This window comes from Microvirga brassicacearum, from assembly GCF_008757455.1.
In the GTDB taxonomy this organism is placed as follows: Bacteria; Pseudomonadota; Alphaproteobacteria; order Rhizobiales; family Beijerinckiaceae; genus Microvirga; species Microvirga brassicacearum.
The window spans coordinates 304322-359028 of record NZ_VCMV01000003.1; the positions used below are offsets into that span (position 1 = coordinate 304322).

At 62.3% G+C, this 54707-nt stretch carries 57 protein-coding genes, 2 tRNA genes and 1 pseudogene (1 of these 60 cut by a window edge); 39 read left to right on the forward strand and 21 right to left on the reverse strand.

What is annotated here, in order from left to right:
• The 10 genes from FEZ63_RS03170 to FEZ63_RS03215 form a co-directional block, all read left to right on the forward strand.
• Window positions 1-545: hypothetical protein (locus FEZ63_RS03170; protein WP_210251571.1), on the forward strand; the 545-nt coding region annotated here is incomplete at its 5' end.
• 699 nt (window positions 546-1244) lie between these two features.
• Window positions 1245-2345, forward strand: coding sequence for an AraC family transcriptional regulator (locus FEZ63_RS03175; protein WP_150942181.1), 1101 nt, complete (start codon window positions 1245-1247; stop codon window positions 2343-2345).
• 153 nt (window positions 2346-2498) lie between these two features.
• Window positions 2499-3311: a DUF2092 domain-containing protein gene (locus FEZ63_RS03180; protein ID WP_150942182.1), complete on the forward strand. Its 813-nt coding sequence runs from the start codon at window positions 2499-2501 to the stop codon at window positions 3309-3311.
• Window positions 3308-3604 carry a hypothetical protein gene (locus FEZ63_RS03185; protein ID WP_150942183.1) on the forward strand — a complete coding sequence of 99 codons (297 nt, stop codon included), beginning with the start codon at window positions 3308-3310 and terminating at the stop codon, window positions 3602-3604. Before FEZ63_RS03180 ends, FEZ63_RS03185 begins: the two co-directional genes overlap by 4 nt.
• Window positions 3605-3864: 260 nt before the next feature.
• Window positions 3865-4845, forward strand: coding sequence for a phosphate acetyltransferase (locus tag FEZ63_RS03190; protein WP_150942184.1), 981 nt, complete (start codon window positions 3865-3867; stop codon window positions 4843-4845).
• Between the two features lie 3 nt (window positions 4846-4848).
• Window positions 4849-6057: an acetate/propionate family kinase gene (locus FEZ63_RS03195; RefSeq protein WP_150942185.1), complete on the forward strand. Its 1209-nt coding sequence runs from the start codon at window positions 4849-4851 to the stop codon at window positions 6055-6057.
• A gap of 17 nt (window positions 6058-6074) precedes the next feature.
• Window positions 6075-6602 carry a hypothetical protein gene (locus FEZ63_RS03200; protein WP_150942186.1) on the forward strand — a complete coding sequence of 176 codons (528 nt, stop codon included), beginning with the start codon at window positions 6075-6077 and terminating at the stop codon, window positions 6600-6602.
• A 66-nt stretch (window positions 6603-6668) separates the two neighbouring features.
• Window positions 6669-9017 (forward strand): DUF3141 domain-containing protein, encoded by a 2349-nt coding sequence (locus tag FEZ63_RS03205; protein WP_201274072.1) that lies wholly within the window; start codon window positions 6669-6671, stop codon window positions 9015-9017.
• On the forward strand, window positions 8998-9804 hold the full coding sequence (fabI, locus tag FEZ63_RS03210) for an enoyl-ACP reductase FabI (protein WP_150942188.1): 807 nt from the start codon (window positions 8998-9000) through the stop codon (window positions 9802-9804). Before FEZ63_RS03205 ends, fabI begins: the two co-directional genes overlap by 20 nt.
• A 34-nt stretch (window positions 9805-9838) precedes the next feature.
• Window positions 9839-10948: an AI-2E family transporter gene (locus tag FEZ63_RS03215; RefSeq protein WP_244622608.1), complete on the forward strand. Its 1110-nt coding sequence runs from the start codon at window positions 9839-9841 to the stop codon at window positions 10946-10948.
• Between the two features lie 28 nt (window positions 10949-10976).
• Here FEZ63_RS03215 and FEZ63_RS03220 read toward each other — a convergent pair whose 3' ends face one another.
• Window positions 10977-11234 carry a hypothetical protein gene (locus tag FEZ63_RS03220; RefSeq protein ID WP_150942190.1) on the reverse strand — a complete coding sequence of 86 codons (258 nt, stop codon included), beginning with the start codon at window positions 11232-11234 and terminating at the stop codon, window positions 10977-10979.
• Between the two features lie 338 nt (window positions 11235-11572).
• On the opposite strand from FEZ63_RS03220, the gene FEZ63_RS03225 reads away from it, so the two are divergent.
• Window positions 11573-11944 (forward strand): hypothetical protein, encoded by a 372-nt coding sequence (locus FEZ63_RS03225; protein WP_150942191.1) that lies wholly within the window; start codon window positions 11573-11575, stop codon window positions 11942-11944.
• Between the two features lie 62 nt (window positions 11945-12006).
• On the opposite strand, the gene FEZ63_RS03230 is transcribed toward FEZ63_RS03225, so the two are convergent.
• The 6 genes from FEZ63_RS03230 to FEZ63_RS03255 form a co-directional block, all read right to left on the reverse strand.
• Complete coding sequence (locus FEZ63_RS03230) at window positions 12007-13452, reverse strand: porin (protein ID WP_150942192.1); 1446 nt, start codon at window positions 13450-13452, stop codon at window positions 12007-12009.
• 153 nt (window positions 13453-13605) lie between these two features.
• Window positions 13606-15174: an aspartate:alanine exchanger family transporter gene (locus FEZ63_RS03235; RefSeq protein WP_150942193.1), complete on the reverse strand. Its 1569-nt coding sequence runs from the start codon at window positions 15172-15174 to the stop codon at window positions 13606-13608.
• A gap of 9 nt (window positions 15175-15183) precedes the next feature.
• Complete coding sequence (gene pflA, locus FEZ63_RS03240) at window positions 15184-16005, reverse strand: pyruvate formate-lyase-activating protein (protein WP_150942194.1); 822 nt, start codon at window positions 16003-16005, stop codon at window positions 15184-15186.
• Between the two features lie 11 nt (window positions 16006-16016).
• Window positions 16017-18362 (reverse strand): formate C-acetyltransferase, encoded by a 2346-nt coding sequence (gene pflB, locus FEZ63_RS03245; protein WP_150942195.1) that lies wholly within the window; start codon window positions 18360-18362, stop codon window positions 16017-16019.
• Between the two features lie 69 nt (window positions 18363-18431).
• Window positions 18432-19976 carry an L-serine ammonia-lyase gene (locus FEZ63_RS03250; protein ID WP_244622609.1) on the reverse strand — a complete coding sequence of 515 codons (1545 nt, stop codon included), beginning with the start codon at window positions 19974-19976 and terminating at the stop codon, window positions 18432-18434.
• Between the two features lie 312 nt (window positions 19977-20288).
• Window positions 20289-20810 carry a GNAT family N-acetyltransferase gene (locus FEZ63_RS03255; protein ID WP_150942197.1) on the reverse strand — a complete coding sequence of 174 codons (522 nt, stop codon included), beginning with the start codon at window positions 20808-20810 and terminating at the stop codon, window positions 20289-20291.
• A 546-nt stretch (window positions 20811-21356) separates the two neighbouring features.
• On the opposite strand from FEZ63_RS03255, the gene FEZ63_RS03260 reads away from it, so the two are divergent.
• From FEZ63_RS03260 to FEZ63_RS03280, 5 genes are all read left to right on the forward strand, one after another.
• Window positions 21357-21929, forward strand: coding sequence for a DUF3489 domain-containing protein (locus tag FEZ63_RS03260; RefSeq protein ID WP_150942198.1), 573 nt, complete (start codon window positions 21357-21359; stop codon window positions 21927-21929).
• Window positions 21929-22282, forward strand: a complete 354-nt coding sequence (locus FEZ63_RS25875; protein WP_150942199.1) for a DUF2924 domain-containing protein — start codon at window positions 21929-21931, stop codon at window positions 22280-22282. Before FEZ63_RS03260 ends, FEZ63_RS25875 begins: the two co-directional genes overlap by 1 nt.
• Window positions 22279-22485 carry a DUF2924 domain-containing protein gene (locus FEZ63_RS25880; RefSeq protein ID WP_150942339.1) on the forward strand — a complete coding sequence of 69 codons (207 nt, stop codon included), beginning with the start codon at window positions 22279-22281 and terminating at the stop codon, window positions 22483-22485. The genes FEZ63_RS25875 and FEZ63_RS25880 overlap by 4 nt, the downstream gene beginning before the upstream one ends.
• Complete coding sequence (locus tag FEZ63_RS03275) at window positions 22478-24166, forward strand: recombinase family protein (RefSeq protein WP_150942200.1); 1689 nt, start codon at window positions 22478-22480, stop codon at window positions 24164-24166. The genes FEZ63_RS25880 and FEZ63_RS03275 overlap by 8 nt, the downstream gene beginning before the upstream one ends.
• Window positions 24167-24249: 83 nt before the next feature.
• Window positions 24250-24738, forward strand: coding sequence for an HU family DNA-binding protein (locus FEZ63_RS03280; RefSeq protein ID WP_338042192.1), 489 nt, complete (start codon window positions 24250-24252; stop codon window positions 24736-24738).
• A 544-nt stretch (window positions 24739-25282) separates the two neighbouring features.
• Here the strand turns inward: FEZ63_RS03280 and FEZ63_RS03285 are convergent.
• The 4 genes from FEZ63_RS03285 to FEZ63_RS03300 form a co-directional block, all read right to left on the reverse strand.
• A complete protein-coding gene (locus FEZ63_RS03285) occupies window positions 25283-25771 on the reverse strand; it encodes a peroxiredoxin family protein (protein WP_150942202.1) in 489 nt (162 codons plus the stop codon).
• A gap of 51 nt (window positions 25772-25822) precedes the next feature.
• Window positions 25823-26332 carry a peptide-methionine (S)-S-oxide reductase MsrA gene (gene msrA, locus FEZ63_RS03290; protein ID WP_150942203.1) on the reverse strand — a complete coding sequence of 170 codons (510 nt, stop codon included), beginning with the start codon at window positions 26330-26332 and terminating at the stop codon, window positions 25823-25825.
• On the reverse strand, window positions 26332-26778 hold the full coding sequence (gene msrB, locus FEZ63_RS03295) for a peptide-methionine (R)-S-oxide reductase MsrB (RefSeq protein WP_150942204.1): 447 nt from the start codon (window positions 26776-26778) through the stop codon (window positions 26332-26334). Before msrB ends, msrA begins: the two co-directional genes overlap by 1 nt.
• A gap of 104 nt (window positions 26779-26882) precedes the next feature.
• Complete coding sequence (locus FEZ63_RS03300; RefSeq protein WP_150942205.1) at window positions 26883-27758, reverse strand: LysR family transcriptional regulator; 876 nt, start codon at window positions 27756-27758, stop codon at window positions 26883-26885.
• A gap of 225 nt (window positions 27759-27983) precedes the next feature.
• On the opposite strand from FEZ63_RS03300, the gene FEZ63_RS03305 reads away from it, so the two are divergent.
• The 3 genes from FEZ63_RS03305 to FEZ63_RS03315 all read left to right on the forward strand — a co-directional run bounded on the left by FEZ63_RS03305 (window position 27984) and on the right by FEZ63_RS03315 (window position 30691).
• Window positions 27984-28901: an NADP-dependent oxidoreductase gene (locus tag FEZ63_RS03305; RefSeq protein WP_150942206.1), complete on the forward strand. Its 918-nt coding sequence runs from the start codon at window positions 27984-27986 to the stop codon at window positions 28899-28901.
• A gap of 82 nt (window positions 28902-28983) precedes the next feature.
• A complete protein-coding gene (locus FEZ63_RS03310) occupies window positions 28984-29265 on the forward strand; it encodes a hypothetical protein (RefSeq protein ID WP_150942207.1) in 282 nt (93 codons plus the stop codon).
• Between the two features lie 139 nt (window positions 29266-29404).
• Window positions 29405-30691, forward strand: coding sequence for a DUF763 domain-containing protein (locus FEZ63_RS03315; RefSeq protein ID WP_150942208.1), 1287 nt, complete (start codon window positions 29405-29407; stop codon window positions 30689-30691).
• Window positions 30692-30904: 213 nt separating this feature from the next.
• On the opposite strand, the gene FEZ63_RS03320 is transcribed toward FEZ63_RS03315, so the two are convergent.
• Window positions 30905-30994: transfer RNA gene (locus FEZ63_RS03320), tRNA-Ser, on the reverse strand.
• A gap of 253 nt (window positions 30995-31247) precedes the next feature.
• Between FEZ63_RS03320 and rplU the strand changes: the two genes are divergently transcribed.
• From rplU to proB, 5 genes are all read left to right on the forward strand, one after another.
• Window positions 31248-31643 carry a 50S ribosomal protein L21 gene (gene rplU / locus FEZ63_RS03325; protein WP_150942209.1) on the forward strand — a complete coding sequence of 132 codons (396 nt, stop codon included), beginning with the start codon at window positions 31248-31250 and terminating at the stop codon, window positions 31641-31643.
• A gap of 35 nt (window positions 31644-31678) precedes the next feature.
• Complete coding sequence (gene rpmA, locus FEZ63_RS03330; RefSeq protein WP_150942210.1) at window positions 31679-31945, forward strand: 50S ribosomal protein L27; 267 nt, start codon at window positions 31679-31681, stop codon at window positions 31943-31945.
• A gap of 176 nt (window positions 31946-32121) precedes the next feature.
• On the forward strand, window positions 32122-32760 hold the full coding sequence (locus FEZ63_RS03335; RefSeq protein WP_150942211.1) for a GNAT family N-acetyltransferase: 639 nt from the start codon (window positions 32122-32124) through the stop codon (window positions 32758-32760).
• A 98-nt stretch (window positions 32761-32858) separates the two neighbouring features.
• Entirely contained in the window at window positions 32859-33893 is a 1035-nt protein-coding gene (gene obgE, locus FEZ63_RS03340; RefSeq protein ID WP_150942212.1) for a GTPase ObgE, read from the forward strand.
• Window positions 33890-35005: a glutamate 5-kinase gene (gene proB / locus FEZ63_RS03345; RefSeq protein WP_150942213.1), complete on the forward strand. Its 1116-nt coding sequence runs from the start codon at window positions 33890-33892 to the stop codon at window positions 35003-35005. The genes obgE and proB overlap by 4 nt, the downstream gene beginning before the upstream one ends.
• Here proB and FEZ63_RS03350 read toward each other — a convergent pair.
• A pseudogene (locus tag FEZ63_RS03350) lies at window positions 34994-36079 on the reverse strand (DUF72 domain-containing protein). The gene proB and the pseudogene FEZ63_RS03350 sit on opposite strands and share 12 nt — an antisense overlap.
• On the opposite strand from FEZ63_RS03350, the gene FEZ63_RS03355 reads away from it, so the two are divergent.
• The 12 genes from FEZ63_RS03355 (at window position 35979) to FEZ63_RS03410 (ending at window position 46751) form a co-directional block, all read left to right on the forward strand.
• Complete coding sequence (locus FEZ63_RS03355) at window positions 35979-37220, forward strand: glutamate-5-semialdehyde dehydrogenase (protein ID WP_150942340.1); 1242 nt, start codon at window positions 35979-35981, stop codon at window positions 37218-37220. The pseudogene FEZ63_RS03350 and the gene FEZ63_RS03355 overlap by 101 nt on opposite strands.
• Before the next feature lie 47 nt (window positions 37221-37267).
• Window positions 37268-37873, forward strand: a complete 606-nt coding sequence (locus tag FEZ63_RS03360; RefSeq protein ID WP_275552327.1) for a nicotinate-nucleotide adenylyltransferase — start codon at window positions 37268-37270, stop codon at window positions 37871-37873.
• Window positions 37874-37972: 99 nt separating this feature from the next.
• Window positions 37973-38353, forward strand: a complete 381-nt coding sequence (gene rsfS / locus FEZ63_RS03365) for a ribosome silencing factor (protein WP_244622625.1) — start codon at window positions 37973-37975, stop codon at window positions 38351-38353.
• A 15-nt stretch (window positions 38354-38368) separates the two neighbouring features.
• Entirely contained in the window at window positions 38369-38863 is a 495-nt protein-coding gene (gene rlmH / locus FEZ63_RS03370) for a 23S rRNA (pseudouridine(1915)-N(3))-methyltransferase RlmH (RefSeq protein ID WP_150942215.1), read from the forward strand.
• A gap of 3 nt (window positions 38864-38866) precedes the next feature.
• Window positions 38867-40219: a murein hydrolase activator EnvC family protein gene (locus FEZ63_RS03375; protein WP_150942216.1), complete on the forward strand. Its 1353-nt coding sequence runs from the start codon at window positions 38867-38869 to the stop codon at window positions 40217-40219.
• The gene (locus tag FEZ63_RS03380; RefSeq protein ID WP_150942217.1) at window positions 40219-41535 is read left to right on the forward strand and encodes a S41 family peptidase; all 1317 of its coding nucleotides are present in this window, start codon (window positions 40219-40221) and stop codon (window positions 41533-41535) included. The genes FEZ63_RS03375 and FEZ63_RS03380 overlap by 1 nt, the downstream gene beginning before the upstream one ends.
• 207 nt (window positions 41536-41742) lie before the next feature.
• Window positions 41743-42285: an RNA pyrophosphohydrolase gene (locus FEZ63_RS03385; protein ID WP_150942218.1), complete on the forward strand. Its 543-nt coding sequence runs from the start codon at window positions 41743-41745 to the stop codon at window positions 42283-42285.
• Window positions 42286-42428: 143 nt separating this feature from the next.
• On the forward strand, window positions 42429-42851 hold the full coding sequence (locus tag FEZ63_RS03390) for a DUF5602 domain-containing protein (RefSeq protein WP_150942219.1): 423 nt from the start codon (window positions 42429-42431) through the stop codon (window positions 42849-42851).
• On the forward strand, window positions 42848-43363 hold the full coding sequence (locus FEZ63_RS03395) for a plastocyanin/azurin family copper-binding protein (RefSeq protein ID WP_150942220.1): 516 nt from the start codon (window positions 42848-42850) through the stop codon (window positions 43361-43363). Before FEZ63_RS03390 ends, FEZ63_RS03395 begins: the two co-directional genes overlap by 4 nt.
• A gap of 33 nt (window positions 43364-43396) precedes the next feature.
• Window positions 43397-44110 carry an RNA polymerase sigma factor gene (locus tag FEZ63_RS03400; protein WP_150942221.1) on the forward strand — a complete coding sequence of 238 codons (714 nt, stop codon included), beginning with the start codon at window positions 43397-43399 and terminating at the stop codon, window positions 44108-44110.
• Window positions 44111-44274: 164 nt separating this feature from the next.
• Window positions 44275-45600, forward strand: coding sequence for an HdeD family acid-resistance protein (locus FEZ63_RS03405; RefSeq protein WP_150942222.1), 1326 nt, complete (start codon window positions 44275-44277; stop codon window positions 45598-45600).
• Window positions 45597-46751 (forward strand): MFS transporter, encoded by a 1155-nt coding sequence (locus tag FEZ63_RS03410; RefSeq protein WP_150942223.1) that lies wholly within the window; start codon window positions 45597-45599, stop codon window positions 46749-46751. Before FEZ63_RS03405 ends, FEZ63_RS03410 begins: the two co-directional genes overlap by 4 nt.
• Window positions 46752-46765: 14 nt before the next feature.
• On the opposite strand, the gene FEZ63_RS03415 is transcribed toward FEZ63_RS03410, so the two are convergent.
• A complete protein-coding gene (locus FEZ63_RS03415) occupies window positions 46766-48016 on the reverse strand; it encodes an acyltransferase family protein (RefSeq protein ID WP_150942224.1) in 1251 nt (416 codons plus the stop codon).
• A 164-nt stretch (window positions 48017-48180) separates the two neighbouring features.
• Window positions 48181-48265: transfer RNA gene (locus tag FEZ63_RS03420), tRNA-Leu, on the reverse strand.
• 191 nt (window positions 48266-48456) lie between these two features.
• On the opposite strand from FEZ63_RS03420, the gene FEZ63_RS03425 reads away from it, so the two are divergent.
• Window positions 48457-49038: a YqaA family protein gene (locus FEZ63_RS03425; protein ID WP_150942225.1), complete on the forward strand. Its 582-nt coding sequence runs from the start codon at window positions 48457-48459 to the stop codon at window positions 49036-49038.
• Window positions 49039-49048: 10 nt separating this feature from the next.
• Complete coding sequence (locus FEZ63_RS03430; RefSeq protein WP_150942226.1) at window positions 49049-49531, forward strand: disulfide bond formation protein B; 483 nt, start codon at window positions 49049-49051, stop codon at window positions 49529-49531.
• A gap of 3 nt (window positions 49532-49534) precedes the next feature.
• Here the strand turns inward: FEZ63_RS03430 and FEZ63_RS03435 are convergent, their stop codons facing one another.
• Window positions 49535-50104 carry an HNH endonuclease gene (locus FEZ63_RS03435; protein ID WP_162419657.1) on the reverse strand — a complete coding sequence of 190 codons (570 nt, stop codon included), beginning with the start codon at window positions 50102-50104 and terminating at the stop codon, window positions 49535-49537.
• 206 nt (window positions 50105-50310) lie between these two features.
• Between FEZ63_RS03435 and FEZ63_RS03440 the strand changes: the two genes are divergently transcribed.
• Window positions 50311-50829, forward strand: coding sequence for a DedA family protein (locus tag FEZ63_RS03440; RefSeq protein ID WP_150942227.1), 519 nt, complete (start codon window positions 50311-50313; stop codon window positions 50827-50829).
• A 20-nt stretch (window positions 50830-50849) separates the two neighbouring features.
• Here the strand turns inward: FEZ63_RS03440 and FEZ63_RS03445 are convergent, their stop codons facing one another.
• The 5 genes from FEZ63_RS03445 to FEZ63_RS03465 all read right to left on the reverse strand — a co-directional run.
• Window positions 50850-51836, reverse strand: a complete 987-nt coding sequence (locus FEZ63_RS03445) for a c-type cytochrome (protein ID WP_244622610.1) — start codon at window positions 51834-51836, stop codon at window positions 50850-50852.
• Window positions 51837-51959: 123 nt separating this feature from the next.
• Window positions 51960-52442 (reverse strand): cupin domain-containing protein, encoded by a 483-nt coding sequence (locus tag FEZ63_RS03450; protein ID WP_150942229.1) that lies wholly within the window; start codon window positions 52440-52442, stop codon window positions 51960-51962.
• Window positions 52439-53320 carry a 3-hydroxybutyryl-CoA dehydrogenase gene (locus FEZ63_RS03455; RefSeq protein ID WP_150942230.1) on the reverse strand — a complete coding sequence of 294 codons (882 nt, stop codon included), beginning with the start codon at window positions 53318-53320 and terminating at the stop codon, window positions 52439-52441. The genes FEZ63_RS03450 and FEZ63_RS03455 overlap by 4 nt, the downstream gene beginning before the upstream one ends.
• Before the next feature lie 82 nt (window positions 53321-53402).
• A complete protein-coding gene (locus tag FEZ63_RS03460) occupies window positions 53403-54344 on the reverse strand; it encodes an electron transfer flavoprotein subunit alpha/FixB family protein (protein ID WP_150942231.1) in 942 nt (313 codons plus the stop codon).
• Window positions 54345-54360: 16 nt separating this feature from the next.
• Window positions 54361-54707, reverse strand: partial view of an electron transfer flavoprotein subunit beta/FixA family protein gene (locus tag FEZ63_RS03465; protein ID WP_150942232.1) — the final stretch only. 403 nt of this gene lie beyond the right edge of the window; only the last 347 of its 750 coding nucleotides appear in the window; its start codon lies beyond the right edge, outside the window; its stop codon occupies window positions 54361-54363.

Genomic DNA, 54707 nt, shown 5'->3' on the forward strand with positions numbered 1-54707 from the left:
CCAGGATGTATGTCCCGCGGGGTGGGATGGGCGGTGCCCGGGTTGGAATGGGCGCGGGTGGCTTCCGCGGTGGCGCGATTGCCGCGCGACCGGGCGTGCCAGGCCGGGTAGCCGGCATCGGCCCCGGAGCCGGAGGATTTCGGCAGACGGCGATCGCCAATCCTGGTGGCCGCTTCGACAACCGCGTCGGCAATCGTGGTGATTGGCGATACGGCTATGGTGCGACTGGCGGACGGTATCGATATTACGGTGGGCGCTATCCCTATTATGGCGGGCGCTACCCCTACTATGGCGGCTGGGGGGTTGGCGCCGGGCTGGTCACGGGCAGCGTCATAGGGGCGGCGGCCGCGTACCCGTACTACAACTACCCATACTCGACATACCCGTCCACCACGTATCAGACGCCCGCCTCGTCGGCGGCCGGCGGATACTGTGCAACCTCGGTCCGGACCTGTGCACTGACCAACGCGGCTCCGGTCGGGACCGGATGCTCCTGCCGCACCTCAGGCGGGCGGGCCCGCGGCACGGTCGTGGCGGGCTACTGATCTCGACGCGCCTACGGGGCCGTCGGGCATCGTTCGATCTGTCCGGGGCGGCGGGCCTCTGAACAGTCGAGATGGACTCAGGGTTGGTCATGATGGACGATCCTCCGGTTCACGGTGAATGACATTGGAAACAGAAGGGGACAGGGCGGTACCGATCGGCATCATGAGCCGCTTGACAGGCGAGAACACGAACGAGTTCGACTAGTCCCACGGGCGATAAGGCCTGCCGCTCTGCCCGCAAGAGCCTCGATATTCTCGTCGGATGGTTTTGGATCACCTGGAGGTTTTTTGGATCCAAGCCGCAAGTCGGTCGAGCCGGCCGGAGACCGCCAGGTTCTCGTCCTCGATTGCGCAAATGCCGTTGCGGGCAGTGAGGTGAGAGTCTCTTGGCAACGACCCCGGACCGTTCTCTCAAGCGCTACTTCAACGAGCAGGATACCACCGGGACTCAGTACCAGCGTTGCTCGTGATGACGGTAAAAACGGGATCGGCGAGAGATTGGTACAGTGGCGGGGCTTGGCCTGACTCGAGGGAGCGGCGAGAGGTGAAACGAGCCGAAAATTTGGCTGGTTGCCTCAATTGTCCACAGACCTGTGCTATCCTTGTACCGGACAAGCATTCGTCTTCGGTTCCGTATTCGAATGCGCCGACTAAGCGGTTTCGCGATCATCTCTAGATTTCTGCGAGGCGGGCGAGGCGATGACCAACGACATCTTCCCTCGGCCCACGAGGGTCGGTAGAGAGCAGTTCGCCTCGTCGCGCCAGAGCGTTTTGGCAGCACCCGAGCGGAGGCTTCCCTCCGGCAACATTCGCCTGGGGGTCGCCAAGGAAATCGCGCCGACCTTGCGGGATTTCGGCATTGATCCCGATCCGGTCATCAGGGAAGTGGGCCTCGACCCGCGTGTCTTCGACGATGAGGCGAACGTGATCCCATATGCGTCCTTGGGCAAGCTGTTCGCCTTGAGCGTGGCCCGCACGGACTGTCCGCATTTCGGGCTTCTAGTCGGCGAGCGCGCAACGATCCTGTCCCTCGGCATGGTCGGGCGCTTGATGCTGCATTCGAAGAATGTGGGCGACGCGTTGCGCGCGCTCGTATCCAATCTTAGCATCCAGAACCGGGGGTCCGTCCCCCGGCTCACGATCAGCGATGACGCGGCCCTGTTCACCCTCTCAGTCTATCATCCCGAGGCCGAAAGCGCGGACCAAATTTCGGACGGAGCCGTTGCGTGCGCGGTCAACGCCATCCGGGCCCTGTGTGGACCCGGCTGGAACCCGACCGAGGTTCTGTTGCGCCGGGCTGCCCCTGCCCATCATGAGCCGTACCGGCGCCATTTCCGCGCCCTGGTCAGGTTCGATCAGGAGATCGCCGCCATCGTTTTTCCTGCCCGTGACCTGGAGCGCAGCATCGCCGGGGCCGATCCTCTGTTGCGGGCCATGCTGGAGGAGCGGATCAGCCAACTGAAGGATGACTTAGGATCCGAATTCCCGGACGACATCCGGCGTTTGCTGCGCACGCGCTTGACCAGCCATCGCTGTTCGGCCGACGCTATTGCGGAATTGCTGGCGATGCACCGCCGCACCCTGAGCCGCCGCCTGAAGGGCAGCGGCCTGGGCTACAGGGCCATTACCAACGAAATCCGGTTCGAGATTGCCCGCCAACTGTTGGAGAACTCCAGGGTATCGCTCGTTCAGATCGCGGCGACCCTCGGCTATTCGGAGGCCAGCGCCTTCACCCGCGCCTTCCGGCGCTGGTCGGGCCGAACGCCAACCACCTGGCGCACCGAAATCCATCATGGGTGACGCGCCCACGGCCTAAACTGTCAAGAGATTGTCTCGGCCGGTCAAGCACGGCGCTGTAGCTCGCCTAGGATGATCGGTGGGACTGTTGATCCAAAGGGCGAGCGGATGGACTCCGCTGGATCGGACCTGAGGAAGTCCAGGGAGGATTACGCGATGAACCCAGGCAACGGTTCGCGTTCGGGCGCTGCGCTCACGAAGTCCGCGCTGGGCCTTCTCGCGGCAATGGCGATAACGTGCCTTCCCGCGCCCGTCGGGTGGGCCGCGGAAGGAGAGGCTCAGAATATTTTGAAGGCCATGGCGGACTATGTCGGCCGGCAGGACAACCTGTCCTTGAAATATGATGCCGATGTCGAGGTGGTGACTCCGGCCGTCGAGAAGATCCAGTTCAGCGCCTCCGGTGACGTCACCATGAGCCGCCCGAACAAGTTCCGTATTACCCGGACTGGCGGCTACGCCGATGTCGAACTCATCTCGGATGGTTCGAAGGTGACGGTCTATGACCGCGGCGGAAACAGATTCGCCCAGGTTCCTGCCGCCGGTTCGTTCGACGAGGTTGTCGATAGGCTCCGGACCGAGGCCATGCTCGAACTTCCGGGTGCGGATCTCCTGCTGTCGAAGCCCTACGAGGAACTCATGGGGGGTGTGCTGGAGGGCAAGCATATCGGCCGCGGCGTTGTCGAGGGCGTTGAATGCGAACATCTCGCCTTCCGCAATCTCGACACCGATTGGCAGATTTGGGTCGAGGTCGGTGACCGGCCACTGCCGCGCAAATACGTCATCACCAGCAAGGCGGTCGGCGCGGCACCCCAGTACACGCTGCGGCTCAGGGACTGGAAGACCGGCGTCAGCCCGGCATCGGATGCATTTGCTTTCAAGCCGCCGGAAGGCTCCAGCGGCGTTGCGATCACTCTGCTCAAGGACATCGATGAAATTCCCGCGGGTATCGTTCCCGGAGGTGCGAAATGAGCACTCTCACGCAAATCCGTCTCGTTGCGCTCGCATTGTCGGCTGGCAGCACGGTCCTACTCTGGAGCGGCGCCGGGCTCGCTCCATCCAGCTCGTTCATCTCCCAAGCGGAGGCGAGAGTGGGGCGCCCCGCGACACCCATGAGCTATGCCGGCGTGGCTCGACGGACCACTCGCAGGTCGGTGGCTGTTGGAGCCGCCGGAGCCGCGGCGGCAGGGTCTTACTATTATGCCGCTCCCGGCTGCGCGCAGGTCGTGAACTCCTACGGCCAGATCGTCTATCGCTGCCCATAGGCAGCCCCCGGTGGCTTGGCGCATTTCGTGCATGCGAGTCCTAAACTGTCAAAACAATGGCCCAACCAGTCAAGCAGCATATCTGGGAAGGGCCATACTCGCCTCTGCAAACGAGCCGGGCAATTGCCGGTACTGGCCCAAAAGCTCATTGGCCCAAACTCGGGCCCAAAACTCGCTCCGACGAGGCTGTCAGGCACGTCCGGCGGCATTCAGATGATTCATTAATCAAACAACCCATCGGTGCATAGCGGGAGGCAATCATGGCGGCAGCGGCTTCAGCTCAGGATGCGTCTCACGGGAGCCCGCGGCAGCACGACAAGTATGACCGGCTCGTGGCTGCCGCCCAGTCCGTTTCGAAACTGAAGGTCGCGGTGGCGCACCCCTGCGATGCGACCTCTCTGGGAGCCGTGATTGAGGCGTTCGCGCTCGGTCTGATCGACCCGATCCTGGTTGGGCCGCAGGACAAGATCACGGCCACTGCGGAGGCGCTCGGCAAGGATATTTCCGAGTTGCGCGTCGTCGAGGCCCCGCACAGCCATGGGGCAGCGGCGACGGCCGTCGATCTCGTGAAGTCCGGCAAGGCCGAGGCGCTGATGAAGGGCAGCCTGCACACGGACGAACTCATGGGCGCCGTCGTTCGCCGAGAGGGCGGCTTGCGGACGGCCCGCCGGATCAGCCACTGTTTCGTCATGGACATTCCCGGTCACGATACCGCGCTCATCATCACCGATGCCGCCGTCAACATCGCGCCGACGCTCGAGGACAAGGTCCATATCGTCCAGAATGCCATCGATCTTGCCCGAGCGCTTGGGGTTGATCCGGTCCGCGTGGCGATCCTGTCGGCGATGGAGACCGTCAACCCGAAGGTGCCCTCGACCATCGAGGCTGCCGCTTTGTGCAAGATGGCCGACCGCGGGCAGATCACGGGCGGGATCCTCGACGGTCCGCTGGCCCTCGACAACGCCATCAATCTCGGCGCGGCGAAGATCAAGAAGATCGAGTCGCCGGTGGCCGGGCAGGCCAATGTTCTCGTCGTCCCAGACCTCGAAGCCGGTAACATGCTCGCAAAGAGCCTGACCTTCCTCGCAGGCGCCGACGCCGCAGGCATTGTCCTCGGCGCCCGCGTGCCGATCATCCTCACGAGCCGGGCCGACTCGGCGATCACCCGGTTGGCCTCGTGTGCCGTGGCCTCGCTGGTCGCTGACGCCCAACGCACCCGACTTGCGATCCCGGAGGTCTGAAACATGATCCCCGCCCTCATCATCCTCAACGCAGGATCATCGAGCCTCAAGTTTCAGGTCTTCGAGATAGTGGACGATGCGGAGCCGCGGCTCGTCTGGAAGGGTCTCTACGAAGGCTTGGGCGGCGCCGCACACTTCATCGTCAGGCACGCAGGCGGGGCGGATCTGGATGAGATGTCTTGGGCATCAGCGGACGTATTTGGGCACGAGGAGGCACTCATGCACCTCGTCTCATGGCTGCGTGGGCATCAGGACGGCCGCAAGCTCGCGGCCATCGGGCACCGAGTCGTCCACGGCGGCGAGGCCTTTCCCGGCCCCGAGCTGGTTGATGAATCCGTCCTCCGGTCGCTCGAAACGCTGGTGCCACTCGCGCCGCTGCATCAGCCTCACAATCTGAAGCCGATCCAGATCATGCGCCGCCGCCTTCCGGAGTTGCCGCAGGTCGCTTGCTTCGACACCGCCTTTCACCAAAGCCAATCCGACATTGCGAGTTTGTTCGCCCTACCTCAGGAGATTCGGGAGCGCGGCGTGCGGCGCTACGGCTTCCACGGGCTGTCCTACGACTACATCGCGTCCGTCCTGAAGGACTACGACCCGCACCTCGCCGAGGGGCGGGTGATCGTCGCGCATCTTGGCAACGGTGCAAGCCTGTGCGCCCTCAGAGGAGGGACCAGCATCGCGACGACGATGGGGTTTTCCGCCCTCGATGGCCTCCCAATGGGAACGCGCTGCGGTGCTGTCGATGCAGGGGTGGTGTTCTACATGCTCCGCGAGATGAAGCTCACTCCGGAGGCGGCCGAGCGCATGCTCTACACTAAGTCCGGCCTACTTGGAGTTTCCGGTCTGTCAAATGACATGCGGGTCCTTCGGGAGAGAGCGACGACGAATCCAGATGCCAAGCGCGCCATCGACCTGTTCGTCTACCGGATCACGCGAGAAATCGGATCACTTGTCGCGGCGCTCGGCGGCATCGACGGGCTCATCTTCACGGCCGGGATCGGCGAGAACGACGTTGCGACCCGCGCCGAGGTCACCAACAGCCTCGGGTGGCTCGGCCTCGTCCTTGACGAGGCCGCCAATCGTACCGGTGGCCCACGGATTTCCTCCGGACAGGGGCCTACAGCGTGGGTGATCCCCACCAACGAGGAACTGGTGATCGCACGCCAGACGCGCAGCCTGCTCGGCGCCACGCAAGCCAGTCTCGCATCCTGAACAGGGAGATTGATGTCATGGTGACACTGAAGACCAAACCGGAAGACGCCAAAGTCGAGCATGAGCTTGGTGACGAGACGTTCATGTCGGCCGACGACTTGCGGAACTACATGGCCGAGATGCAGATGGCGAAAGCCATGAAGTCGGTCGATGGAATGGATCGGGCCGGCAAGGCGCGCGAGGAACTGATCAAGCGGCTGGCTGAGCCCATTGATCTGACTCCCGAGCGCTTGAAGGACATTGTGCAGTCGCTGCGGGCAAAACTGCGGGCTGCAGCCCAACGTGGCGAAACGGAGCTGATGGTCATGCGATTCCCCAGCATCCTTTGCACCGACAAGGGCCGTGCGATCAACAACGCTGACCCGGCTTGGCCCGAAACTCTGACCGGACGTCCGCGTCAAGCCTATGAGTTATGGCAGAACCGGCTCAGGCCCGCCGGTTTCAAGTTGTCGGCGATGATCATCGAATGGCCGGGCGGTCTGCCGGGCGACGTCGGCTTCTTCCTCAAGTGGGGCGAAACCAAGCGTAATCTCAATCCACCCTAGAGGGGGACGGTCATGCCACGAAACGACCCGACGACCACAATCCTTCAACACGGGCTGGAGAAGAGGATGACCGAACTCGCCAGCGCGCAAACGAAAGTCGCTCAGGTCTATCAAGAGCGGTGCACAAACGCATTGCAGCGTTACCTCGACGCCGTGAATGCCGCGAGCGCGCCATCGAGCAAGGACTCGATCCACGCGATGTCGCCTCCGGAATTGTGGCGGGACGCCGGTGCGTATTGGCTTGACTTCACGCAGCGCTCAATCCTGTTCTGGGATACCCTGCGACAGCGGGGCAATAACTGGCTCGAACACGAAAAGGCTGGCAAACCGCCGCTACTGGATTTCGAATGGGAGACGATTGCAGATGCCCGCACGTTTGAGCGGCCTGCCAACTATGCCCTGGTGCGCATCGTTCCACCGGATGGCACCAAGACCGATCCGAATCGCCGGCCCTTCGTCATCATCGATCCGCGGGCCGGCCACGGACCAGGCATCGGTGGCTTCAAGCAGGATTCGCAGGTCGGAGTAGCGCTGAAAGCCGGGCATCCAGTCTATTTCGTAATCTTCTTTCCCGAGCCCGTGCCTGGGCAAACCCTCGCCGATGTCTCCCGCGCCGAGGCCGGGTTCCTGCGGATCATCGGCGAGCGTCATCCGAAGACCCGCAAGCCGGTCGTAATCGGCAACTGCCAGGGCGGGTGGGCCTCCATGCTCCTCGGCGCCATCGAGCCCGATCTTGTGGGGCCGATTGTCATCAATGGAGCGCCTATGTCCTACTGGGCCGGCAACGACGGCGAGAACCCGATGCGCTACGCGGGCGGCATCCTCGGGGGCACCTGGCCCGCACTCCTCGCCAGCGATCTAGGCGCCGGCACGTTCGACGGCGCCTCCCTCGTCGAGAACTTTGAATACCTCAACCCGGCCAATACTTACTTCGAGAAGTTTTATACGCTCTTCTCCAAGATCGACACCGAGCCGGAGCGCTTCCTCGAATTCGAGCGCTGGTGGGGCGGCTTCTTCCTGATGGACCGCCAGGAGATCAAATGGATCGTCGAAAACCTGTTCGTGGGGAACAACCTCTCGCAGGGCCAGGCGGAATGGTCTGAGGGACGCGCATACGACCTGCGGTCGATCCAGTCGCCGATTATCCTGTTCGCCTCACTCGGCGACAACATCACGCCGCCCCAGCAGGCATTCAACTGGGTCGCGGATATCTATCCGACCACTGAAGCCCTCAAGGCGAACGGGCAGGTGATCGTAGGCCTGATGCACAAGAGCGTCGGCCATCTCGGCATCTTCGTCTCGGGCCAGGTCGCCAAGCGCGAGCACACTCAGATTGTCGATCTGATCGATTACATCGAGCATCTTCCCCCTGGCCTCTATGGCATGCTGGTCGAGGAGCAGAAGACGAACGGAAGCGTGCTCTACGATGTCCTGCTGACCGAACGACGGGTCGAGGACCTTCAGGTCCTGCAGAAATACGGCCGCAAGGATGAGGTCCCGTTCGAAACGGTTGAGGCCGTCTCGGAGATGCTTGCGTCCACCTACGAAACGTTCGTTCATCCGGCGATTTCGGCGATGGCGACACCCGCTGGCGCGGCTATGAGGCGAGCCGTCCATCCCCAGCGGGTGCAGCGCTGGGCGGTATCGGATATCAACCCCTTCCTCTGGCCTCTCGGGGGCATGGCCGACATGGTCCGGGCGAACCGTGCGCCCCGCGACAACGAGGGCCCGATGGCGGCGATGGAGCGCTGGACGGCAGCCATCACCTCCGCCTCGTGGGACTTCTATCGCGACCTGCGTGATGCGTCGGTGGAAAACATTTTCTTCCGCACCTACGGCCCAGCCAGCATCGGCATGGCGGCAGCGGACACGGGCGCCGTTGCGGAAGAACTCGTCGACGTGCGCGATACTCCACTGGTCAAGGAGGCGCTGTCGCATATCGAGGAGGGTGACCTGACGAAGGCCATCGTCCGTGCGGCCCTCTTGCTGATGAAGGCCGGCACGGGACGGCGGCGACTCTCGGCCATGAAACGGGCACGCGAACTCGTCGGCAAGGACATCGGTCTCCTTGACTTGCCGGCGGAGGCTGCGCGCGCAATCATCCGCGAGCAGTCCTACATCGTCGACCTGGAGCCGGTGAAGGCCCTTTTGGCACTTCCGAAGCTCCTGCGGACGTCCGATGACCGGCGCAGCCTGCTTGATCTGCTCGACCGCCTGGAGGGCCGGGTCGAAGCCAATGCCAAGCAAATTGCCTTGTTCGGCGAGATCCGGCGTCTGCTCTCCGAAAGCGGCACGGAAGGTGGAGCAAAAAGTGGGCCGATGACGACCCGGCGGCGGGCGCAAGACAAGGTTCCACCGGCCGCGCCAACGACAACCGACGCACGAGGGCGAGCTCATGAACGACCAATCCACTGACCCGATTAAAGTCGCCTTCCAGTCGAAGGTTCTTCAGGGGAAGCGCGCTCTCGTCATCGGCATCGCCAACGAGCATTCGATTGCCTATGGCTGCGCCAGGGTCTTCCGCGAGCTCGGGGCCGATCTCGCAGTCACTTACCTCAACGAAAAGGCCAAACCCTATGTCGAGCCTCTCGCCAAGGAGCTCGGGGCATCGATCCTTGCGCCCTGCGATGTGGGTTGTCACGGCGATCTCGAAGCCGTCTTCCAGCAGATCCGTGAGACCTGGGGCAGCCTCGACATCGCGCTCCATTCCATCGCATTTGCGCCGAAGGAGGATCTGCAGGGACGGCTCCTCGACAGTTCCGACGAGGGGTTCAAGGTGGCGATGGACATCTCCTGCCATTCCTTCATCCGCATGGCACGGCTCGCCGCGCCCCTCATGAGTGAGGGCGGAACGCTCCTGGCGATGAGCTATCACGGCGCCAACAAGGTGGTGCCGAACTACAACCTCATGGGCCCCGTGAAGGCGGCGCTGGAGAGCGCGGTGCGCTATCTCGCCTACGAATTGGGCGACCAGCACATCAGGGTGCACGCCATCTCGCCGGGCCCCCTGAAAACCCGGGCGGCCTCCGGCCTGAAGGATTTCGATGTCCTGCTTTCGGAGGCTGTCGAACGGGCGCCCATCGGCGAGCTGGTCGACATCGAGGATGTCGGCCTCACGGCGGCCTTCCTGACGACGCCGTTCGCCAGGCGGCTCACCGGAATGACCACCTATGTCGACGGCGGGCTCAGCATCATGGCGTGAGGGGCTCCTGCATAGGGAGCGTGAGGAGAGAGCCGTGCAGACCGTGGATCCACGCGAGACCGTGAATACCTCGGAGCAACCCGCTTCCCTCGAGGCATCCTACGTCGAGAAGGCGCTCGGCCTTCTGCTGCTTCTGGTCCTGTTCGTCGGCTGCTTCCTTGTTCTCAGGCCCTTCCTGACGGCAATCCTGCTCGCCGTCATCCTCTGTGTGTCGACATGGCGGCTGTTCCGCCGGATTGAGCATCTGCTGGGCGGGCGGCAGACAGCCGCGGCCCTGGTCATGACCCTCATGACCGCCGCCCTGCTCGTACTCCCCCTCGTGGCCTTGGGCGCGAACCTGGCGGACGACCTCGCCCAGCTGAACGCGGCCATCCGTTTAGCCATCGAACAGGGTCTGCCGCCGCCTGGCTGGCTCGGACGCCTGCCGTTGGTTGGAGCGGAGGCAGAGCGGATATGGCTCGAGGTGTCGCAGCGGGGTGTGAAACTCGGACCGGCACTCGCGCCCTACATGAAACCGTTGCGCGAGTGGTTCCTGCAACAAGGATATTCGCTCGTCACGGGTACACTTCAGGTCGTGTTTGGGATCGCGTTGACCTTTTTTCTCTATCGCGATGGCGCTTATGTCGAGAGCCGTCTGGGATGGGGGATGTCCCGCTTGGGCGGATGGCGGGCGAAGCGCGTGTTGCAGACCGCCGGGATGACCATCGTGAGCGTCGTCAACGGGGTTCTCGGCACAGCACTCGTCCAGGGCATCCTGCTGGGCGTCAGCTTCTGGTTGGCCGGAATCCCGGGTGCCATCGTGCTCGGCGCCATCGGCGTGGTCCTGACGTTATTGCCCTTGGGTATTGTGGTGCTATGGCTGCCCGCCGGCCTTTGGCTGATGTCGGATGGCCATACGGGGTGGGCTATATTCGTGATGGCGTGGAACGGTCTCTTCGTCGGCACCCTCGACAACGTCCTGCGTCCCTACCTCATTAGTCGTGGCGTCAGGATGCCGATGGTGCTGATCTTTCTGGGCGTGCTCGGCGGCCTCGTGACGTTCGGAATCGTCGGGGTGTTCCTCGGCCCTGTCCTGCTCGCCGTCGCCCATACCCTGTTCCAGGATTGGGGGCGCTCCAGTGAAACAGAGCCAGGGCCGGTATGATCGCCGGTTTCCCGCGGGCGGGCGCCTTTCAGCGCCGGCCTGCGCGATTGACCGGACCGCCGCGATTCATGGGGGTGCCGGGGCGCACGCCAACGCCCACTGCACCTACGCCGGGAGTGACGACGGCACGCCGGGCCACCGGCGCAATTGGGCGCGCGATGCAGCCTCTCGGCACGCCTACCGTCGTGCAATAGATAACTGCATTCGCAGACTCCGTCACCATGAAAAGGCCGGTGAATGCGGCCAGCGCCAGTCCGGCGCGGGACAACGATCCAATGCGAGCCATTACCTTCCTCCAGTCAAATGTTGCGTCTGTCTGATCATTCGGAGCGGTTCTTTCTACAGCCCTGGCAGCCGATGTGCTTGATGTCTTGGGACACCACTTTGCCCTTTTGGGACAGATGTCGACGATCTACGGGTTATTGTACGACATGCTCCTAAGGCGACGGGCGCCGTGCTGAATATAGCACAGACGCGGGATTTGAAGCGGGTAATTCGAACGCGGGAGACACCGACTGTCGCCAGTAGTGTCATTTCTGCATAGACATCCACTACACCAAGGTGACCAAGTCGGCTTTATACCGCGCCAGGAATTGCACGAATTCTTGAAACAGGAGACGTCCTATGCGTCGTGTTCTCGCCAGCTTTTTCCTTGCTGTGACATTCACCCTCATCAATAACGCGGCCCTTGCGCAGCAGCAGTTCGATGGGCGCTGGAGTGTCGAGGCCATCCCCGAGAAGGGCGCCTGCGTCAGAGCCCGTCGCTATGCTGTGGCGATTGAGAATGGGACCATGCGCAATGCCGGCCGAAAGATGGAGAAGGTCAACGTCTCCGGCGGGCTAGAGGCAAGCGGGCGCATTCGGGGCAGCATCCGACGCAACAAGACACAGGTCGATGTGACGGGTAACCTGTCGGGACGTTTGGGTTCCGGCGACTGGGCCATCGCGGGACGCGTGGCCTGTTCGGGACGGTGGACGGCCGAGAAGAAAAGCTGATGTCCAACGTCGGGTTATGTGATCGGCGAACGAACCAGATAGAGGCTTCTCGCACCGGAATCTCAGAAGTCGCGCTGAATACGTAGACGACTCTCCCAGCTATCCGCCGAGCCCGTCGACTTAAAGAAGCCCGTCGATTCGCCGGCGGCGGTCGTGAGTGGAACTGCAACACGTCCCCGTGGATCCACCCTTGTGTATAGGACCTCGACGCCGATCTGGAGCCCGGTGACCGGTGTCCAGATGGTGTTGGTGCCGATGCGGTACTCGTTGAAGTCGAGGAGGCCCGTCGCAGTGCCGGCCGTGCCGGCAGTGATGGTCGCGGCATTCGCCGGTACGATGAACCGGGCACCCGCCGGAGCGTCAAAGCGCATCCACGACCCAAAGATGTTCGTCGCGAAGGCCCGGTTCCAGTTATGGTTGAGGCCGCCGGCGACGCCATAGGCCTTGTTGGTCTTGAACTCGCCCGTGAATGGATCGACAAAGGCGTCCGCAAAGGGCAGCGCGAGCGGGCCGGCGCTGATTACGCCCTCGTTGATGGGGCCTGCTTGGCCGGCATTGATGTAACCGACCGCACCATCCGTGTAGGTAGCCGAAATCCAGGCTGTATCGGCCTCGCCGAGAAACGGCAGCTTGACCACAGTATTCAGCGCGATCGCGAAGCCATAATCCGTGTCAGCAAAGGTCGGGTTCGGCAGGCCGGTGAGCGGGTTGAGCACGGGGACGACGACACCGTCGACGGTGGTGACGCCGGCCGCCACGTCACGGATCTGATGCAGCGCGCTGGAGAGTTGTACGCTGCCCCAGGTGCCGGTATAGCGCAGGTTCGCAACCACATCCGGCACGCGCTGACCACCGTAATTAAACGGGAGCGGAGCTGCCGCACCCACACCGAAGAGCGGGAACACGAGTGGGTTGTTGACGCGACGTTCGAGCGCATCTTCAAGCGATAGGGTCGCCGAGAAGCCATTCCCGAAGGAGAACGTATAAGCGAGCAGATCCACATCCGCGTTGGTAGGGTCGTCGAAGCGCAGATCGCCGAAGTTCGGCGCCGGCAGTTCAGAGTCCGAGAAGAACGACGTGACCCGTCCGGCCGTCAGGCCGCCAAACTGGACATAGGCCTGGTTGATCTTCGGGTTGGTAGAAATCTCCCCGGGGCTTGCAAACGCACCTGAGTTGCGATCGATCTCATACCGGATATAGGAGCGCAGCAGGCCATACGCCGTCATCGTGCGGGTGTCGAGGTTCAGACGGCCACGGGCACGAAAGCCGGTGATGTCCTGAGCGCGGGTGAATGGCTCGGCGTAGAGGTAGTCGGCACGAACCCGACCGCCGATGCGCAGGCATGTCTCGGTACCGGGGATATAGAAAAAGCCTTGCCCGTAGGTGGAGCACACGCGAACGTACTCGACGGGAGCTGCCTTCGCGATGGGAAGATCGGCAGCTTGAGTGCCTGTAACAACAGCGAGCCCGGCAGCAGAACCGATTATCAGGCTCCGAAGATGCGGCATAGTATTGGCTCCGAGATCAAACTTACGCTCGCGATGATGCAAGCGTGGGCAGATCGGAGAACTCGTCAAGCCAACCTGGGGCTGGAGTTGCCTCACTTTCGTACAATCACGCCCAGTGTTGCCCACCAGCACCACTTCAAGCGTGTCCCAAACTCAGCTCAGCAGGACCTGAACAGCAATAATCTTGACGATGGTCGTGCTTGGGAAACAGATCGCATAACCAATGTCGGTCCTGTCGGTTGGAGCCAGACGCCCAGCTGCGGCGACGATTGCGGGATTTCCGGTTGAGCCGGCGCAGACGCCGAGCAGATCGTCGAATGGAATGCGCAGCAGATAGCCGCCGACCAGCACGATCAGCACCAATGTGAGCAGCACGGCGGCTCCGCCAAGCAGGATTTGTATTCCGTTAGACGCTACGGTTTGTACAAAGGGGCTTCCCGCGCCGATCGCAACCGACCCGATGAAGATCGACAGTCCTAGGTTCCGCAGAACGAGATTTGCCACAACAGGCATTCTCCAGCCGATTGGGCCGGTACGGCCGAGCCAGCCAAGGATAAGCGCCATGACCAGCGGCCCGCCCGCCACGCCCAAGCTGAATGTGCCGCCTCCCGGCAGGGGAACGGGGATCATGCCGAGGAGCAAGCCGAGTGCGATCCCGACACCGATCGAGACGAAGGACAATTCGGCGTTGCCCTTGATGCTGTCGCCGAAATGGCGCCGGACCTCGGCCTGCCTGCCTGTAGGAACCGCAGCCACGAGCAGGTCGCCGTATTCAATCGTCAAATCAGATGAAGCAAAGAGTTCCAAATCCCCCCGGCGCACGTGCGAAATCGTCACTGGGAAGTCGGGAAGAACAAGATCGCCAAGAGGCTTGCCGACGAAAGCCGCTTTGGACACGTACACCCGCACCACATCATAATTCGCACGATCGCGGCTCAGGCGGCCCGGCTCCTCTCGCCCCATGAATGCCTTGGCCTGTTCGATGCTGCTTGGGCTGCCGACCAAAAGCAGACCGTCGCCCGGCTCCAATTTTGTTCCAGAAACAGGAGGAGCATTCACGTGATCGTGGCGTACGGCGACGATCTTGACGTCAGCCGGCAACGTCGTGGAGAGTTCTTCGATAGTCCTTTCCCGGTCGCCGGATTCAAGGGTCAGCTCGGCAAGTCGCACATTCTGTGACGGTGGCGAGAATTTGGGTTTGACCAGCGCTGTCATGATCGTCATCAGAATGATGGGACCGATCACACCGAACGGGTACGACACCGAGTAGCCGATCGCCGGATCCTGGTTACCTGCCGCGGCCAATGCCGCTTGCAGGGTCGGCGTGCTGGTGCCCGAACCGGCAAAGAGTCCGGCCGCCGTCCCGAGCGAAATTCCAAGAGGCCCGGCAAGCAACATCGCGACACCGAGAGAGGCGACCACTGCAAATGTCGCCAGAGCAATATACTTGATGCCCGGGCCGCGAAGGCTGGCAAAGAACTGCGGCCCGTATTGAATGCCGACGCCGTACACGAACATGACAAGGCCGATGGTTCCAACCATTCCGGAAGGCGCAGCCTTCGGCGCAATGGCCCCAATGATCAGGCCGGTGAACAGGACTGCGCCGGCGCCAAACGAAACTCCCCCAAACGAGATTTGGCCGAGTGCATAACCGGTGGCGATAGCGAGAAACAACGCCAGCAAGGGGGACGATTCAAGCAGGGTGCGAAGGACTTCAATCATTTGGACCGCTCATCTTGCACGGCAGCCCGCGTCACGAAATTGTCCCAGCACACGCGCTACCAGATCGGGTGAAGGCGACGGGGTATCGAGTAACTCGTAGTCGAGTCCTGCAGCCTTCCATTTGAAGCTGCCCATCTGATGGAATGGGAGGACCTCGACCCATTCGACGTTGCTCATTGGCGCCACGAACCGGGCGATTCCCTCGACATTTGCAGGATCGTCGGTCAGGCCGGGCACCAACACAAAGCGGACCCAAACAGGCTTGCCGAGATTTGCCAGACGCTCGGCAAACTCAAGCGTCGGACGCAGATCCTGGCCCACGGCACGGCGGTACGTCGCGGGGTCCCACGACTTGATGTCGAGCAGCACGAGATCGACCAGGCGAAGGTAATCATCGTCGGCACGCGCACCCAGAAAACCTGATGTATCCAAAGCGGTATGGACTCCCATCCTCTTGGCGGATGCGAACAGCCTCTTTGTGAAATGCATTTGAACCAACGGTTCCCCGCCCGATATGGTCAGCCCACCGTCCATGGCACGCAGCGCCGCCGCATAGGACGTCAATGCCTGTTCGGCACGCTCGAAGGAAACGCGCGTACCGTCCTTGAGATGCCATGTATCGGGGTTGTGGCAATAAAGGCATCGCAACAGACAGCCGCTCATGAACACTGTGACGCGAATTCCAGGTCCGTCAACGGTGGATCCGGTCTCATACGAATGGATCCATCCGACATCGCCCCGTGGATCGTTGAATTCGGCCGTCTCCGGCGCGTCAGGAGATTGTGACAGACGCAACGCGTACCGACTATTGGCCCAAGGTTCGTCGGCCATGATGTCAAGCCTCACTCACCGTGGAAAGTACGGCTGATGACGTCCATTTGCTGCTCCTTCGTGAGGCGGACGAAATTTACCGCATAGCCCGAAACCCGGATCGTCAATTGCGGGTACTTGTCCGGATGCTCCATCGCGTCGAGCAATGTATCGCGATTCAGGACGTTGAGGTTCATGTGAAACCCTCCCTGGCCGCAATACGTGTCGAGCACCTTCACCGCCTGAGCGATCTTCTGGCCCTCATCCAGGCGGTTGAGGCTCGGTGTCACGGACACGGTGTAGCTGATGCCGTCTTGCGCATCAGCGTAAGGCAGTTTGGCGACGGATAGGCACGATGCGAGCCATCCGTGGCTGTCACGGCCATGCATCGGGTTGGCGCCGGGAGCAAAGGGCTCCCCGGCCTTGCGGCCATCCGGCGTGTCGCCGGTGTTCTTGCCATAGACGACGTTGCTCGTGATGGTGAGGACCGACTGCGTATGAACGGCATTGCGATAGGTTGGATACTTGCGGATCTTCTTCATGAAGGTGGAGACGAGGTCGGCCGCAATGGAGTCCACGCGATCGTCATTGTTGCCGTATTTCGGGAAGTCACCCGTGGTCTCGTAAGCGACGATCAGTCCGTCCTCACGCCTGATCGGCCTGACCTTTGCGTGTTTGATCGCGGAGAGGCTGTCGGTCACCACCGACAGTCCAGCGATGCCGAAAGCCATCGTGCGCAGGATCTGCTGGTCATGGAGCGCCATCTCCAAGCGCTCGTAGTAGTACTTGTCGTGCATGTAATGGATGCAGTTCATGGCATGGACATAGGTTTGTGCCAGCCACTCCATCATGCTGTCGAACTTCGTCATCACGTCGTCGAATTCGAGAACTTCGCCGGTCACGGGCGCCACCGCTGGGCCGACTTGGTCGCCACTCACCTCGTCCCGCCCGCCATTGATGGCGTATAGCAGGCACTTGCCGAGGTTGGCCCGCGCGCCGAAGAACTGCATCTGGTTGCCGATGCGCATGGCCGACACGCAGCAGGCAATTCCATAATCGTCGCCCCAATAGGGACGCATGAGGTCGTCGTTCTCATACTGAATGGACGACGTCTCGGCCGAAACCTTGATGCAGTAGCGCTTGAAGCCGTCAGGAAGTTGCGTCGACCAAAGCACGGTGATGTTGGGCTCTGGCGCGGGCCCGAGATTCGTCAGCGTATGCAGCATGCGAAAACTGGTGCGCGTGACCAGTGGCCGGCCGTTAAGATCCATACCTCCGATGCACTCGGTTGCCCAATAAGGGTCGCCCGAGAACAGCGCGTCATAGTCCGGCGTGCGCAGGAATCGTACGATGCGGAGCTTCTGCACAAACTGATCGACGAGTTCCTGAGCACCCGCCTCATCGATAGCGCCGCTGCTCAGATCGCGCTCGATGTAGATGTCCAGGAAGGACGAAACACGTCCGATGGACATGGCAGCGCCATTGGCTTCCTTAATGGCTCCGAGATAACCGAAATAGGTCCACTGCACCGCCTCACGCGCATTCGCCGCCGGCCGCGTGATGTCGAGGCCGTAGCTCTTGGCCATGGTCGCGAGGTCACTCAGTGCCCGCGTCTGCTCGGCCAGTTCCTCGCGCTCGCGGATCACGTCATCGGTCGGCCATTTCGCGTCCAGCAATGCCCGCTCAGCGCGCTTTGCTTCCAGCAACCTGTCGGTTCCGTACAATGCCACCCGGCGATAGTCCCCGATGATCCGGCCCCGACCGTAGGCGTCCGGCAGCCCCGTGATGATGTGGCTGCGCCGACAGGCCATGATCTCCGGCGTATAGGCGTCGAAGACACCTTCATTGTGGGTTTTGCGATACTTGGTGAAAATGTCGTGCACGATCGGATCCGGCTCAATGCCGGCCGCCTTCAAACCCGCTTCGACCATGCGGAGGCCTCCATACGGCATGATGGCCCGTCGGAATGGCGCGTCGGTTTGCAGACCGACAATCACTTCATTGTCGCGATCAATGTACCCGGGAGGATGCGAGGTGAGCGAAGAAGGAGTTTTGGCATCGGCGTCCAAAACGCCTTTGCGGATTTCCTCTTTGAAGTAAGGCTGAAGTTTGGCCCAGACAGCTTTCGTCCGGTCGGTGGAGCCGATCAAAAATCCCTCGTCTCCGTCATACGGCGTGACATTGCGTTGAATGAAATCGCGGACGTCGATGGCATGCTGCCACCGCCCTGGCGCGAAGCCCGACCATTCAGCGACCGAGACTGCGATTTCCGTTGTGGGTGGCGTTGTTTTGACCGCGAAAGATCCGGTTCTCTCGTGTCCTGCTGCCTGCTTCAGGGTATCCGCGGATGTCTGAGTGGCAATGGCTTCACCTGGCATGACAGCTTCCTCCCGGCGACGATCGTTCGTCTTTGATTCAGCACTTCTCTCACTCGGCGGGCGAAGGACTCAGCAGAGGACAAGGTTCTGTGCCAGCCCCGCCTCGCTCGTTTCCTTGTATTTAGCGTTCATGTCCCGACCCGTATCGGCCAGCGTCTTGATCGTCGTATCAAGATCGACGCGGTGGCGGCTCGCGATCTCGTTGGTGGCGACCATAAAGGCAGTCCAGGCCTTCACCGCACCAAAGGCGCAACGCTCGATGCAGGGAACCTGCACGTAGCCCGCAACTGGGTCGCATGTCATGCCCAGATGGTGCTCAAGAGCCGACTCTGCTGCGTTCTCGATGACCTGCGGCGAGCTGTCCATGATTTGCGCGATCAAGGCAGCTGACATGGCCGAAGCCACTCCGACTTCGGACTGACAGCCGCCTTCGGCTCCAGACAGCGTTGCGTTGTGCTTGCACAGATATCCGACAGCCGCGCCGGCGAGCAAACCCTGACGGATTTTCTCCAGCGGCACCTTCCGCTGGCTCTCTGTAAGCGCATACACAACCGCCGGCATAACACCTGCAGAGCCACCCGTGGGCGCGGTGATGACAAGGTGGCCACGGGCGTTCTCCTCCGATGCAGCCAACGCGCAGGCGGCAACCAGTGCGATCGCGCGGTCGCTCTCGTACTTCTGATCCATCGCCCGTTCCCAGACGGTCGCAGCCTTCGAGTGAAGCTTGATCGGGCCAGGCAGGACATCATCTTTCATGGAGAGGCCGGCTTTCACCGTCGCGAGCATTGCGCCGGCGATCTTGTCCAGAAACGCGTTGATCTGTTCCTCGCTCTTGCCGGATACCGCGACCTCATTCGCCATGACCACGTCGGCGATCGAAAGGTTGTTCGTCTCCGCGTGCCGCCGCAGCTCTTTCATGGTGGAATAGGGGTATTTCGGCTGGCCTTTTTTGGGGGGCTCATAACCCTTCCACTCGATGAATCCACCTCCGACCGAATAATATTCAAGCTCGGATAACGCCTTGTCGCCTGCCATAAGCTTGCAGGTCATCGTGTTCGGGTGCGGAAACTCGCCTTTCGGCGCGTCGTAGATGATGTCGGCGAGGGAAAGATTGAACGTTTTGCCGCCGAGTTGGACCGGATAGGTTTGCTGGGGTTTGGCGATCATTTCGTCGAGGAAGAGAGGATCCACGGTTGCCGGCTCCTTGCCGATCAAACCCGCCAACGAGGCCCGCTCGGTGCCATGGCCTTTACCGGTGGCGCTCAAGCTGCCGAACAGATGTACCTTGAGACCGGTCGCCTGCGCTAGCTGGTCGGCTGGCAGCTTCGTGCAGCGTTGATAGAAATCGTACGTGATCCGCATCGGTCCGATCGTGTGCGAACTCGAGGGACCTGGCCCTACCTTGTAGAACTCTTCGAGCACGGTCATCACCGGCCCTTTCGACTTCTTGACGACGTCTAGGTCGGGCGAAAGCGTGCCACTCATCTTGAGCCCGGAGGCGTCCTTTGCAGCCTGCTGAGCGACCGCCTCTTTCGCGGCCTGCTGCGCACGGGCTTCGGGTGCCCAGGTGGTCCCGGTCATCGCCGCCGCCGCGCCGATGGCGGCGTGGCGCATGAGAAATGCGCGACGGTCCATGCCCGGGACCTCAGATGTCTCCGGAAGGGGCGGGAACGGCTTGTTCTTGCTCGAGCGCGTCATAGGCCCATTCTCCCGTTGATAGCCGAGCCGCAAAGTGTGGTGCAAACGTCCTCACTCTCATCTCGGAGCGAGATGAGAGCTGCGCCTCTCGAACCAGTCTTTGAACCATCCTAGCCTCGCCCGAACCCCACGCTTGATCGATCGGGACAATCCCTTGACAGTTTGAGCCATTGCCACCGGCCGCCGATGTAATCCGATGATCACAGCGTGGCCGGACTCACTTCGGGCTCATGTGATTTGAAGCACGATATGAATTACGCCTGGCTCTCGCGTGATCTTGACCCCAAGCTTGCTTGTCTCGAACACCTTCAGCATCGCGGCGTTCTCCGGCAGGACATCGGCGATCAGTTCCGTGAGCCCGCTTTCACGCGCGATGGCAGCGAGATGGCGCATCAGGCCTGCGCCGATTCCTTTCCCTTGGTGTTCGTCGTCCACGGCGAAGGCGATCTCGGCTTTGCCTAGCTGCATCACGATGTATCGCGCGCCGCCGACGATCACCGGATGTCCGCTCTCCTCCAGCAAAGCGACCAGGGCAACGTGGCTTATGAAGTCGACATTGACATAGAAGTCGACCTCCTGCTCCGTAAAGCCACGTTTGAACGCGAAGAAGCGTCGGTAAAGGGATTGCTGGCTTGCCCGGCCGATGGCGGCGAGCAGGTCCGCGCGGTCTTCAGGCTTGAGTGCGCGTATTTCGACCACGCCTCCGTCACGCAGCGCCTCCGTCGCCGAATAGTCTTTCGCGTGCAACATGGCCTCCTGATCGTTCGGGCAGAGTTAATAAGCTACCGCATCCCGTCCTCCTCCAATGTAGTGAGACGATCTCGAAGACTGTCAGTCTGCCACAGTAGGAAACTGCCGTACCGGTTGACCCTGGCGGCGAGACTTTAGCAGGAGACAACGCTCTGACGAGCCGGAACAGGTCTCTGGCCAGGAATCCAGCCGCCGCAAAAGGTCGGTGGTTTCAGCTCCCTGCGAAGCCGACCTTTCAGTTGGTGCGAGGTCCCAATCAAAAATGTCGTCAATAAAAACAACAATTCAAGATGGGTGCGTGTGCCCGCAACAACAGCGTATTATACACGAGCGCGAGCAACTACTTTCACCCGAAATGGAGACGGTGACCAGAGCTGTCGGGTGCTTTACGGCTGTGCCGCGCACCGCAAACGGACAAACCGCCGACATCAGAAGATGATAAACTGTCCGCGCAAAACGCGCTTATGGGACACTCTATTCGCTCGACTGATCGGCAACACCACGCATCCATGGTGGCGGCAATGACGCCAGATACCGGGTGGCCGAATGAAACACCGACGCAATCCTCTGCTCTCCGACACGCAACTGATCCTCTTGTCCGCCGCCTCTCAGCGAGACGACCTGCTCCTGCCGCCACCTCACCTTCGTGGCGGAGCTGCGACCCGCGTCGCCGGAAGTCTGATTACCAACGGTCTGGTTGCGGAAACGACTGTTAGCTTCGGCCAGCCCTCATGGCGGGAGGACGCCAACCATGGCAAAATTGGCCTGAAGATTACGAAGGCTGGCCTCAGGGAAATCGGTGTCGACGATCCGGAGCCAGTTGATAAGAAGTCGGCTCGCACAATAGCTGAGCCTGAACTTGAGAAAATCGAGCCTCGAAGCGACAAGCCACCTGTTCCGGCCTTTCGCGATGGAACTAAGAAAGCCCTCGTTCTGGCCCTCTTGCATCGCGATGAGGGTGCTTTCCTTGACGATCTGACTGAGGCGACCGGTTGGCTTGCCCACACCACTCGCGCGGCTCTGACCGGCTTGCGGCATTCAGGCGTGACCATCGAGCGGACCAAAGCCTCGGATGGCCGGTCGGTGTACCGCGCGTTGCCCGCGCGTGGTGAGGCGTGATGATGACCGACCATCGCTTGTCTCATCAGGATGCAGACTCCAACGGCCTTGAGGGGAGGTCGTCTGATGATCTGAAATCGCTCTACATCGCGCTGACCGGTGCGCCGTTGCCAAAGTTCATCCGTGGCAAGCTGCTGCGCCGGGCAGTCGTTCATGCTCTCGCGGAAAAGCGCGATGGCGGTCTCAACCCTGATACCCAACGGTGCCTTGATGGACTTGTGCGGCAGATCGTACCCACTGGCGAGACCGCACCGCCAAAACCCAACAGGAAGATCCGCAGCGGGACCCGCCTGATCCGGGAATGGCAGGGCCAGGTGCATGAGGTCACGGTCGATGGCGTCAGCTTCCTCTGAACGACGAGCGCTATCGGTCCCTGTCCGAGATTGCCCGCCTGATCACCAGGACACGCTGGAACGGCTGGGTGTTCTTTGGCCTCAAGAAGTCGGGCGCGGGAAGGGCGGTGTCGCCAAAGCTGAAGGGCCAACGGACACGGGCCGCCAGGATCGAGGCCAGGGCGAGCGCCAGGGAAACGGCAGGGGCTGATCATCATGCGTGACCCGAGCCGCCAGCTGCGCTGCGCCATCTACACCCGCAAGTCCTCCGAGGAGGGGCTGGAGCAGGATTTTAACTCCCTCCATGCCCAGCGCGAGGCATGCGAGGCTTACGTGACCTCGCAGAAGCATGAGGGCTGGAAAGCGATCCCGGTCCTCTACGACGATGGCGGCTCCGGCGGCACCATGGAGCGGCCGGGTCTGTCGAGACTTCTGACCGATATCGCCTCCGGGCTTGTTGACGTGGTGGTGGTCTACAAGGTCGATCGCCTGACCCGGTCGCTGACCGACTTTGCCCGCATCGTCGATGTCTTCGACCAGAAAGGTGTCAGCTTCGTCTCGGTGACCCAGGCCTTCAACACCACGAGCAGCATGGGGCGGCTGACGCTCAATGTGCTGCTCTCGTTCGCCCAATTCGAACGAGAGGTGACGGGGGAGCGCATTCGCGACAAGATTGCGGCTTCGAAGAAGAAGGGTCTGTGGATGGGCGGCTTCGTGCCCATCGGCTATGAGGCCGCTGGCCGGACCCTCGTCATCAACGAAGACGAGGCGCAGACCGTCCGCTTGATCTACGAGCTCTATCTCGAGCAGAGATCCGTCGACGCGCTCACCGCTTCTCTCGCGCATCGGGGATTGCTGACGAAGATCAGGACGGGGGAGTCTGAGGGCATGACGGGCGGAAGAGCCTTCTCCCGCGGTCATCTCCACCGCATCCTGCAAAATCCCCTCTATGCCGGGAAGATCGCTCACAAGGGCAAGGTCTATGGTGGCCAGCACCCGGCGATCATCGATCCGGCGCTCTGGCTGCAGGTTCAGGAACTTCTGGCTGACAACTGCCAGGGCGCGAGATTAAAGGTGCGGGCGAAAAACCCGAGCCTGCTGACCGGTTTGCTGGTCGATGCGTCCCGCCAGCCGCTCCTTGCATCTCATGCCGTCAAACGCGGTCGCCGTTACCGCTACTATGTCAGCGCCAGCCTCATGAAACGCGCAGCGGGGAGGAAACATCCCGCTGCGACCCCGAGAGGGAGCACCGACCGGAAGGGCTGGCGGGTCCCTGCCGGTGAGGTCGATGACGGCGTTATTCGCATCCTGTCCGGCCTGCTTTGCAACGAGACCTGGGTGCTCGCTCATATGGCAGCACCCCAATCGACTATTGCCGTCCGGCAGGCCGCCCTTGCTCGCGCCGAGACTTTTGCCGCGCATCTGCAATCGTCAGACCCCGTCGCCCGCCGCACCTTCGTGCTCGGTCTTGTCGAGCAAGTCATGCTGACTGATACCGAGATAACTCTGACGATCAAGACGGACCTGTTTTCAGAGTTTGCCGCCGGCAGGGAAGCACCCATCGTGGAGACTTGCCCGCTCATCCTGACCCGCCGCGGTGCCGAAACCCGTCTCATTCTTGAGGGCAGCGCCGCGCGCGAACCGGAGCCGGATCCCGTGCTGACCAAGGGCCTCGCGCAAGCCCATCGTTGGTGGAAGGACCTTCTCTCACAGCGCTATACGACCATGCGGGAGATCGCCCAAGCCTACCAGACCGATGAACGCTACGTTGCCCGCATCATCATGCTGGCGTTCCTGCCTGCTGCGCGCGCGAAGCAGATTCTCGACGGCACCCAACCTTCAGACCTCACCCTGCACTCGTTCCTCAAGGATGATGAGGTGTGGCTGGCTGCGGAGATTGCATGAAGCCAGATCATTGCATTTACAGCTTGGACGAGTGCAGAACATCTGAAACTCATTCGCTCTGACTACTCATGAAAGGACACCCATTGGCCAAGACCCCGGCGAAGGCTTCCGCCAAGAAGGCGCCTGCTCGAAAGGCTGCAGTCAAGAAAACGACGGCCAAAAGCGCATCGGCGTCAAAAGCTGCTTCCAAGAAGACCACGACCAAGGTTGTCGCGGGCAAAGCGGCTATAGCAAAGAAGACACCGGGAAAGGTCCCCGCGAAGAAGGTTGCGAAATCTGCGGCCTCGAGCCCGAGCGCGATCCTGACGCTCCGCCACATCGCACAGACGATCTCCGACGCGCATGAACTCACCAAGCGTCAAGCCAACGAGATCATCGTCCAGGTCATGGAAACCATCACGAAAAGTCTGAGAAAAGGCGATAAGGTCCGTCTGAGCGGTCTTGGCATTCTTCAGGTGCGCAAACGCCCGGCACGTATGGCGCGTAACCCGCGCACCGGTGAACCTGTGAAAGTGAAGGCTTCAAAGAAGGTCGCCTTCCGTGCCGCCAAGGAACTGAAGGAGTCGATCTGAGCCCGACGAAACTTGTTGGGCGGTGATAGCGGGCTGCCATGGTTTGACTAGCGAGGATCCGGCCAGAGGCTCGTGGGACGTCAATCATCGCATCGGAGGAGACTGACCTGCGATCACCTATAGACAGCGGACGCAGTTGTTGATTGTCTCAGAGGATGGCTACACCAATCGTCCTACGCTCTGCCTCGGGGGCCGCTCTTGATGCGACCGTTGAGCTAACTCCAACGGGAATAATCTTTCACAGCCGTAGCGGCGCCGATCGTAATCGCGATTACCGGCCTGCTCTGGAACTGCTGATGGGGCGGTTAGACAAGGCGCAAATTTCGTACGAAATCTACCTCGTAGAAGAGCTTATGCACTGTGACATACCATTAGCGTCGAGAAAAATGTCGTGGCAATGGTGCCGTAATCCTTGACACTGTGGAATACTCCTTCACGACCGCGGAAGCGACAGAAGTCTGACCGACAGCGGCTCCACCATGCTGGCTGGGGCCGCTGCTGCGTTGGGAAGGGAAGCCGGCCTGCTATGCAGGCTCCCCTTTTGTCAGGCGTCGAGCGGCCGAAGGGCCTGGACGAGGCTCTTCGCGTCGAGCCGAAACCCGTCGTACACGACGCGGCCATCGGGCGCGATCACAACGAACCAAGGGGTGCCGCCGGAGCGGAATGCCTCCATGATCGCGGGCACAGCGTCTTCCGAGGCCGAGCCAGCGACAGCATGCCCAAAGGGAACACGCAGTCCATAACGTCGTTGGTTTTCCCGCAGACGATCGAAGGTGTTGACGTCCAAACCCTCGAACACCGTCTGGATGGCTGCCAGGCCAACTCCCTTTTCGCGAAGTTCCTCGGCAAGTGTCACGAATGTGGGAAAGCCATGTGCATGACAGCCAGCACACCAATCCTGAAAGAAGTACAGTATCTTGAAACCCTGTCCCAACTCGGCCAAGGTCAAGGGGCTGCGCTCGTCGCCATGTTCATTGACCCACCGAATATGCTCGAGCGGAGGGGCAGGCTGCCCCACAATTCCCGTTTCCATGAAATCCTCCGTTAGCAGGCTCGCGGCGTCATGCCGCGAGCCACGGGGTTGCTAGGCGGCAGCACCGCGATGCGGCAACACCCAGTTCGGACGTGGAAAATGGCAGGTATATCCGTGTGGAACACGTTCGAGATAGTCCTGGTGCTCGGGCTCGGCCTCCCAGAAATCACCGAGCGGCTCGATTTCGGTGACAACCTTGCCAGGCCATAGTCCCGACGCATCAACGTCTGCAACCGTATCGAGCGCAACGGCCTTCTGCTGATCGCTGGTGAAAAAGATCGCGGAACGGTAGCTCGGACCACGGTCGTTCCCCTGACGATTGAGCGTCGTCGGATCATGGATCTGGAAGAAGAACTCGAGCAGGCGGCGATAAGTAGTCTGCGAGGGATCGAAGATGATCTCGATTGCCTCGGCATGGGTGCCGTGATTGCGATAGGTCGCATTCTTCACGTCGCCACCCGTGTACCCGACACGGGTCGAGATCACACCGGGCAGCTTGCGGATGAGGTCCTGCATGCCCCAGAAGCAGCCCCCGGCGAGAACAGCGCGATCTGTCGTCATCAGATGTCCTCCACTTGGTTGAGATATTCTTCGTAACCCTGCTCCACCATCTCGCCGCGCGGCACGAAGCGCAGCGAAGCGGAATTGATGCAGTAGCGCAGGCCACCGCGGTCGGTCGGTCCGTCCGAGAAAACGTGGCCTAGATGGCTATCGCCATGCGTCGAACGCACTTCCGTCCGGATCATGCCGTGGCTGTTGTCGCGCAGCTCATTCACGTTCGCGGGTTCGATCGGCTTGGTGAAGCTCGGCCATCCGCAGCCCGACTCAAATTTGTCCGACGATGCGAACAGCGGTTCGCCTGAGACGATATCGACATAAATGCCGGGTTCTTTGTTGTCGAGAAGCGCACCGGTTCCAGGACGCTCGGTCGCATTCTGCTGCGTCACCCGATATTCCTCAGGTGACAGCTTGGCGATCGCGGCGTCTGTCTTCTTGTAGGCTGCCATGGATTCCTCCTTCGAACACATGCACGGAAGATGGATATTCGAGCCGAAGGTGTCCAATACGTCGCGACTATAGTTTCGATGTGCGACTGACATGCCTACAGAATTTACGACCACACATACCGCTCTATTAGTACGCGGAGCTGCCGCAGCGCCGCGGCTGTCCCCGAACCCGAAATCGATTGGAATGCGACCGTGCGCGACAGGTCCAGCGTATCGACCGGACGTAATGTCAGGCCCTCTACGATTGCCGAGCGCTCTGGCAGCATGCAAACACCTGTGCCTTCCGCCACGGCTTGTTGAATCAAATCTTCCCGTTCGGATCTGAGCCGCGGGATCATGATAATCGCGCGCTCGTGCAGATGGTTCTGCACGCGCGTGCGGAATTCGCATTGGAGCCGATCGAGGTAAGGTTGCTCCGACAGGTCCGAAAGCGAAACCGAGACCTTGTTTGCCAAACTGTGTCCTTGCGCCATCGCCAGTAACAATCGCTCGCTAAACATTTCGACGGTGGCGATCTTGGTGTTTCCGGCTGTCGGATCCGTGCAGAAGCACCCATCAATTTGGCCGCTGAGCAGGAGCTCCATTCCCTGGTCTCGTGTGATTGGCTGGAGAACCAGTTCGAGCATCGGCATCTGTCGAAGAGTGTGCGTAACGAACCCGGTAATCAGCGCCGGTGCGATGGTGTTCACGACACCCAGCGTCAAAGTCTCGCGGCGGCCGCGAACCCGATTGAGCGATATTGCCAAAACCCGCTGCTCGCGGTCCGCGATTGCAGCGAATTCGGATCGTATGTCGCGGCCGAGCGTTGTCAGTCGACTGTCTTTTCCATCACGATAGACCAACATTCCGCCCAGCTCTTGTTCTAGCCGCTGTATCGAGCGGGTGAGCGTGGGCTGGGACACCCCGCTTCGCATGGCTGCTTCGGTGAAATTGAGGGTGTCCGCCAGGTTCAGGAAATATCGAATCTGGTTAAGTTCCATTGTTCTTTCCTCACCACTTCCTCCTGCGCCGCATTCGGACCCAGCAAGCGCTTCCGAGCGCAGCAATTACCGATCCGTATGGAAACTATACGTGCCAGCTATTGGAAATTTTTATTCCGCGCTGCGACAACTGAAATGACCAACGAAGACTATCAGTTAGCTACCCATACCCGCCAGCAAGCAGAACTTCCACCAAAGAGACAAACGAGAGAGGAGACAATTCCGATGAAAGCAATCGTTGTGACGGACCAGGCTGCGGGAACGGCCGGGATGAAGCTGGTGGAGCGGCCCAAGCCGCAGGCCGCGATAAACGACGTTGTCGTTCAGGTTCATGCGTCGGGATTCGTCCCCACCGAGCTGGAGTGGCCCTCGACCTGGACCGATCGCCGCGACCATGACCGTACACCGTCGATCCCTGGGCACGAGCTGGCCGGAGTGGTCACCGCCCTCGGCTATGGGACGACGGGGCTGTCTGTGGGACAGCGGGTGTTCGGCCTCGCGGACTGGCATCGCGACGGCACGCTCGCGGAGTATGTAGCCATGGAGGCACGCAACCTCGCGCCACTGCCAGGGGACGTCGATTTCACGGTAGGCGCGAGTCTGCCAATCTCGGGCTTGACCGCGTGGCAGGGACTGTTTCAGCACGGCCGCCTTCAGGCGGGGCAGAGCATCCTCGCGCATGGCGCAGCCGGCGCAGTCGGCTCGATGGTGGTGCAACTCGCCCGGGAGGCCGGAGCCTATGTCATCGGCACCGGACGTGCTGCCGACCGTCAGAAGGCGCTCGACTTCGGCGCAAGTGAGTTCGTCGACCTCGAAAACGACGTCCTGGAAGACGTCGGCGGCGTCGATCTGGTGTTCGATGTCATCGGTGGCGGAATCCAGAAGCGATCCGCAGCCCTGATTCGAGCCGGAGGAACACTGGTGACCGTCGTTGGACCGGCCGAGGCTCGGCCCGTAGATGGCCTAGCGGTCGACTTCGTTGTCGAGTTCGATCGTGCCCAACTGAGTGAGATCGTCCAGCGGGTGCGAGACGGCCGACTGCGGACGAACATCGGCACCGTTTCGGGCCTCGACGATGCTATCACGGCTTTCAATGCAACCAAGCGACGCGCGGGGAAGACGGTCATCCGCGTTCTCCCGTGAGGACCGGCTAGAATCAGGGTATTCGCAACCCTCGCATCTGCAATGTATCTGCCTGTCAGATTGGTAGCCCCGCGATCGTTGGATGAAGCGCTTCATCAAGGATCGCGCCGATGCGGTTACTTCGGCCCGCCAGGAGCGTCTTATCGTCTGCCAAAACGGCGGCGGTTTCCCACGATCAGACACCAAAACCGGAGAGTCTGCTTCCGGCCAAACCGGCCACGCCCACGCTGGTTCGCTGATAGAGGTGGAGGGCATTTGCCGTATGTTCGGCGATTACTTCGGCAGAGGCTATCCTACCCGGCGTATCGGGGGAATCCGAATTGCAGATACGGCTGGAGATCTAATCGGGACCGAAGTCTCTTAAAATAGTGGCGGCCACGGTGCGATGGATTCCGCCGGGCCGATGCTGATTGCGGCGTCATTCCTGCGTTCATATATGCAACCCGCTCAAGTCGGTTTTGAACCGAGCCAGCCCAACCCCTCACCTTGACGGACCTCACATCATGGCACGCCGAGCTGGAAGCGCAGATCTACCGCTGCACAGCGGCCACGTCCCGAAATGGCTCGCCGAGCGGATGACCCGCTTGGGAGCGGTCATGAGCGAAGCGATCGTGCACCATTACGGCCGCGAGGAGCTTCTCCGTCGTCTGGCGCACCCCTTCTGGTTCCAATCCTTCGGCGCCGTCATGGGTATGGACTGGCATTCCTCAGGCATCACGACCAGCGTCATCGGAGCCCTCAAGCGTGGACTTACTCCGCTGTCAAAGGAGCTCGGGATCCACGTATGCGGTGGCCGAGGGAAACACTCAAGGCAAACACCGCACGAGCTTGTCTCCATTGGAAATCGGGTCGGATTTGATGGCTCTGCACTCGCAGATGCCAGCCGGCTCGTTGCCAAGGTCGACACCGCTGCGATCCAGGATGGCTTCGACCTCTACCTCCACGCTTTCATTGTCACGGATGATGGCCAATGGGTCGTGGTACAGCAGGGGATGAACGGCGACCTCAAACAGGCTCGGCGGTATCATTGGCAATCGGAAGGCCTCAAGAGTTTCATCGACGAGCCGCATTCCGGCATCGACGGGATAGGGCAGGGGCAGATCATCAATCTGACCGATCGACGCGCCGAGGCCTCGCGCCGCGCGCAGCTCGACCTCCTCGTAAATCTCGGGCCCGACGGCATTACGCGCGAACTTGCCGCGATCGAAATCAAGGCTGGCCCAGTCGAAGAAGCAAGCCAGATGTTCCTGCCGCACTTGATCATGCCGGAGCACCATGAGGTTCGCGCGGAAGATGTTGTCATGCGGCGGCTTCAGGGGGCCCTAGCCGCCGCAGCCGATCGGGGTCCAGTCGATTTTTCCGAGCTTCTTCTGGTGCCCGGAATAGGCGCCCGAACCGTCAGGGCCCTCGCCCAGGTTGCGGAGGTGGTTCATGGGACACCGTGCCGGTTCACTGATCCTGCTCGCTTTTCATACGCCCACGGCGGAAAAGACCGGCACCCGTTTCCAGTGCCCCTCAAGGTCTACGACGAGACGATCAGGGCTTTGAAATCGGCCGTGCAGAAGGCGAAGCTGGGACAGCAGGACGAACTCTTCGCCTTGAGGCGCCTTGATGACCAGGCTCGCCTGCTTGAGCGACGCGCCGCAGGTGCATCCTTTGACGAACTGCTTGAAGAGGAGAGGACAAAATCCAACGCTTACGGCGGCCGCTCCATTTTCGGAGACGAGCCGCTACCCGATCATCTCGTTCGCAACCGGGAGACAGGGAGGAGATCGACGGATGCTCTCTAGGCCGGTTTCACTTCCGGTCCGCAGCATTTCGGTCAACCGGACTGCCTCAATGAGAGGCAGAGAATTGGCCAGCAATGCCGCTCAAGGTTCGCTGACGTTGCCGCGCAAGGAAGTCCCACAGAGAACGCGGCACGGCGAAAGAACGCGCAAATTCCGACACTTATGGAACACGGCGCTTTCAAAATTATTTAACTAAAACAGTTGCTTAGACGGTGGCGGAGAGGGGGAGATTCGAACTCCCGATACGGTTGCCCGTATGCCGCATTTCGAGTGCGGTGCATTCAACCACTCTGCCACCTCTCCGTGGAAGCCTAAGGTCGGCTGGTTGAGGCGGCGTGGATATCATGGGGCTTGGCGGTCTTCAAGCGTCCCCAGGGGTCTTTTTTATTGACAAGGCGAGGCGGGTTCCCTTAGAGAGACGCTTCTTACGCGTGGACCCGTCTGTCCACGCGTTTTCGCGCGGTGGCCATGAGGTCGCCGTTCCATGAAGCCGGAAACTGCCAAAAAGCTGGCCCTGCGGTCGCCCCGTGGAGAGCCGGTAGAACACGAGGATCAGATGTTCGCAGTGATCAAGACCGGCGGCAAGCAGTATCGCGTCGCCGCCGATGATGTCATTACCATTGCCACGCTCGAAGGAGAGCCGGGCGCCGCTGTCACGTTCGACCAGGTTTTGATGGTCACCAATGACAATGGCACCCAGGTCGGGGCGCCCCTCATCGAGGGTGCGACCGTGATGGGCGAGGTGGTGGAGCACACCCGCGGCGCGAAGGTCATAGCCTTCAAGAAGCGTCGCCGCCAGAATTCGCGCCGCAAGCGCGGGCATCGCCAGGATTACACCGTGGTTCGGATCACCGATATCCTCGGCGCCGGCGAGAAGCCCAAGAAGGCTGCGGCAAAGAAGAAAACCACCAAGGCTGCGGCTGACGAAGCTGCGCCGGCCAGCGCCGAATAAGCGACGGCACCTGAAAGCAACACGGGAGTAGACCCATGGCACACAAAAAAGCAGGCGGCTCGTCTCGCAACGGCCGCGATTCGGCAGGCCGTCGTCTCGGCGTCAAGAAGTTCGGCGATCAAGCGGTCGTGTCGGGCAACATTATCATTCGTCAGCGCGGCACGAAGTGGCACGCGGGCGCGAATGTCGGCATGGGCAAAGACCACACCCTCTTTGCGACTGCCAATGGCCGAGTCCGATTCCTTACGCGTCAAGGCCGAGCCTTTGTAACGGTCGTGCCAGCCCAAGAGGCAGCAGAATAAACGGCGAGAGCAAAACGAAGGAGCTCCCGCCGGCATCACACCGACCCGGCGGATCAAGCTCTTAACTGGCTCATAAGGCCGCGCTTCAGATCCGGATCGACAGGGGAGGTGGGATGTCCACCTCCCCTTCGTCATTTCGGGGCTTCGAAAGAGCCCAACCGGATCGGAGCAGGACCATGTTTCCCGACCTCACCCGTGACGATGTTTTCCGCCTGGAAACGCGCCGCCTGTGGCTGCGCTGGCCGCGTCTTGCCGACGTACAGGCCATCCTGCGCCTCGCCGGTGAGAAAGCGGTCGCCGAGATGACGGCGCGAATTCCCCATCCGTATGACCCCGAGGATGCGGAGCGTTTCGTGTTCATGGCGCGGAAATCCAACGCTGACGGCAAAGGACTCCAATTGGCCATTACGCCGAAAGGGCGTCCGAATTGCCTGATCGGCGTCGTCGGGATCGGACCCAGCCCGGACAAGGGCACGCCCCATCTCGGCTTCTGGCTCGGCACGCCTTCGTGGGGGCACGGCCATGCGACGGAAGCCGCGCGGGCGCTCATCGATGCGTTCTTCGCCTATGGCGACGGCAACGAACTCACGGCATCGGTCCGGGTCATCAACCCTGCATCCCGGCGCGTTCTCGAAAAATGCGGGTTCGCCTATCAGGGCTCGGGTCTCGTCGAACTGCCGGCCCGCGGCGGGCTTTATCCGGCAGAGCATTTCCGGCTCGACCGCCGGGCCTGGGAAAGCCTGAAGACCTGGGGTCATAGCGGCCTCGTGCCGGAACTGGCGGAGCCTGATTCCGCCTTGCCTCTGGCCTCTTGAGGGGGCCAGCCAAATTCATCACCGGGCGCTCCCACGGGAGCGCCCGCCCTGTCGCCCGCGTTGCTCCCGCTGGCCTTGTCCCGTAAAGGTTGCGGATCATGAAATTTCTCGACCAAGCCAAGATCTATATTCGTTCGGGTGACGGTGGCGCCGGCTGCATCTCGTTTCGCCGCGAAAAGTTCATCGAATTCGGTGGGCCGGACGGCGGCGACGGCGGACGTGGCGGCGATGTCTGGGCGGAATGTGTCGACGGCCTGAACACGCTCATCGATTATCGCTACCAACAGCACTTCAAGGCCAAGAAGGGCGAGCACGGGATGGGCAAGAACCGTCACGGCGCCAAAGGCAGCGATGTGGTGCTGAAAGTGCCCGCAGGCACCGAAATCCTCGATGAGGACGGCGAGACAGTCATCGCCGACATGACCCGCGTCGGGCAGAAACTCCTGCTCGCCAAGGGCGGCAATGGCGGTTTCGGCAATACCTATTTCACCACCTCCACCAATCGCGCGCCGCGGCGTGCCAATCCGGGTCTCGAAGGCCAGGAGCGCTGGCTGATCCTGCGGCTGAAGCTCATTGCCGATGCGGGGCTTGTCGGATTGCCCAACGCGGGCAAGTCCACCTTCCTCGCGACCGTCACGGCTGCAAAGCCGAAGATCGCCGATTACCCATTCACGACGCTCTATCCGGGTCTCGGCGTAGTCCGGGCCTATTCGCGCGAATTCGTCCTGGCCGATATTCCGGGTCTGATCGAAGGCGCATCGGAGGGCATCGGGCTCGGCGACCGGTTCTTGAGCCATGTGGAACGCTGTCGGGTGCTGCTCCACCTCGTCGATGGCACCAGCGAACATGCCGGGAAGGCTTATAAGACGGTGCGTCATGAGATCGAGGCCTACGGCCATGGTCTCGCCGACAAACCTGAGATCGTGGCTCTTTCAAAGGCCGATGCTCTGGATGAGGAGACTCTCAAGGAGCAGATTGCGCGGCTGAAGCGGGCGTCGAAAAAGACGCCGGCGGTCATCTCCGCAGCCTCGGGGCAAGGCGTTCAGGAAATCCTGCAGGCGCTGCTCAATGTGATCGACGCCGCCAAGATCGAAGAGAAGCGGGCCGTCACCCAAGAGGAATGGCATCCGTGAGCCCCGGCTTGCACCAGTTCAAGCGGGTTGTGCTGAAGGTCGGATCCGCGCTTCTGGTCAATCGCGCACGCGGACGTCTGAACCATGCCTGGCTTGAGGCGCTGGCCGAAGATATTGCCGAGCTTCATACACGCGGCGTCGATGTGCTCGTCGTGTCGTCCGGGGCCATCGCCATGGGACGCACGGTTCTTGGCCTCCCGCCCGGGCTATTGAGGCTTGAGGAAAGCCAGGCCGCTGCGGCCGTTGGGCAGATCGCACTCGCCCGGGTCTGGTCGGAGGTGCTGGCTCATCACGCCATCACCGCGGGCCAGATCCTCGTAACGCTGGCGGACACCGAGGAACGCCGACGTTACCTCAATGCCCGCGCCACGACGCTGAAGCTGCTCGAAATGCGCGCCGTGCCCGTGGTGAACGAGAACGACACGGTCGCTACGAGTGAAATTCGCTATGGCGACAACGATCGTCTGGCAGCGCGCGTGGCGACGATGATCGGCGCGGATCTGCTGGTTCTGTTCTCCGATATCGACGGACTCTATTCGGCGCCTCCGGCGTCGGACCCCTCTGCGCGACATATCCCCGTCGTCGAACGCATCACCCCCGCAATCGAGGCGATGGCGGGCGGGGCTGCGTCGGAATTGTCGCGCGGCGGCATGCGCACCAAGGTCGAGGCGGCCAAGATCGCCACGGCCGGCGGCACGCACATGATCATTGCCGATGGTCGGGTGAAGAACCCGCTGAAACGGATCGGCGAGGGCGCAGCCTGCACGTGGTTCCTCACCCCGTCCAATCCGGCCACCGCGCGCAAGACGTGGATTGCCGGTGCGCTGGAACCTCGCGGAACACTGTATGTGGATGCCGGCGCGACGCGCGCGCTGCAGGGTGGGGCAAGCCTGCTCCCCGTCGGCGTCAGCCGCATCGAGGGTGCATTCGCGAGGGGTGATGCGGTGACCATCCGGGATGAACATCGCGTTCTCGGACGTGGCCTTGTGGCTTACGATGCCGACGATGCGGCGCGCATCATCGGTCGTCCGAGTCGTGAAATCGAAGCCATTCTCGGCTATCCGGGCCGGGCCGAAATGGTCCACCGGGACGACATGGCACTAGGCGGCTGATCCCGGCTTCTTCAGGAGTTCCAGAAGCACTCCGGCATCGGCCGGCGCCGCGCTCTTGAGGTCGTTGTCGAAATAGACGAAGAGGTCGCGCTTCTCCTTTCGCCATGTCCCGAGATCGGCGACCCATCTCCTCAAGACCTCTCGGCCATAACTTCCTTCCTAATGACCGCTCGTGCCGTGCGCGCGGATATACGCAAATTGCGCAGTGGCGACCCACGGCGCCGGCGCGGCCGCGTGATCGGAGATGCAAAGAGCCGCGTCGTGATCCCGCAACAGGTCGAAAACAGGATCGGCATACCAGCTGGGATGGCGGAACTCGAACGCACAGCGCTTGCCCTTTGGAATTTGCGTCAGGCACCGCGCAAGCCGCTCGCGTGTATCCTGATTGAATTCGAGGTTCGGAGGCAGCTGAAACAGGGTGGGGCCCATCTTGTCGCCAAGCGGCGCCATGCGCTTGAAAATCAACGCGAGGCTCTCCCCGACATCCTTCAGGCGCTTCATGTGGGTGATGAAGCGCGATGCCTTCCAGGCGAAAAGAAAGTGCTCCGGGGTTCCGTCACGCCATTCCCTGACTGCCTTCTCGGTCGGAAGCCGATAGAACGAATTGTTGATCTCGGTCGTATCGAAAAGCTGCGCATAGAAGGACAGCAGATCTCTGCCGACGTTCTGCGGATAGAACGGGCCGATCCATGACCGATAGTGCCAGCCGGAAGTGCCGATTCTGATCTCGGGCGCCCTGAGACCCTTCTTTTCTCGGAGCGGGAGAGAACGGCTTGGCCCTTGGGCGGCGGAGCGTGCTATGGACTTCCCACGAGAGGCAACTCCCGAAGCCTGAGGATGAGGCTTGACTGTTCGGGAGGGGAGTCTGTGGGACTTGGACATGAATGACACTCGTGGGTTGGGCGGCGTTCCGCCCACAAAGGGACTCAACGCCGGACATGAGACTTTGATCGACGCTGACGTTCCGTCGTTGATGGCCGATTTGGGCCGGCGCGCGCGAAAAGCCGCTCGCCGGCTGGGTCTCGCGACGACGGATGAGAAGAACGCGGCCTTGCGCGCCATGGCGGCGTGCATCCGCGAGCGGGCGCCGGAGATCCTGAAAGCCAACAGGGATGATGTGGCGGAGGCGCAAAGCCGTCACCAGAGTGCATCATTTATCGACCGTCTGGCGCTCGATCCGGCACGGCTGGACACCATCGCGGCGGCGGTGGAGGACATTGCCGCGCTGCCGGATCCGGTGGGCAGAACCCTGTCCCGATTCGAGCGCCCCAACGGCCTCGTCATTGAGCGGGTCGCGACGCCGCTCGGCGTTATCGGGGTGATTTTCGAGAGCCGCCCCAACGTCACGGCGGATGCCGGCGCCCTCTGCCTGAAGGCCGGCAATGCCGCCATCCTGCGAGCCGGTTCCGACAGTTTCCGCACATCAAGCCTGATCGCCGAGGCCATGCGCGAGGGTCTGGAGCGGAGCGGTCTGCCGTCGGACGCGATCTGCCTCGTCCCGACCCGGGACCGCGCTGCCGTTGGTGCTATGCTCGCGGGGCTCGACGGCCATATCGACGTCATTGTGCCGCGCGGCGGCAAGAGCCTTGTGGCGCGCGTGCAGCATGATGCGCGCGTTCCGGTCTTCGCCCATCTCGAGGGCCTATGCCACGTCTTCGTTCATAAGCACTCCGATCTGACGATGGCCCGGAACATCGTGGTCAATGCCAAAATGCGTCGCACGGGTGTCTGCGGCTCTGCCGAAACACTGCTCGTCGATCGTGCTTGCGCCGACACGCATCTGAAGCCGCTGATCGCGACGCTGATCGATTCCGGCTGCTCCGTGCGCGGCGACGATTCCGCACAATCGGCGGACGCGCGCGTGACGGCCGCGACCGAGGAGGATTGGCGGACCGAGTATCTTGATGCCATCATCGCGGTCCGTGTCGTGGACGATCTCGATGCCGCCATCGCCCATATCGAGACATTCGGTTCTCATCACACCGATTGCATCGTCACCGATGATTCGACGGCGGCGAAGCGGTTCCTGACCGAGGTCGATTCCGCCATCGTGCTGCACAACGCCTCGACGCAGTTCGCTGACGGCGGCGAGTTCGGATTTGGGGCCGAGATCGGCATTGCGACGGGCCGCATGCATGCGCGCGGCCCGGTCGGGGTCGAGCAACTCACGTCCTTCAAATACCGTGTTCACGGGTCGGGTCAGACGCGTCCGTGAATCATCTGTCAGGTCGTTTTCGAATTCAGCCGTCGGGACTCGCCCACTTGCCTCGCGCCTCTCGCGGCATGCGGATCGGTCTTTATGGCGGATCTTTCAATCCGGCGCATGACGGACATCGGCTGGTGAGCCTGCTGGCGATGAAGCGTCTCGATCTCGACCGCGTCTGGTGGATCGTGACACCCGGCAATCCCCTGAAATCGACGGGCGAACTGGCCTCGCTCGCCGAACGGATGGCCGAGGCCGAGCGGGCGAGCGCCCATCCGCGCATCGACGTGACGGATTTCGAGGCAGCCATCGGATCGCGCTATACCGTGGACACGCTCGCCTATCTCAAGCGGCGCTGTCCCGGAATCGACTTCGTATGGATCATGGGAGCGGACAATCTGGCGAGCTTCCACCGCTGGCGGGGCTGGGCCGAAATCGCCCGGATGATGCCCATTGCGGTCATCGATCGTCCGGGCTGGACGCTGAAGGCGACGCATTCTCGCGCTGCTGCCGCGTTGAGTTCGGCGCGGCTGGAGGAGCGGGAAGCGGCCGCATTGCCAGTGCTCAAGCCGCCGGCCTGGACGTTCCTCCACGGGCCGCGCTCGCACGCCTCATCGACGGAGTTACGGCGCCTGCGACGAACTTCTTCGCAGGGCGCCCGTTGAAATACCGTGCCATTCGGCACTATCTTGTAGCTACGGCGCGGTTTGCGCGTTGTTTGAAAGGACTTGAACCTGAACCGACTTTCTCCGCTTGGGGCGAATCTGAATTCGCCTCCCCCTCTCTCCGGAGCGGATGCTCCGCTTGATGAGGATCTCCGGGCCGTCGCCCTGGCTTGCCTTGAGGACATGAAGGCCGAAAACACGGTCGAGATCGACCTCGCGGGCAAAACCTCGATTGCAGACACCATGTTCGTGACCTCCGGGCGTTCCGATCGTCACGTGGGTGCTATCGCCGATCGCGTGATCAAGGAGCTCAAAGAAAAGGGCTTTGGGACCGCGCGCGTCGAGGGCATGCCTGCCTGCGACTGGGTGCTCATCGATGCCGGTGACGTTCTGATCCACATTTTCCGTCCCGAGGTGCGTGGATTCTACAACCTCGAGAAGATGTGGGGCGCCGACCGTCCGCAAGACCACGTCAGCTGACGAAGGCTGACGGGATTGCGACTGAGCTTGCTGGCCGTGGGCCGTCTCAAGAGCGGCCCCGAGCGGGAGCTGGTCGAGCGGTACCGGCAGCGAATCGAAGGCCTCGGGCGTAGCCTCGGGGTTGCCGGGCTGGACCTTGTCGAGTTTCCGGAGAGCCGCGCGCGTCGCGACGACGACCGCCGGGGAGAAGAGGCTGTCGCCATCCTAGAGCGGACCGGGAGCTCGGCGCTGATTGCCTTCGACGAGCGTGGCAAGAGCCCTTCCAGTGACGTTTTTGCAGACCGAATCAGGCATTGGCGCGATGAAGGCGTCGCCGGAATCGCCTGCGTGATCGGGGGGCCGGACGGTCTCGATCCACAGGTTCTCCAGCGCGCCAAGCTGGTGGTTTCTTTTGGCGCGCTCACAATGCCGCACCAGATCGTTCGCGCCCTTGTGGCCGAGCAGCTTTATCGGGCACTGACAATCATCGCCGGACACCCGTATCATCGGGCCGGACATGATGATTCCTGAAGCATGACGCGAATTTCGTTTTCCACCGCCGGCCCTCTCTGCGCCGCCGCGTTCTTCGCGAGCTTGGGTGTTGGTTCGGCCGCGGCCCAGCCGGCCCCGCCCTCCGGACAACAGCCGCCGGTAGTCGCCGGCGAGACGGTGGAGCAGAAGGCCCAGCGCGAAAAGGATCTCCGGGCGCTGGAGGAGGCCATGGCGGCCAGCGCCAGCGCCAACAGGCAACTCGAATCGGAGATCGCCGAGATCAGGACCGACAGGGCGAAGCTCAACACGGCGCTGATCGGGACTGCGAATCGCGTCCGCGAGACCGAGGACCGAATCCGGGCGCTCGAGCAACGGCTTCAAACCCTGACGGCCAGCGAGGCGGCGATCCGGCGCTCGCTCGAAAGTCGGCGCGGGGTCATCATCGAGGTGTTCGCAGCGCTGCAGCGGATGGGCCGCCGCCCGCCGCCCGCCGTGCTGGTGCGCCCCGAGGATATGCTGGAAGCCGTCCGGGCATCGATCCTGCTGGGCGCCGTCCTGCCGGAACTGCGTGTGGAGGCCGAAATCCTCGCCAGCGACCTGACCGAACTGGTCCGCCTCAAGGACGCCATCGCGACCGATCGCAGGTCGCTGGGCAACGAACTGGCGGCGCTGACCTCGGAGCAGGACCGCCTGGCGGCGCTGATCGAGGCCCGGCAGGGCAGAATCGCCGAGGTCGAACGAACTTTGGGCTCGGAACGCGGCAAAGCCGCCGAGCTGGCGCGACAGGCGGGATCTCTCAAAGAGTTGATCGACCGCATGGAAAAGGAAATCGCCGGCGCCCAAAAGGCGGCTGAAGAGGCCCGGAAGGCGGCCGAAGCCCAGGAAAAACAGGCCCGCGAGCAATTCGCGCAGGCAGCCTTCCGGGATCCGGCCCGGCTCGCTCCGAAAGTGCCGTTTCCCGAGGCGCGGGGGCTGCTGCCCCGGCCTGTAAGCGGCGATACGGTGCGGGAATTTGGCGCGTCCGACGGCTATGGCGGAACGACGCGCGGCATTTCGATCAATACTCGCCCCAAAGCCGCCATTGTCTCACCGGCAGATGGGTGGGTGGCGTTCGCCGGCCCCTTCCGGTCGTATGGACGACTCTTGATCATCAACGCGGGCGCGGGGTATTATCTGTTGTTAGCCGGAATGGACCAAATCAATGTCGACGTCGGGCAATTCGTGCTCGCCGGCGAACCTGTCGCAACCATGGGAGAAACATCTCTCATCTCGTTGGCGGGAAGTACCATAGAAAAGAACGCCCCGGTTCTCTATGTAGAGTTCAGGAAAGACGGCGGTTCGATCGATCCGGGTCCATGGTGGGCGAAATCGCAAAGCGAAAAGGTTCGCGGGTAATGCGCAAACTGTCCCTTTTAATTCTCGGCGCCGTCGTCGGTGCCGGTGGTGCGACAATGGTGTCGCAGACCACATTGCTGTCCTCGACGAGCGCGATCGCGGCCTCGGCGGACACCTATCGGCAGCTCAGCCTTTTCGGTGATGTGTTCGAGAAGATCCGCACGGATTACGTCGAAAAGCCGGAGGAATCGAAGCTTGTCGAATCAGCCATCAACGGGATGCTGACTTCGCTCGATCCGCATTCGAGCTACATGGACGCCAAGAGCTTCCGTGACATGCAGGTTCAGACCCGCGGCGAATTCGGTGGTCTCGGCATCGAGGTGACGATGGAGGACGGCCTCGTCAAGGTCGTGACTCCGATCGACGATACGCCGGCCTCGCGCGCCGGCATTCTCGCCAACGACGTGATCACGCAAATCAATGGCGAGCAGGTCCAGGGGCTCAACCTCAATCAGGCCGTCGACAAGATGCGCGGTCCGATCAATTCCTCCGTAACGCTCAAGATCCAGCGCAAGGAAGCGAAGGAACCGCTCGAGGTCAAGCTCACCCGTGAGATGATCAAGGTGCGTCCGGTCCGCGCTCGGGTCGAAGGCGATATCGGCGTTCTGCGGATCACGCAGTTCAACGAGCAGACCTATGAGGGCCTGCGCAGCGCCATCGACAAGCTCACGACCGATATCGGCGCCGACAAGCTCGCTGGCTTCGTCATCGACCTGCGCAATAATCCGGGCGGCCTGCTTGATCAGGCGATCATGGTCTCGGATGCGTTCCTCGATCGCGGCGAAATCGTCTCGACCCGCAGCCGCAATGCCGAGGACACGCAACGGTTCAATGCGAAATCCGGCGATCTGACCAAGGGCAAGCCTCTCGTGGTCCTCGTCAATGGCGGCTCGGCCTCGGCCTCCGAGATCGTCGCCGGCGCATTGCAGGACCACAAGCGCGCGACCGTTCTGGGGACGCGCTCGTTCGGCAAGGGTTCGGTGCAGACCATCATCCCGCTTGGCGGCAACGGTGCGGTTCGCCTGACCACGGCGCGGTACTACACCCCGTCCGGACGCTCCATCCAGGCCAAGGGCATCGATCCTGATACCGAGGTGGTGCAGGACGTTCCCGACGAGCTCAAGGGCAAGGACGAGACCAAGGGCGAGGCCGGACTTCGCGGCCACCTCCAGAATGGCGGCGAGAAGGAAGAACGGGGCGGCTCATCCGCGTACGTTCCGCCGGATCCCACCAAGGACAAGCAGCTTCAGGCCGCCTACGACCTGCTGCACGGCGTCCGTAAGGGTGCCGCCAACACGGTTACGCCTGCGAACTGAGCCGTCGCGCTCAAGGCCCGAGACGAAAGTTGACCTGGCGGTTTTCTGACCGTCAGGTCTTTTCGTTTCAGGTCAGCGAACCTAACGGAAAGGCTTGTGAAAGGTCGCCCGAGGCGTCACTCTCGCAGGAACCGAGCGGTCCGCCGATGGTGGAGATCAGCCGGGCGACAGGAAGCTTGTCCGCACGGACAGGAAGGACGTGGTCGAATGAGAGGCGCCAGAGGACAACAGCTCAGGACTGATCTTCCCTACCGTTCCTGTGTCGGCGTCATGCTTCTCAACAAGGCGGGCCGGGTCTTCATTGGCCGCCGCCGGTCAGAACCCAATCCCAATGATCCAGCCTCCGCCTATGCCTGGCAGATGCCGCAAGGCGGCATCGATCCGGGGGAGGAACCCTATCAGGCGGCATTACGCGAATTGTACGAGGAAACCAGTATCCGGTCGGTGACGCCGCTTGCCGAAGCGCCCGAATGGTATTCCTACGATCTTCCGTCCGTGGTGGCGGGTCGCGCCTGGCGTGGACGCTACCGCGGCCAGACCCAGCGCTGGTTCGCGTTCCGTTTCGAAGGAAGCGAAGACGAAATAAACGTGCAGCAACCCGGCGGCGGGCGCCACAAGTCGGAATTCGACGAATGGCGCTGGGAAGCCATGGAGCGGTTGCCGGAACTGATCATTCCGTTCAAGCGACCCGTTTACGAGAACGTGGTCGCGGCTTTCAGCGATCTTGCCGAAATGGCCCGTCAGGACTGATCGCGCGCTCAGGCTCCCACATTCCGCTCCCACATTCACCGTGCCTAGCTGATCGGATCGATGGGAACCTTCTCGCCTCTGCCTTCTCCAATGTTGTGACGCCCCGGATTTGAACGGCGTTTTGCTGCAACACGGAGACTGCCATGAGAATTCTGCCCTTCGCGCTCGCGACGCTCCTGATCGGGTCCGTTCCGGTTCTCGCGCACGACGTACCGGCCGCCGTCGCCAAATCGCCCCCCAAGGGCACGTTCCAGCAGGTCAGCAACCTGGTGAAGCTGCCTGATTTTCTGCCGGGCATGGGGCAGCTTTTCGTCGACCCCGCGACGCTCCCCGCTGGCCCTTTCCTGGCCTACGATCATGACGGTAAGCTCGTCAGCACGATCTACATGATCCCGGTCGAGGATCTGAACGCGAACAAGCGCTTCGATGATCTCGCGGCCCCCGGCGGCAATGTCGACCACGTCGACATCTACTTCAACGCCGGTCATCCGGGCGTCGAGAAGCCGCATGCCCATCTTGTCCTGTGGCATGTGGCGAAGGCTGACGAAGCACGGGTCGCAAAATGACGACCCGCCGTGAGATCCTGATGGGAGGCGGCGGAATTCTTGCCGCCGCCTCCCTGGCATCCCTCACCGTCCGGGCGGACGAACCGATTGAAATTCGGATGCAAGGGCGGCCGGATGGATCGCATGTGTGGTTCGACCCGATCGGCATTCGCATCATGCCGGGGCAGACCATCCGGTGGATCAATCTCGATCCGGGCAATTCGCACACCGCGACGGCCTACCATCCGACGAATTTCGGCCGGGCACGGCGGATGCCAAATGGTGCGAAACCATGGAACTCCGATTACCTGCTTCCGGACGAGAGCTTTTCCATCACCTTCAAGCAACCCGGGGTCTATGATTATTATTGCGTGCCCCACGAGCATGCGGGGATGGTCGGGCGCATCGTGGTCGGGACGGCTCAAGCACCCGGTTGGATGGCGGCTGGAACTGGGGATCTGCCGGAACAGGCCTTGCGGGCGTTTCCGAGCGTCGAGGATATCATGCAGAAAGGGACGATCCGGCACACGTGAGGCGTGCCGGATCGTCTGAGGGAAGGCGATCCGATGTTGAACCCTGGACACGCCGTTGCGCGAAGCCGACTCAAACTTGAAACCGCGCCAGATGAAGAACTCGTCGCGCTCTGCCGGGACGGCGACGAGGGCGCAGTCCGCGTGCTCGTCCGGCGTCACAACCAGCGCCTTTTCAGGGTCGCCCGGGCCGTGGTGCGCAATGATGCCGAGGCCGAAGATGTCGTGCAGGAGACCTATGTCCAGGCATTCACCCATCTCCACACCTTTCGCGGCGAGGCCCGTTTGTCGACATGGCTTACGCGCATCGCGTTCAACGCCGCCCTTGCTCGCGTGCGCCGACGGCGCCCGATGGCTGCGCTCGAGGAGGTCGATGCGCAGGACAGCGGCTCAGGCGGGCGTCTGATCATGTTCCCCTCACCGCCACCACCGCCAAATCCCGAGACGGAGCTGGCCCGCAGCCAGATTCGCGGGGTCCTCGAACGGGCGATCGACGAATTGCCCGATTCCTTCCGGGTGGTTTTCATCATGCGCGACGTGGAAGGCATGAGCACGGAGGAAACCGCCTCCTACCTTTCGATCAGGGTGGAGACGGTCAAGACGAGACTTCATCGCGCGAGAAAGCTGATGCGCTCAGCAATCGAGACGCAATTGTCCGGGGCATTCGCGGAGGCGTTCCCCTTCGACGGGGCGCGCTGCGTCCGAATGGCGGACCGGGTGGTCGAGAGGCTACGGGCGTTAAAGGCGTGAGCGCCGAGGTTTCGGATCCGGGTCCGTCGCGCCCCTCGATCGACCGCTGTCTTGCGGCGCGATTTGTCGGAATGCTAAGCTTTGCCGTCCGCGGATCCCGTCCCTGGAGCAAGATCCCGCGGGTCGGTCGCGGAGGCCTGACGCCGACCTGATGAAAGCTCGACATGATCCGCCTGGCGATTCTGCTGATGGGTTTCGACACCATGCGCCGGCAATGGCGCTCGCTCGCGCTGCTCGGGGGCGTATGGTGCCTGCTTGGTCTGATCATCATGATCGATGCCGCCGATGGGGTCACCGTGGTCATTACGGAGACCTTTGGCTATTTGCTTATTGTCGAGGGCTTGCTGGCGGTTTCCCTGACCCTTGGCCTCGGCGGCTATCGCGGACGGTTCTTCCTGGCGCGCGCGCTGGTGATGATCGCGCTCGGGCTGCTCATCGTCGATCTTCCCTGGCGCAACGACATTGCCAACAGCCTGCTCTTCGGCATCGCTTTCTTGATCGACGGCCTGATCCGGCTCACGGCCGCCTGGCTGGTGCGCTATCCCCGCTGGCGGATCATCGCTGCCGTTGCGCTGCTGGAAATCGGCCTCGCGGTGCTGGCTTTCTCCAATTGGCCGATCTCCTACACCAAGACGGTGCCGTTCTGCATCGGCGTCGCGCTGTTTCTGTCGGGAGCCACCATTCTGCGGTTGGCACTGGGCTTGCGCGGCCTGCCGCCGGCACCGGGCGCCTGGCCGCTCTTTGCCCGCTCGCGCTGGCTGCCGCCGGCGATGAGCCTGACGACCCCATCGGCTGAGGAAGCGAATGATTCGCTGATCGTCCGCGTCTGGACGCCGGTCGCCGCTGCCGGAGAGGCGCGCCGGAGGCCGATGGTCGACCGCTATATCGCGGCCGTAGACCGCAATGGTGTCATCTCCACCGGGCACGCGGCAATGGAATGCGGCTCCAATCTTTACATCAGCCACTATCCGGGGACCGAAATCGACCGCTCGGCGTCGGAGTTCTCGCGCGTCGTGCGGGCGGACACTACCAACGATGTCCAGGGCCGCTTTCAGCCGTCCTATGGTTGTGAGACGTCGCAATGGTGCGAAGCCGACGCGATGGTGAAATTCCACCGCTTCGATGCTGCGAAACTCCAGGCTTTCTGGGCCGCTTACCGGACCGACGACACCTACAACCTGACCAACCGCAATTGCTCCGTCGCGGTGGCGCTGGCGCTCGAAGTGGCGCTCGAGGGCGTCATGCGGTCCGACAGGGTCTGGCGACGGTTCCTTCGCCTGATGTTCAATCCCGATCTGTGGCTCGCTGCCGTGCTGCGCGAGCGCGCCGAGGCCATGACCTGGACGCCGGGTCTCGTGCTGGACTATGCGCGAGCCCTGCGCCGCCTCGTCCATCCGTCGCGCGTGCGCTGGCCCAGCAAGCTTCGCAACGTCCTGCGCGAGCATCGCCGGGTGCGGGCGCAGATCGAGCACGCGGCTGCCTCCGCATGAGCCAGGCCATCGCGCTCAGCAATCGGCAGCGGTTCATCTCGGCGATCGCCGTCGTGGCGACCGCCACGATGTTCGGCCTCACCTACAGTCTCAGCGCCGCCCTGATCGCGCTCGATCTCGCCGAGCGCGGGTTCGGCGAATCGATGATCGGCCTCAATGCGGCGATGCATGCCATCGGCGTGCTCATCGTCGCGCCGCTCCTGCCTCGCATGGTGGGGCATTGGGGCACGAGACGGCTCGTCCTCGTGGCTCTCGCCATGGCCGCGGTGGTGCTCGCGCTTTTTCCTGCCGTGCCCTTCGTCTGGCTCTGGTTTCCCCTCCGCCTCCTGCTCGGCATGGCCTCCGAAGTCCTGTTCGTGCTGTCGGAGACCTGGATCAATTTTCTCACTCTCGAGAAGGCACGAGCCCGCGCGATGGCCGCCTATACGGCGGCGCTTTCGCTTGGTTTCGCCCTGGGCCCGCTGATCCTGTCCTTCACGGGCACGTCGGACGCGACGCCCTATCACTTGGGCGCGGGCCTCGCGCTTCTCGCGCTCGTGCTGATTGCCATGCCGGTGGTCGTTACCCCGACCCGCGAAGAGCCCGCGACGGGAAACCTGCTGCGTTATGCCCGCATCGCCCCGATCGCCATCGCCACCACCGTTCTCAACGCGGCTCTGGAGACGGCCGGACTTTCGTTCCTTGCCCTTTACGCCATCGGCAATGGCTGGGCCGAAACCCCGGCGACGCAACTGATCGCCACCATGATGTTCGGCGCGATCTTCCTGCAACTGCCCATCGGCTGGCTCGGCGACAAGATGGACCGTCGCAAGCTCGTCCTCGCGCTCGGCCTGCTGTCGTCGATCGGCGCGCTGGTCTGGCCTTTCGTGCTCGGGAACCCGCTGCTGGCGCACATCACGGTTTTTATCTGGGGCGGATTGTTCGTCGGTATTTACACGATCATGCTGACCGTCGTCGGCAGCCGCTTCAAAGGGAGCGAACTCGTGGGTATCTACGCCGTGATGGGTCTCACGTGGGGTGCAGGCGCGCTGCTCGGCCCGGCGCTTGCCGGTCTTGCGATGGACGTCACGCCGCACGGATTGCCGATCTTTGCCTCGCTGGCCTGCCTGGCCTTCGTCATCTTCATGGCGCGGGTGAAGAGCAGGGCTTGACGCTTCCGCGCTCGCTACGCTCCGCCTTGAGCCACGCCAGGAGGGGTCGCCAAAATGTCAGACGCTTCTACGGGGGAAATCGCCACCGGCTCGAGAAAAACCGCGGCTGCGCCGGGACGGGTCGAAACCTCCGGCGCCACGGCCTTGGCGGACAAGGTGAGTCCGACAAGCTGCGCCATCGTCTGGCTGGGCATCTCGATGAGACGATGCAGCACCCAACTCAGGAGCAGCGTCACGCCGAAGGCGATAATCACTCCTGCGCCTGCCGGAAATCCGACCCGCGCCAGAGTCCAAAGGATCACGTACCCGACGATCGCGTGCACGGCATAGAGCGGATAGCTCACCGCCGCCAGAAACTGCAGCGGCCTCCTCGTCGCCCAGGCTCCCTGAAACCGATAGGCGAGCAGAAAGACCGCGAGTGCGACTGCGTAACTTACCCTCGACGTCAGGGTCAGCGTGCTCGGGGTGATGGCTGCTCCGGCAAGGAACAATCCGAAGAGCCCGACCACCATTGCCGCCAAGGCACGGCGGGTGAGAAAGCCGCGGAAATGAAAGTTCACCGCGACGCCGATGAACATGAACATCAGAAACGGACCGTTCAACGCCGCGACAGTGACGAACTTCCAGGCTCCTCGGGCCAAGAGGGAGGACGGCCCGACATTTCCGAGGAGCGCCATGACGATACATGTGCCGAAGAGGAAAAGTGGTGCCGCAAAGGCGAGGATGCGACCCCGCGCCAACAGCCCCGCGACGATCGCACAAACCACATAGAAGCGGATTTCCATCTCGATGGTCCAGACAACACCATCGATTCGGTCGACTGGAATGATCGCCCGGAGCCCCGCGACCGCGTGCGTTGCAACATGCCAGGGTGAGAATGGGAATTGCTCTCCCCTTGCGGCGAAGAGCAGGCCGAGGCTTGCGACGCCGATCAGGAACCCGGCCGCATAAACAGGCAGAATCCGCACGGCTCTGGCGACCAGAAAGCCAAGCGGATTGTAGCGCTGCAGCGAGAACGGGATCACGAAGCCGCTGATGAGGAAGAAGAGGCCGACGCCGAAAGCGCCCCAATTGAAAGCCACGTGCGGAAAGAGCCACGGTGCGAGATACGGGTTCTCGATGGAGGCGGGCAAGGGCGCCAGCTTGAGTGGCCCGACGGTGCCGGCGCGGTCCAGCCAGAAAGTTCCCAGAAAATGCGACGCGACCACCGCGAGAGCCGCGGGACCGCGCAATGCGTTCGCAAATTCAACTCGCCCCGCCGACATTCCGCCCCTCACGTTTCACATCCCGTACCAGATCCCGACGCGCGTGAACACTGCCGCATCGTGTGCGGGCTGCCTCGGCGATCGAGGTTTCGAAAAGTGACGACCGGCGGGCCTGAAGGTCGTCAGGCCTCGCGTTTCGAATGCGCCACTGGTCTGGGAGAGCGTGGTGCCCCTGGCCGGAATCGAACCAGCACTCCTTGCGGAACTCGATTTTGAGTCGAGCGCGTCTACCAATTCCGCCACAGGGGCAATGCGGGTGCCGAGTAACATAGGTTGCGCCGGGCGGTCAACGGTCGCGGCACGCTGCCTCTCGCCACGGAGGGCGGCTTGTGCTCAAAGGGGCCGGGCAGCGACGCGATGATCTGCGCGTCATCCGCCCCGGTTCAGGCTCCGTTGGGACTGAACTGATCTCCAGTTCGCCCGATAGCTTCAGGGATGCCATGCTGAGACGCCTTTACGATTGGACCCTGTCGCTGGCGGCAAAACCCTCCGCGCCTTATGCGCTGGCGCTTGTCTCGTTTGCCGAAAGCTCTTTCTTTCCGGTCCCGCCGGACGTGATGCTGGTGCCCATGATGCTGGCGCGGCCTGATCGTGCCTGGTCCTACGCGCTCATCTGCACCGTCGCGTCGGTTGTGGGCGGCGTTCTGGGCTACCTGATCGGATATCTCCTCTACGACTCGGTCGGAGCCTGGCTGTTTCAGGTCTATGGGCTGGCGGACGGGGCCGAGGCGTTTCGGCATTCCTATGGCGAATACGGACACTGGATCATACTTCTGAAAGGCTTGACGCCGATCCCCTACAAGCTGGTGACGATCACATCGGGCTTTGCGGGCTACCCCCTCGGCTGGTTCATCCTCCTGTCGGTTCTCACCCGCGGCGCCCGTTTCTTCCTCGTGGCAGTGCTGATGAGCCGGTACGGGTCGGCCATCAAGGGCATCATTGATCGGAATTTCAACGTGGTGGCGGCCGGCGCCATTACCGCCATCGTCGGCGGCTTCGTGGCTTTCCGCTATTTGTTCTGAGGACGTGCCGATGCGATTCCCCCTCAATCTCCGGCAAGCCTCCCTGACCATCGCTCTTGTTGCGGCGGCCACCGTCGGCGGCGCGCTCCTGTTCCAGCATGTATGGGGTTATCAACCCTGCAAGCTCTGTCTGCAGCAGCGCTATCCGTATTATCTCGGCATTCCGTTGGCCTTGGCGGGCGCCCTGCTGCCGCGCCAATGGACGCGTGCGGGGCTTTATCTGATGGTGCTGCTCTTCGTCGCCAGCGCGGCCCTTGGGGCTTACCACGCCGGTGTCGAATGGGGCCTATGGCTCGGCCCGAGCGATTGCGGCGGCAATGTCAGCACCGGTCCCGGCAATGTCGGCGATCTCATGAGCCAGCTCAATTCCATCCGCGTCGTCAGCTGCACGGAGGCGGCATGGCGTTTTCTCGGCCTTTCGCTCGCAGGCTGGAACGTGCTGATCTCGCTTGGAATTGCCGGCCTGGCATGGAGCGCCGCGCGCCGCGGCTGATACTTACGGCTCCAGTTCGCTGTCCCAGTAGAGATAGTCGAGCCAGCTGTCGTGCAGGTAATTCGGCGGGAAGAGGCGGCCGTTGGAATGAAGATCCTGCAGCGTCGGTGCGAACGGGTTCTGGCGGGGCCACATCTCCACGTGGCTGGGGAGGCGGTCGCCCTTCCGCAGGTTGCAGGGTGCGCAGGCCGCGACCACGTTCTCCCAGGTGGTCTGTCCGCCCTTTGAGCGGGGAATGACGTGATCGAAGGTCAGGTCCTCGCGAGTGCCGCAATATTGGCAGGTAAACCGATCGCGCAGGAAGACGTTGAAGCGGGTGAAGGCCGGGTGCCGAGAGGGCTTGACGTAGGTCTTGAGGGAAATCACCGAAGGCAGGCGGATTTCGAAGGACGGACTTCGGACCGTCTTGTCATATTGGGAGACGATGTTGACGCGGTCGAGGAAGACCGCCTTGATCGCATCCTGCCAACACCAGATAGACAAGGGGTAGTAGCTCAACGGCCGGTAATCGGCATTGAGGACGAGGGCCGGGCAGGCCTCCGGTCGCACAACAGGTTGGACGTGTATCGTCACCGTATCTCCTCGGTCAGAAGAGCAGCACCCCGTAGGGATTAAGACTACAGGAATTGTGACGCTGTTGTGAAGCGGACCTGAGGCAACTCTGTGACGCACCCACAAGAAAGCTGGCGAAGGACAGAAATTCCTCGCCAGCGAGCCGTCGCCATGGGATTTCGGTCAAATATCTCCGATTCCCCGGTTCTGCGGCGGTTTGATTCCAGATGAGCTTCTTTCACCAGGCCGCCGCAGACGTCGAACACCTCATCATGGTCTACGGTGCGTTGGCGCTGTTCGTCGTGATCTACTTCGAGTCGTTCGGAGTGCCCCTGCCCGGCGAGAGCGCCCTCATTGCGGCCTCGTTGCTCGCCACACGGGGCGATCTCGATCTTGGACACGTGTTTCTGGCGGCTTTCCTGGGCGGCGTGCTGGGGGACAGCACCGGATACCTGATCGGGCATATCGGCGGCAGGCGGCTGCTCGAACGGTACGGTTCGCTGGTGAAGCTGACGCCGGAGCGTCTGGCACAGGTGGAATCGCTTGCGCGCCGCAGGGGCTTCCTGATGGTGCTGACGGCGCGGTTCGTGGTGGTGCTCCGGCAGCTCAACGGATTGGTCGCGGGCTCCGTGGGGATGCCTTGGACGCATTTCGTGGCCGCCAACGGCCTGGGCGGAGCGCTCTGGGCGGGCCTGTGGACGCTGGGGCCGTACTACTTCGCGGATCTGTTCGGCCGCTTCATCTAGGCTTGATGGCCCGGGCTGATCTACGGCGCCCGTTTGCCCGGCACCGCACCGGCCGCCTTGAGCCGCGCGATCTCGTCCCGGATCGGCTTGAACGGACCGTAGACATGCTGCGCCAGGCTGAACCCGTCGGCATAGGGGCCGTAGGGCGTGTCGGCCGGCTTTTGCAGGAGATCGGGGTAATCCTTGTCGAGATCCGCCTTGATCGGCCGCGGCTGCGAGATCACGAAGGCCGCAACGTCCCACGCATCCTCGACGGAGAGACGCGGCATCACATAACTGGTGCCGTTCGGCATGTTGTCGTGCGCGAAATTCGCCAGCGTGACGAGGCGGTTCATGCCCGCGCTGTTGTTGAAACTGTCCGGCCCCCAGAGCGGCGGCACCATGTAGCCGAGATCGGTCGTTGGCAGAGAGCGGCGCAGGCCCGCGCCGTCGGTCCCGTGGCAGATGGCGCAGTTCTGCTTGAAGATGCCGTTGCCGCGCACAGGATCGGCCGCACGGTCCAGTTCGGCCATCTGACCGGCCCCATAACCGGTCAGTTTCTCGCCCGGCTTCACTCCGAGCGACAGAAACCCGACATAGGCCACCATTGCGCGCATTTCTTGCGACTCGATGGGCAGCGGCTTGCCGTTCATGCTCCGCGTCATGCAGGCATTGAGCCGCTGCTCGATGGTGATCGGTTGGCCGCTTTCGGAATCGTATTGCGGAAACTGGTCCAGCAATCCCCACAAGGGATTGCCGAATTTTTTCGTGCCGGCGTCGAGATGGCAGTTGCGGCACGCCAGATTGTTGCCCGCATAACGTTTGGTCGCATCCGGTACGAGCGGGCCGATATGGGCATAAGTGGCGGTGATGAGGTCGCGTCCGCGACGCACGAGCCGTCCGTGATCGTCGTCAGGCAGGGAACCGATGTCCGGGACGTTCCAGAACGGATCGGGCGCGGGGGATCCTTGCGCGTAAACCTGCTGAGCGCCGAAAGCCGAAAGCGCGAGCAGAGCCGCAACTGCCATGCGGCGGAGTCCTTGTTTGACCATGAGATGCCCCAGCGAGATGCGGGTATTCTGCCAAGAGCGTGGGCGTATTGCCAGCTTGATGGCCGGGAAGCGGCGCCCGCCTGAGATCAGCATGCAGACCTACAGCTCACCCCAGTTCTTTTTATTTGCAGCATCGAAGACGATAAAGCCCTCCGGCGATTTCACGCCGATTTTGCCCTGCTGGGGGAAATCGATGATATCCACGTCACGGTTCTCGCCGCCCATCAGATAGACGAGTTCGCCGGCACTGTCGTTGCGCAGGTGATGGGGAAGGGACGGCGTTCCAAACGCGATGAAATCGCCGGGGCCGACGATATGCTCCTCCTCTCCGGAGATCAGCGTCGCCTGCCCCTCGAGGATATAGAGCCACTCCTCCTCGAAATGATGGGCATGCAGGACGAAGGATTCCTTCCCGGGCTGGATGCGACCGAGGCTCACCGGCGCACGCGCCAGGCCGGCAAGGCGGCTCAAGGGAGCGCCGCCCAACTCGGACCGGGGATTGTAGGGATGGCTGAAGACGGTCGGCTGAGCCGCAATGTCGGCGGCGCGAAGAATGACGGCGGGTTTGCGCCCCTCGCTCACCGCGTCGGAACCGGTTTCTCACCGCGATAATCGTAGAACCCGCGCTTGGCCTTGCGACCGAGCCAGCCGGCTTCGACATATTTCACCAGAAGCGGGCAGGGGCGGTATTTCGAATCGGCCAGACCCTCGTGCAGAACCTGCATCACCGACAGGCAGGTATCGAGGCCGATGAAATCTGCGAGCTGCAGTGGGCCCATGGGATGGTTGGCGCCCAGCCGCATGGCTGTGTCGATGGCCTCGACCGAGCCGACGCCCTCATAGAGCGTGTAGATGGCCTCGTTGATCATCGGCAGCAGAATGCGGTTGACGATGAAGGCCGGAAAATCCTCCGAGACCGTCGTCGTCTTGCCGAGTTTGCCGATGAACTCCTTGGCGGATTCATAGGTCGGGTCTTCGGTGGCGATGCCGCGGATCAGCTCCACGAGCTGCATGACCGGGACCGGGTTCATGAAGTGGATGCCAATGAAGCGCTCGGGCCGATCGGTCGATGCCGCGAGCCGCGTGATCGAAATCGACGAGGTGTTGGTGGCGATCATCGTGTCCGGACGGAGGGACGGACAAAGCGCCGTGAAGATCTTGCGCTTCACCTCTTCGTTCTCGGTCGCCGCCTCGATCACGATGTCGCAAACCGCCAGATCGTCATAGGTGGGCGCGGGCGTGATGCGCGCGAGTGCGGCTTTGCGCTCGGCGTCGGTGATCGCTTCCTTCGAGACCTGGCGTGCCATGTTGCCGGTGATCGTGGCGAGGCCGGCATTGATGCGCTCTTCCGAGAGGTCGTGGAGCCGAACATCAAAACCCGCGAGCGAGCAGACGTGAGCGATGCCGCTGCCCATCTGGCCAGCGCCGATCACTCCGACTGTTTTGATCTCGATACTCATCTTGCCTGTCGCCTCAGACGTCTCGCCATGAAAAGGGGCCCGGGCGGCAACGCCGCGCGGGGCATACACATTCCTGACCCGATTACCCTGCTTTGGTCAACTCTTCTTGCAGCTGTGGCAGGATCGTGAAGAGATCGCCGACGAGGCCGTAATCGGCGACCTGGAAGATCGGCGCCTCCTCGTCCTTGTTGATGGCAACGATTACCTTGGAATCCTTCATGCCGGCGAGGTGCTGGATGGCGCCCGAGATGCCGACCGCGATATAGAGTTGCGGCGCCACCACCTTGCCGGTCTGGCCGACCTGCCAGTCGTTGGGGGCATAGCCGGCATCGACCGCAGCGCGGCTGGCGCCCATGGCGGCTCCGAGCTTGTCGGCGATCGGCTCGATGTACTTGGCGAAGTTCTCGGCCGAGCCGAGCGAACGGCCGCCCGAGATGATGATCTTCGCCGAGGTCAGCTCGGGCCGGTCGCTCTCGGCGATCTCCTCGCCCTTGAAGGTGGAGAGAAGCGGATCGGCCGCTGCCGCCACCGTTTCGATCGCCGCATTGCCGCCCTCGGGCGCTGCCGGGAAGGCCGAGATGCGCACGGTGATGACCTTCTTGGAATCGGTTGCCTGCACCGTCTGGATGGCATTGCCGGCATAGATCGGACGCTCGAAGGTGTCGGGTGAAACCACCTTGGTGATGTCCGACACCTGCATCACATCGAGGAGAGCCGCCACTCGGGGCAGCACGTTCTTGCCCGTGGTGGTGGCCGCCGCCACGATGGCGTCATAGGCGCCTGCCAGCGAAACGATCAGCGCCGCGACCGGCTCGGCGAGCTGATGCTCGTATGCCGGGGCCTCGGCGAGCAGAACCTTCTCGACGCCGTCGAGCTTCGCCGCAGCCTCGGCGGCCGCCTTGGCGTTCGCGCCCGCCACCAGCACATGGACCGGTCCACCCAGAGCCTTGGCGGCCGAGAGTGCCTTGTGGGTCGCGTCCTTGAGGTGAGCGTTGTCGTGCTCGGCGATCAGCAATGTGGTCATCTGTCTCTTTCCTACCTTAGAGCACGCCGGCTTCGGTCTTCAGCTTCTGGACCAGTTCGGCCACCGAGCCGACCTTCACCCCGGCCTTGCGGCCGCCCGGCTCCGTGGTCTTGATCACCTTGAGACGGGACGCGATGTCGACGCCCAGGGCCTCGGGCGACGTTTCGTCAAGCGGCTTCTTCTTTGCCTTCATGATGTTGGGCAGACTCGCATAGCGCGGCTCGTTCAGGCGCAGGTCCGTCGTGACGACCGCCGGCAGCTTCAGGGCCACCGTCTGCAACCCGCCATCGACCTCGCGGGTGACGTCGATTCCACCGTCGCCGGGGGTCACCCGGAACGCGAAGGTCCCCTGCGGCCAGCCCA

Bases quoted from the DNA above. Each gene is read 5' to 3' on its own strand.
- FEZ63_RS03175 (WP_150942181.1), top strand. From the start codon at position 1,245: ATGACCAACGACATCTTCCCTCGGCCCACGAGGGTCGGTAGAGAGCAG.
- FEZ63_RS03180 (WP_150942182.1), top strand. From the start codon at position 2,499: ATGAACCCAGGCAACGGTTCGCGTTCGGGCGCTGCGCTCACGAAGTCC.
- FEZ63_RS03185 (WP_150942183.1), top strand. From the start codon at position 3,308: ATGAGCACTCTCACGCAAATCCGTCTCGTTGCGCTCGCATTGTCGGCT.
- FEZ63_RS03190 (WP_150942184.1), top strand. From the start codon at position 3,865: ATGGCGGCAGCGGCTTCAGCTCAGGATGCGTCTCACGGGAGCCCGCGG.
- FEZ63_RS03195 (WP_150942185.1), top strand. From the start codon at position 4,849: ATGATCCCCGCCCTCATCATCCTCAACGCAGGATCATCGAGCCTCAAG.
- FEZ63_RS03200 (WP_150942186.1), top strand. From the start codon at position 6,075: ATGGTGACACTGAAGACCAAACCGGAAGACGCCAAAGTCGAGCATGAG.
- FEZ63_RS03205 (WP_201274072.1), top strand. From the start codon at position 6,669: ATGACCGAACTCGCCAGCGCGCAAACGAAAGTCGCTCAGGTCTATCAA.
- fabI (WP_150942188.1), top strand. From the start codon at position 8,998: ATGAACGACCAATCCACTGACCCGATTAAAGTCGCCTTCCAGTCGAAG.
- FEZ63_RS03220 (WP_150942190.1), bottom strand. From the start codon at position 11,234: ATGGCTCGCATTGGATCGTTGTCCCGCGCCGGACTGGCGCTGGCCGCA.
- FEZ63_RS03225 (WP_150942191.1), top strand. From the start codon at position 11,573: ATGCGTCGTGTTCTCGCCAGCTTTTTCCTTGCTGTGACATTCACCCTC.
- FEZ63_RS03230 (WP_150942192.1), bottom strand. From the start codon at position 13,452: ATGCCGCATCTTCGGAGCCTGATAATCGGTTCTGCTGCCGGGCTCGCT.
- FEZ63_RS03235 (WP_150942193.1), bottom strand. From the start codon at position 15,174: ATGATTGAAGTCCTTCGCACCCTGCTTGAATCGTCCCCCTTGCTGGCG.
- pflA (WP_150942194.1), bottom strand. From the start codon at position 16,005: ATGGCCGACGAACCTTGGGCCAATAGTCGGTACGCGTTGCGTCTGTCA.
- pflB (WP_150942195.1), bottom strand. From the start codon at position 18,362: ATGCCAGGTGAAGCCATTGCCACTCAGACATCCGCGGATACCCTGAAG.
- FEZ63_RS03250 (WP_244622609.1), bottom strand. From the start codon at position 19,976: ATGCGCCACGCCGCCATCGGCGCGGCGGCGGCGATGACCGGGACCACC.
- FEZ63_RS03255 (WP_150942197.1), bottom strand. From the start codon at position 20,810: ATGTTGCACGCGAAAGACTATTCGGCGACGGAGGCGCTGCGTGACGGA.
- FEZ63_RS03260 (WP_150942198.1), top strand. From the start codon at position 21,357: ATGAAACACCGACGCAATCCTCTGCTCTCCGACACGCAACTGATCCTC.
- FEZ63_RS25875 (WP_150942199.1), top strand. From the start codon at position 21,929: ATGATGACCGACCATCGCTTGTCTCATCAGGATGCAGACTCCAACGGC.
- FEZ63_RS03275 (WP_150942200.1), top strand. From the start codon at position 22,478: ATGCGTGACCCGAGCCGCCAGCTGCGCTGCGCCATCTACACCCGCAAG.
- FEZ63_RS03285 (WP_150942202.1), bottom strand. From the start codon at position 25,771: ATGGAAACGGGAATTGTGGGGCAGCCTGCCCCTCCGCTCGAGCATATT.
- msrA (WP_150942203.1), bottom strand. From the start codon at position 26,332: ATGACGACAGATCGCGCTGTTCTCGCCGGGGGCTGCTTCTGGGGCATG.
- msrB (WP_150942204.1), bottom strand. From the start codon at position 26,778: ATGGCAGCCTACAAGAAGACAGACGCCGCGATCGCCAAGCTGTCACCT.
- FEZ63_RS03300 (WP_150942205.1), bottom strand. From the start codon at position 27,758: ATGGAACTTAACCAGATTCGATATTTCCTGAACCTGGCGGACACCCTC.
- FEZ63_RS03305 (WP_150942206.1), top strand. From the start codon at position 27,984: ATGAAAGCAATCGTTGTGACGGACCAGGCTGCGGGAACGGCCGGGATG.
- FEZ63_RS03310 (WP_150942207.1), top strand. From the start codon at position 28,984: ATGAAGCGCTTCATCAAGGATCGCGCCGATGCGGTTACTTCGGCCCGC.
- FEZ63_RS03315 (WP_150942208.1), top strand. From the start codon at position 29,405: ATGGCACGCCGAGCTGGAAGCGCAGATCTACCGCTGCACAGCGGCCAC.
- rplU (WP_150942209.1), top strand. From the start codon at position 31,248: ATGTTCGCAGTGATCAAGACCGGCGGCAAGCAGTATCGCGTCGCCGCC.
- rpmA (WP_150942210.1), top strand. From the start codon at position 31,679: ATGGCACACAAAAAAGCAGGCGGCTCGTCTCGCAACGGCCGCGATTCG.
- FEZ63_RS03335 (WP_150942211.1), top strand. From the start codon at position 32,122: ATGTTTCCCGACCTCACCCGTGACGATGTTTTCCGCCTGGAAACGCGC.
- obgE (WP_150942212.1), top strand. From the start codon at position 32,859: ATGAAATTTCTCGACCAAGCCAAGATCTATATTCGTTCGGGTGACGGT.
- FEZ63_RS03355 (WP_150942340.1), top strand. From the start codon at position 35,979: ATGGCCGATTTGGGCCGGCGCGCGCGAAAAGCCGCTCGCCGGCTGGGT.
- FEZ63_RS03375 (WP_150942216.1), top strand. From the start codon at position 38,867: ATGACGCGAATTTCGTTTTCCACCGCCGGCCCTCTCTGCGCCGCCGCG.
- FEZ63_RS03380 (WP_150942217.1), top strand. From the start codon at position 40,219: ATGCGCAAACTGTCCCTTTTAATTCTCGGCGCCGTCGTCGGTGCCGGT.
- FEZ63_RS03385 (WP_150942218.1), top strand. From the start codon at position 41,743: ATGAGAGGCGCCAGAGGACAACAGCTCAGGACTGATCTTCCCTACCGT.
- FEZ63_RS03390 (WP_150942219.1), top strand. From the start codon at position 42,429: ATGAGAATTCTGCCCTTCGCGCTCGCGACGCTCCTGATCGGGTCCGTT.
- FEZ63_RS03395 (WP_150942220.1), top strand. From the start codon at position 42,848: ATGACGACCCGCCGTGAGATCCTGATGGGAGGCGGCGGAATTCTTGCC.
- FEZ63_RS03400 (WP_150942221.1), top strand. From the start codon at position 43,397: ATGTTGAACCCTGGACACGCCGTTGCGCGAAGCCGACTCAAACTTGAA.
- FEZ63_RS03405 (WP_150942222.1), top strand. From the start codon at position 44,275: ATGATCCGCCTGGCGATTCTGCTGATGGGTTTCGACACCATGCGCCGG.
- FEZ63_RS03410 (WP_150942223.1), top strand. From the start codon at position 45,597: ATGAGCCAGGCCATCGCGCTCAGCAATCGGCAGCGGTTCATCTCGGCG.
- FEZ63_RS03415 (WP_150942224.1), bottom strand. From the start codon at position 48,016: ATGTCGGCGGGGCGAGTTGAATTTGCGAACGCATTGCGCGGTCCCGCG.
- FEZ63_RS03425 (WP_150942225.1), top strand. From the start codon at position 48,457: ATGCTGAGACGCCTTTACGATTGGACCCTGTCGCTGGCGGCAAAACCC.
- FEZ63_RS03430 (WP_150942226.1), top strand. From the start codon at position 49,049: ATGCGATTCCCCCTCAATCTCCGGCAAGCCTCCCTGACCATCGCTCTT.
- FEZ63_RS03440 (WP_150942227.1), top strand. From the start codon at position 50,311: ATGAGCTTCTTTCACCAGGCCGCCGCAGACGTCGAACACCTCATCATG.
- FEZ63_RS03445 (WP_244622610.1), bottom strand. From the start codon at position 51,836: ATGGCAGTTGCGGCTCTGCTCGCGCTTTCGGCTTTCGGCGCTCAGCAG.
- FEZ63_RS03455 (WP_150942230.1), bottom strand. From the start codon at position 53,320: ATGAGTATCGAGATCAAAACAGTCGGAGTGATCGGCGCTGGCCAGATG.
- FEZ63_RS03460 (WP_150942231.1), bottom strand. From the start codon at position 54,344: ATGACCACATTGCTGATCGCCGAGCACGACAACGCTCACCTCAAGGAC.